Source organism: Acidobacteriaceae bacterium, assembly GCA_028283655.1.
Classification (GTDB): Bacteria; Acidobacteriota; Terriglobia; order Terriglobales; family Acidobacteriaceae; genus Granulicella.
In genome coordinates, this window is sequence record JAPWKE010000003.1 from 633990 (window position 1) to 689996 (window position 56007).

The 56007-nt window shown below is 61.4% G+C and carries 53 protein-coding genes and 1 tRNA gene (1 of these 54 cut by a window edge); 25 read left to right on the forward strand and 29 right to left on the reverse strand.

The window, feature by feature from the left end; genetic code table 11:
• Positions 1–622 carry the start of a cation diffusion facilitator family transporter gene (locus PW792_05415; GenBank protein MDE1161370.1) on the reverse strand. It extends 824 nt beyond the left edge of the window, so the window shows 622 of its 1446 coding nt (coding positions 1–622); it begins with the start codon at positions 620–622; the stop codon falls past the left edge of the window.
• Positions 623–864: 242 nt separating this feature from the next.
• Here PW792_05415 and PW792_05420 point away from each other — a divergent pair, with 242 nt between their 5' ends.
• On the forward strand, positions 865–1791 hold the full coding sequence (locus PW792_05420; protein ID MDE1161371.1) for an AraC family transcriptional regulator: 927 nt from the start codon (positions 865–867) through the stop codon (positions 1789–1791).
• Positions 1792–1882: 91 nt separating this feature from the next.
• A complete protein-coding gene (locus tag PW792_05425; protein ID MDE1161372.1) occupies positions 1883–2623 on the forward strand; it encodes an SDR family oxidoreductase in 741 nt (246 codons plus the stop codon).
• Positions 2624–2798: 175 nt separating this feature from the next.
• Here PW792_05425 and ubiE read toward each other — a convergent pair whose 3' ends face one another.
• The 8 genes from ubiE to PW792_05465 form a co-directional block, all read right to left on the reverse strand.
• A complete protein-coding gene (ubiE, locus tag PW792_05430) occupies positions 2799–3545 on the reverse strand; it encodes a bifunctional demethylmenaquinone methyltransferase/2-methoxy-6-polyprenyl-1,4-benzoquinol methylase UbiE (protein MDE1161373.1) in 747 nt (248 codons plus the stop codon).
• Positions 3542–3880 (reverse strand): hypothetical protein, encoded by a 339-nt coding sequence (locus tag PW792_05435; GenBank protein MDE1161374.1) that lies wholly within the window; start codon positions 3878–3880, stop codon positions 3542–3544. Before PW792_05435 ends, ubiE begins: the two co-directional genes overlap by 4 nt.
• Positions 3877–5001, reverse strand: a complete 1125-nt coding sequence (gene aroB, locus PW792_05440) for a 3-dehydroquinate synthase (GenBank protein MDE1161375.1) — start codon at positions 4999–5001, stop codon at positions 3877–3879. The genes PW792_05435 and aroB overlap by 4 nt, the downstream gene beginning before the upstream one ends.
• A gap of 241 nt (positions 5002–5242) precedes the next feature.
• The gene (locus PW792_05445) at positions 5243–6166 is read right to left on the reverse strand and encodes a TerC/Alx family metal homeostasis membrane protein (protein ID MDE1161376.1); all 924 of its coding nucleotides are present in this window, start codon (positions 6164–6166) and stop codon (positions 5243–5245) included.
• A 33-nt stretch (positions 6167–6199) separates the two neighbouring features.
• Positions 6200–6598 (reverse strand): hypothetical protein, encoded by a 399-nt coding sequence (locus tag PW792_05450; GenBank protein ID MDE1161377.1) that lies wholly within the window; start codon positions 6596–6598, stop codon positions 6200–6202.
• Between the two features lie 206 nt (positions 6599–6804).
• Positions 6805–7731, reverse strand: a complete 927-nt coding sequence (locus PW792_05455; GenBank protein MDE1161378.1) for a M28 family peptidase — start codon at positions 7729–7731, stop codon at positions 6805–6807.
• Between the two features lie 52 nt (positions 7732–7783).
• Positions 7784–8566 carry a twin-arginine translocase subunit TatC gene (gene tatC / locus PW792_05460; protein MDE1161379.1) on the reverse strand — a complete coding sequence of 261 codons (783 nt, stop codon included), beginning with the start codon at positions 8564–8566 and terminating at the stop codon, positions 7784–7786.
• Positions 8559–9185 (reverse strand): twin-arginine translocase TatA/TatE family subunit, encoded by a 627-nt coding sequence (locus PW792_05465; GenBank protein ID MDE1161380.1) that lies wholly within the window; start codon positions 9183–9185, stop codon positions 8559–8561. Before PW792_05465 ends, tatC begins: the two co-directional genes overlap by 8 nt.
• Positions 9186–9299: 114 nt before the next feature.
• Here PW792_05465 and PW792_05470 point away from each other — a divergent pair, with 114 nt between their 5' ends.
• Positions 9300–10460 carry a beta-propeller fold lactonase family protein gene (locus tag PW792_05470; GenBank protein MDE1161381.1) on the forward strand — a complete coding sequence of 387 codons (1161 nt, stop codon included), beginning with the start codon at positions 9300–9302 and terminating at the stop codon, positions 10458–10460.
• A 62-nt stretch (positions 10461–10522) separates the two neighbouring features.
• Entirely contained in the window at positions 10523–11680 is a 1158-nt protein-coding gene (locus tag PW792_05475; GenBank protein MDE1161382.1) for an SH3 domain-containing protein, read from the forward strand.
• A 228-nt stretch (positions 11681–11908) separates the two neighbouring features.
• Here PW792_05475 and PW792_05480 read toward each other — a convergent pair whose 3' ends face one another.
• Complete coding sequence (locus tag PW792_05480) at positions 11909–13099, reverse strand: DegT/DnrJ/EryC1/StrS family aminotransferase (protein MDE1161383.1); 1191 nt, start codon at positions 13097–13099, stop codon at positions 11909–11911.
• A gap of 262 nt (positions 13100–13361) precedes the next feature.
• On the opposite strand from PW792_05480, the gene hfq reads away from it, so the two are divergent.
• The 9 genes from hfq (at position 13362) to atpC (ending at position 21914) form a co-directional block, all read left to right on the forward strand.
• Positions 13362–13664, forward strand: coding sequence for an RNA chaperone Hfq (gene hfq, locus PW792_05485; protein ID MDE1161384.1), 303 nt, complete (start codon positions 13362–13364; stop codon positions 13662–13664).
• Positions 13665–13675: 11 nt separating this feature from the next.
• Positions 13676–15118, forward strand: a complete 1443-nt coding sequence (hflX, locus tag PW792_05490) for a GTPase HflX (protein ID MDE1161385.1) — start codon at positions 13676–13678, stop codon at positions 15116–15118.
• A 378-nt stretch (positions 15119–15496) separates the two neighbouring features.
• Positions 15497–15958 (forward strand): hypothetical protein, encoded by a 462-nt coding sequence (locus PW792_05495; protein ID MDE1161386.1) that lies wholly within the window; start codon positions 15497–15499, stop codon positions 15956–15958.
• Positions 15958–16674: an ATP synthase F0 subunit B gene (locus PW792_05500; GenBank protein ID MDE1161387.1), complete on the forward strand. Its 717-nt coding sequence runs from the start codon at positions 15958–15960 to the stop codon at positions 16672–16674. The genes PW792_05495 and PW792_05500 overlap by 1 nt, the downstream gene beginning before the upstream one ends.
• Complete coding sequence (gene atpH / locus PW792_05505) at positions 16674–17228, forward strand: ATP synthase F1 subunit delta (GenBank protein ID MDE1161388.1); 555 nt, start codon at positions 16674–16676, stop codon at positions 17226–17228. Before PW792_05500 ends, atpH begins: the two co-directional genes overlap by 1 nt.
• Before the next feature lie 52 nt (positions 17229–17280).
• The gene (atpA, locus tag PW792_05510) at positions 17281–18816 is read left to right on the forward strand and encodes a F0F1 ATP synthase subunit alpha (GenBank protein ID MDE1161389.1); all 1536 of its coding nucleotides are present in this window, start codon (positions 17281–17283) and stop codon (positions 18814–18816) included.
• A 30-nt stretch (positions 18817–18846) separates the two neighbouring features.
• Positions 18847–19938, forward strand: a complete 1092-nt coding sequence (locus tag PW792_05515) for a F0F1 ATP synthase subunit gamma (GenBank protein MDE1161390.1) — start codon at positions 18847–18849, stop codon at positions 19936–19938.
• An 18-nt stretch (positions 19939–19956) separates the two neighbouring features.
• A complete protein-coding gene (atpD, locus tag PW792_05520) occupies positions 19957–21405 on the forward strand; it encodes a F0F1 ATP synthase subunit beta (protein ID MDE1161391.1) in 1449 nt (482 codons plus the stop codon).
• 68 nt (positions 21406–21473) lie between these two features.
• The gene (gene atpC, locus PW792_05525; GenBank protein MDE1161392.1) at positions 21474–21914 is read left to right on the forward strand and encodes an ATP synthase F1 subunit epsilon; all 441 of its coding nucleotides are present in this window, start codon (positions 21474–21476) and stop codon (positions 21912–21914) included.
• A gap of 89 nt (positions 21915–22003) precedes the next feature.
• On the opposite strand, the gene PW792_05530 is transcribed toward atpC, so the two are convergent.
• Entirely contained in the window at positions 22004–23650 is a 1647-nt protein-coding gene (locus PW792_05530) for an aspartyl protease family protein (GenBank protein MDE1161393.1), read from the reverse strand.
• Positions 23651–23819: 169 nt separating this feature from the next.
• Entirely contained in the window at positions 23820–25379 is a 1560-nt protein-coding gene (locus PW792_05535; protein ID MDE1161394.1) for a glycosyl hydrolase family 39, read from the reverse strand.
• 271 nt (positions 25380–25650) lie between these two features.
• On the opposite strand from PW792_05535, the gene PW792_05540 reads away from it, so the two are divergent.
• Positions 25651–26613, forward strand: coding sequence for a metallophosphoesterase (locus tag PW792_05540; protein MDE1161395.1), 963 nt, complete (start codon positions 25651–25653; stop codon positions 26611–26613).
• Between the two features lie 53 nt (positions 26614–26666).
• Here the strand turns inward: PW792_05540 and PW792_05545 are convergent, their stop codons facing one another.
• Positions 26667–28259, reverse strand: coding sequence for a retroviral-like aspartic protease family protein (locus PW792_05545; GenBank protein ID MDE1161396.1), 1593 nt, complete (start codon positions 28257–28259; stop codon positions 26667–26669).
• Between the two features lie 29 nt (positions 28260–28288).
• The gene (locus tag PW792_05550) at positions 28289–29131 is read right to left on the reverse strand and encodes a DNA methyltransferase (GenBank protein ID MDE1161397.1); all 843 of its coding nucleotides are present in this window, start codon (positions 29129–29131) and stop codon (positions 28289–28291) included.
• A 205-nt stretch (positions 29132–29336) separates the two neighbouring features.
• On the opposite strand from PW792_05550, the gene PW792_05555 reads away from it, so the two are divergent.
• Complete coding sequence (locus PW792_05555; GenBank protein ID MDE1161398.1) at positions 29337–29798, forward strand: MaoC family dehydratase; 462 nt, start codon at positions 29337–29339, stop codon at positions 29796–29798.
• Positions 29799–29804: 6 nt separating this feature from the next.
• Here the strand turns inward: PW792_05555 and PW792_05560 are convergent, their stop codons facing one another.
• Positions 29805–31670, reverse strand: a complete 1866-nt coding sequence (locus tag PW792_05560; GenBank protein MDE1161399.1) for a hypothetical protein — start codon at positions 31668–31670, stop codon at positions 29805–29807.
• A 155-nt stretch (positions 31671–31825) separates the two neighbouring features.
• On the opposite strand from PW792_05560, the gene PW792_05565 reads away from it, so the two are divergent.
• From PW792_05565 to PW792_05575, 3 genes are all read left to right on the forward strand, one after another.
• Positions 31826–32866, forward strand: coding sequence for an MBL fold metallo-hydrolase (locus PW792_05565; GenBank protein ID MDE1161400.1), 1041 nt, complete (start codon positions 31826–31828; stop codon positions 32864–32866).
• A gap of 86 nt (positions 32867–32952) precedes the next feature.
• On the forward strand, positions 32953–33459 hold the full coding sequence (locus tag PW792_05570) for a hypothetical protein (GenBank protein ID MDE1161401.1): 507 nt from the start codon (positions 32953–32955) through the stop codon (positions 33457–33459).
• A 35-nt stretch (positions 33460–33494) separates the two neighbouring features.
• A complete protein-coding gene (locus tag PW792_05575) occupies positions 33495–34394 on the forward strand; it encodes a rhomboid family intramembrane serine protease (protein MDE1161402.1) in 900 nt (299 codons plus the stop codon).
• A 78-nt stretch (positions 34395–34472) separates the two neighbouring features.
• Here PW792_05575 and PW792_05580 read toward each other — a convergent pair whose 3' ends face one another.
• The 6 genes from PW792_05580 to PW792_05605 all read right to left on the reverse strand — a co-directional run bounded on the left by PW792_05580 (position 34473) and on the right by PW792_05605 (position 39913).
• Positions 34473–34901: a helix-turn-helix transcriptional regulator gene (locus PW792_05580; GenBank protein MDE1161403.1), complete on the reverse strand. Its 429-nt coding sequence runs from the start codon at positions 34899–34901 to the stop codon at positions 34473–34475.
• Between the two features lie 149 nt (positions 34902–35050).
• Entirely contained in the window at positions 35051–35278 is a 228-nt protein-coding gene (locus tag PW792_05585; GenBank protein MDE1161404.1) for a hypothetical protein, read from the reverse strand.
• Between the two features lie 113 nt (positions 35279–35391).
• A complete protein-coding gene (gene nadC / locus PW792_05590; protein ID MDE1161405.1) occupies positions 35392–36252 on the reverse strand; it encodes a carboxylating nicotinate-nucleotide diphosphorylase in 861 nt (286 codons plus the stop codon).
• 41 nt (positions 36253–36293) lie between these two features.
• Positions 36294–37883 (reverse strand): L-aspartate oxidase, encoded by a 1590-nt coding sequence (gene nadB / locus PW792_05595; protein MDE1161406.1) that lies wholly within the window; start codon positions 37881–37883, stop codon positions 36294–36296.
• Positions 37880–39175 (reverse strand): quinolinate synthase NadA, encoded by a 1296-nt coding sequence (gene nadA, locus PW792_05600; protein ID MDE1161407.1) that lies wholly within the window; start codon positions 39173–39175, stop codon positions 37880–37882. The genes nadB and nadA overlap by 4 nt, the downstream gene beginning before the upstream one ends.
• Before the next feature lie 105 nt (positions 39176–39280).
• A complete protein-coding gene (locus PW792_05605; protein MDE1161408.1) occupies positions 39281–39913 on the reverse strand; it encodes a TetR/AcrR family transcriptional regulator in 633 nt (210 codons plus the stop codon).
• 140 nt (positions 39914–40053) lie between these two features.
• Here PW792_05605 and PW792_05610 point away from each other — a divergent pair, with 140 nt between their 5' ends.
• A complete protein-coding gene (locus PW792_05610; GenBank protein MDE1161409.1) occupies positions 40054–40866 on the forward strand; it encodes an SDR family NAD(P)-dependent oxidoreductase in 813 nt (270 codons plus the stop codon).
• Between the two features lie 34 nt (positions 40867–40900).
• Here PW792_05610 and PW792_05615 read toward each other — a convergent pair whose 3' ends face one another.
• Positions 40901–41815 (reverse strand): AraC family transcriptional regulator, encoded by a 915-nt coding sequence (locus tag PW792_05615; GenBank protein ID MDE1161410.1) that lies wholly within the window; start codon positions 41813–41815, stop codon positions 40901–40903.
• A 114-nt stretch (positions 41816–41929) separates the two neighbouring features.
• Here PW792_05615 and PW792_05620 point away from each other — a divergent pair, with 114 nt between their 5' ends.
• Positions 41930–42289 (forward strand): hypothetical protein, encoded by a 360-nt coding sequence (locus PW792_05620; protein MDE1161411.1) that lies wholly within the window; start codon positions 41930–41932, stop codon positions 42287–42289.
• A gap of 122 nt (positions 42290–42411) precedes the next feature.
• Here PW792_05620 and PW792_05625 read toward each other — a convergent pair whose 3' ends face one another.
• The 4 genes from PW792_05625 to fabG form a co-directional block, all read right to left on the reverse strand.
• Positions 42412–44820 (reverse strand): Orn/Lys/Arg decarboxylase N-terminal domain-containing protein, encoded by a 2409-nt coding sequence (locus PW792_05625; protein MDE1161412.1) that lies wholly within the window; start codon positions 44818–44820, stop codon positions 42412–42414.
• A gap of 590 nt (positions 44821–45410) precedes the next feature.
• Positions 45411–46604 (reverse strand): PcfJ domain-containing protein, encoded by a 1194-nt coding sequence (locus PW792_05630; GenBank protein MDE1161413.1) that lies wholly within the window; start codon positions 46602–46604, stop codon positions 45411–45413.
• 257 nt (positions 46605–46861) lie between these two features.
• Positions 46862–47170, reverse strand: coding sequence for a hypothetical protein (locus PW792_05635; protein MDE1161414.1), 309 nt, complete (start codon positions 47168–47170; stop codon positions 46862–46864).
• Between the two features lie 122 nt (positions 47171–47292).
• A complete protein-coding gene (gene fabG, locus PW792_05640) occupies positions 47293–48039 on the reverse strand; it encodes a 3-oxoacyl-[acyl-carrier-protein] reductase (GenBank protein ID MDE1161415.1) in 747 nt (248 codons plus the stop codon).
• A 261-nt stretch (positions 48040–48300) separates the two neighbouring features.
• Between fabG and PW792_05645 the strand changes: the two genes are divergently transcribed.
• Positions 48301–49878, forward strand: coding sequence for an FAD-dependent thymidylate synthase (locus PW792_05645; protein ID MDE1161416.1), 1578 nt, complete (start codon positions 48301–48303; stop codon positions 49876–49878).
• Positions 49878–50267 (forward strand): GxxExxY protein, encoded by a 390-nt coding sequence (locus tag PW792_05650; protein MDE1161417.1) that lies wholly within the window; start codon positions 49878–49880, stop codon positions 50265–50267. The genes PW792_05645 and PW792_05650 overlap by 1 nt, the downstream gene beginning before the upstream one ends.
• A gap of 129 nt (positions 50268–50396) precedes the next feature.
• On the opposite strand, the gene PW792_05655 is transcribed toward PW792_05650, so the two are convergent.
• Positions 50397–51107 (reverse strand): queuosine precursor transporter, encoded by a 711-nt coding sequence (locus PW792_05655; protein ID MDE1161418.1) that lies wholly within the window; start codon positions 51105–51107, stop codon positions 50397–50399.
• A gap of 155 nt (positions 51108–51262) precedes the next feature.
• On the opposite strand from PW792_05655, the gene recA reads away from it, so the two are divergent.
• Positions 51263–52336, forward strand: a complete 1074-nt coding sequence (recA, locus tag PW792_05660) for a recombinase RecA (GenBank protein MDE1161419.1) — start codon at positions 51263–51265, stop codon at positions 52334–52336.
• Between the two features lie 48 nt (positions 52337–52384).
• Positions 52385–52476: transfer RNA gene (locus PW792_05665), tRNA-Ser, on the forward strand.
• A 71-nt stretch (positions 52477–52547) separates the two neighbouring features.
• Here the strand turns inward: PW792_05665 and PW792_05670 are convergent.
• Both PW792_05670 and PW792_05675 read right to left on the reverse strand, forming a co-directional pair.
• Positions 52548–53681 (reverse strand): NAD(P)/FAD-dependent oxidoreductase, encoded by a 1134-nt coding sequence (locus PW792_05670; protein MDE1161420.1) that lies wholly within the window; start codon positions 53679–53681, stop codon positions 52548–52550.
• A complete protein-coding gene (locus PW792_05675; protein ID MDE1161421.1) occupies positions 53678–55216 on the reverse strand; it encodes an FAD-dependent monooxygenase in 1539 nt (512 codons plus the stop codon). Before PW792_05675 ends, PW792_05670 begins: the two co-directional genes overlap by 4 nt.
• Positions 55217–55286: 70 nt before the next feature.
• Here PW792_05675 and PW792_05680 point away from each other — a divergent pair, with 70 nt between their 5' ends.
• Positions 55287–55964 carry a TetR family transcriptional regulator gene (locus tag PW792_05680; protein MDE1161422.1) on the forward strand — a complete coding sequence of 226 codons (678 nt, stop codon included), beginning with the start codon at positions 55287–55289 and terminating at the stop codon, positions 55962–55964.
• Positions 55965–56007: the final 43 nt, after the last annotated feature.

The following is a 56007-nucleotide window of genomic DNA, read 5'->3' on the forward strand; positions in this document are numbered from 1 at the left end:
AGGTGACGGAAAGGATGATGCAGGCGACGACGAGAGCGGCGACGGGGTCGGCGTAGTCGAGGGCCGGGATTCGGAGACGCTGGCCGAGGTAGGAGCAGGCGAGGCCGAGCATGACGGCCGAGGCAGCGTAGATGTCCGTGCCGAAGTGGATGGCGTCCGCTTCGAGGGCTTCTGAGCGGTGGGCCTGGGCGGCGCGATGCAGGGCGCGAGAGCGGGTGAGGTCGACGGCGATGGAGATGCCGAGGACGAGGAAGGGCCAGATGGAGAACTTGAGCGTGAGGTGCTCGTGACGGAGCAGGCGGTGCAGGGCCTCGTAGCCGATCCAGGCGCAGGAACCGAGCATGAGCAGGATTTCGACGGAGGCGGAGAGGTTTTCGAGCTTGCCGTGGCCGTAGTTGTGGTCCTCGTCGGCGGGACGGTCGGAGGCGCGGATGGCGAGCAGGGTGACGCCGCTGGCGATGAGGTCGATGCCGGAGTGTGCTGCCTCTGAAAACATGCCGAGCGAACCGGTGAGGACGCCGGTGACGAGTTTGAGCAGCGTGATGCCGAGGGCGGCGATCAGCGAAGAGAGCGCCGCGGCGCGCTTGGCTGTGCTGGCTTCGTTGGCAGGCGCGACGGGCATCGTGTTTGAGGATACCGCGAGGAGAGAGCGCGGTCTGAGGTGTTTCGGGGAAAGGCTTTGGAAAATTGGGGCTTGGTGAGGGAAAGCTTTGACAAGGAGTGCTGCGAGGGGGCGTGGAGTGCTTTAACGCGAGGTGCGCGAAGTTTGAGACGCGAAGTTCGCAAGGGATTGGGATGACAAGTGGAAGGGAGAAAGGTGAGGCGGGATTTGCGTTTGCGGGGGGATTGCCTGATTCTCTTGAGATGAAGACGAAACGGAGTGAGCTGGCCGAGGTGCGGGAAGAGCTGGCTGCAGCGATTGATCGGCAGCTACCGGGGGAAGGGGACCTTCCAATGGCGGTGCCGGGGCTGCATCTATACCGGCGACACTCGCCGGTGGTCGGGGCGTGCCAGGTGTATGAACCCGCGCTGGCCGTGGTGGCGCAGGGAGCGAAGGCTGTGGATGTGGGCAGCGAGTCGTTTGCGTTTGGCGAAGCGCGCTGGCTGCTGACGCCGATGCATGTTCCGGCGATGTCGCGGATTACGAAGGCTAGTGTGGCGCGGCCTTATCTGGCCTGTGCGCTGCTGCTCGACATGCAGGCAGCGCGGGAGATGATTGCCGAGTTTGACGTGGCGACGGTTGATAGCGTGACGAAGGGTTCGGCGGTGACGACAGGGCCTGTTTCGCTGGATCTGCTGGAGGCGATGTTGCGCGTGGTGAGGCTGAATGAGAGGCCGCAGGATATTCCGGTGCTGGGGAAGTTGCTGCATCGGGAGATTCTTTATCGGCTGCTTACGAGTGCTCATGGAGGAGCGCTGCGGCAGATTGTGACGACGGGATCGCAGAGCCAGCGCGTGGCGCGGGCCGTGGAGTGGCTGCGGACGAACTTTCGCGAACCGTTGCGGGTGGATGAGTTGGCAGAGCATGCGCGGATGGGAGTGTCGACGCTGCATCATCATTTTCGTGAGATGACGGGGAGCAGTCCGCTGCAGTTTCAGAAGCAACTGCGGCTGTTTGAGGCTCGGCGGATGATGCTGATGGATGGTTTGGATGCGGCTTCGGCGGCGTTTGCGACGGGGTATGAGAGCGCGACGCAGTTTAATCGGGAGTATCGTCGGCAGTTTGGGCAGCCCCCGCGACGGGATGTGGCGGGAGTGCAAGGTGCGGAGACTCTGGCCTTTGTTGTTTGAGGCAAGAGAATCAGGCAAGAAGTCGGCAGAAGTAGGCTAACGGTTTGTCTTATGGGAGCCCTACGCTGTTCTTCAAGGAGAACAACGAACCATGGCTGACATTCAAGGCAAGGTTGTAGTGATTACGGGTGCGAGCAGCGGTATTGGCGCGGTGACGGCGAAGGAACTGGCAAAACAGGGTGCGGTTGTGGTGCTCGGTGCTCGTCGCAAAGACCGGCTGGACGATGTGGTGAGCGAGATCGAAGCGGCCGGTGGCAAGGCCCTGGCGGTGGCTTGCGATGTGCTGAAGCGTGCGGACCTGGTGGCGCTGGTGGAGGCCGCGGTGACGGCGTTTGGCAAGGTCGATGTGATCGTGAACAATGCGGGCATCATGCCGCTTTCGCCGATGAGCGAACTGCGCGTCGAGGAGTGGGAGCAGACGATCGACGTGAATATCAAGGGCGTGCTGTATGGCATTGCGGCGGCGTTGCCGGTGTTTGAGAAGCAGGGCAGCGGGCACTTTGTGAACATTTCGTCGGTGGCGGGGATTCGCGCGTTCCCGATGGCGGCGGTATACTGCGGCTCGAAGTGGGCTGTGGGGGCGATTACGGAGACGCTGCGCCAGGAGACTGCGGGCAAGGGGATTCGCACGACGGTGATTTTGCCGGGTGCGTTTGAGACCGAGCTTGGTGGAACGATCAAGCATGCGGAGACGGCTGAGCAGATGGGCCACTTTATGCAGGTTGCGCAGCCGCCGCAGGCGATTGCTGAGGCGATTGCGTTTGCGATCGGGCAGCCGAAGGGCGTGGCGGTGAATGAGTTGGTGGTGCGGCCTGCGGCGCAATTTATCTAAGGCGCTCGTGGTGGGAGGGGAGGTGGCCTTTGGCTGCCTCCCCCTTTTTGTGGCGGTGAGAGGGAAAGCCTGGACGCAGAGAGCGCGAAGGTCGCAAAGGGAACGCGAAGGGATTTGTGGCTGGGGACGCAGATCCCCTGCGGGGATGACAAACAAAAAACCGTACGTTGGCGGACTAGGCTTTGGTGGCTCGGTAGAGGCCTGCGGAGTGCAGGAGGTAGCCGTCCCAGGCTGGAGTGATGAAGCCTGCTTCGGTCATCAGGGAGAGCATTCTGGGAGGGCGCGGGAAGCGGCGGACCGAGTCGGGGAGGTACTTGTAGGCGGCGCGGTCGCCGGAGATCATGCCGCCGATGAGGGGCGCGATCTGCGAGAAGTACAGGTTGTAGACGAGGGCGGAGAGGCCTTCGGGCTGGTTGGCTTCGAGGATACCGATCTGACCGCCGGGTTTGAGGACGCGGGCGATTTCGCGGAGGCCGCCGGCGTAGTCGGTAAGGTTGCGGAAGCCGAAGGCCGAGGTGACGAGGTCGAAGCTGGCGTCGGGGAAGGGCAGGTGCATGGCATCGCCTTCGACCCAGTCGATGGGCTCGGTGGCGTACTTGCAGCGGGCGCGGTCGAGCATTTGCGCGGAGAAGTCGAGGCCGGTGAGGCGTGCGCCGGTGGCGGGGCGGGCCGATTGCAGGGCGAAGGTCTGGTCGCCGGTGCCGCAGCAGATGTCGAGGACGCGGGCGTCGGGGTTCTGGAGGACGGGCGCGAAGGCGCGGGCGGTCTTCTTCCACCAGTGGCGGTCGAGACCCATGCTGATGAGGTGGTTCAGCAGGTCGTACTTAGGGGCGATGGCGTTGAACATCGCTTGTACGTTCTGGGCGGCTTCGGCCTGGGTGCGTTCGTCGGCGGTGCGTGCGCCTGTGGTTTCGGTGGTCATGCTATCGGGCCAATCTTTTCGCGAAGGAAACCGTAGATGTCTGTTTCGTTGGAGCGTTCGACGACGATGAAGAACTGTTCAATTGATTCCTGATCTTCCGTCGCGACGTAGTCTCCTTTGTCATCAACGAGCCAGACGATGTTTGGACCATCTCGGTGGGAATAATAGCCGATGCGGTATCCTTCGCCGCTGGTCAAATCGGGGCGTTGATCTAGCGTAGCGTCATTGGCCTGAACGACTGAGAGCGGAGGAATGATGTTGCTTGGGACGAAGTAGGGTGGGTCCCAGTGTCGCCTCAGATTTAGAGCGTATTCGGCGGCGCGGTTACGCTTCATGCATTAGTCTCGGCGAGGTCTTCGGTGCCGGGCATCTGGGCGAAGAGCTCTTCGGCGCCTTCGAGGAGTTCGGCTTCGGTGACGTCGCGGACGACGGTGGCGTCGCCGATGCCGACCGAGAGGACGAAGCGGCGTGCGTCGGAGCGGTTCTTCTTGTCCTTGGCCGTGAGCGCGACGAGGGTCTCGGGGTTCGCGGTGAAGGGCTTGAGTGGGCCGTAGGCGCGGATGAGGCTGGCGATGCGTTCGGCTTGCTCGGGAGTGACGAGGCCGCGCTTTTGCGCGATGGAGTTGGCCGCGATCATGCCCCAGGCGATGGCTTCACCGTGCAGAAGCTGCTCGTAGTTGGTGGCGGCTTCGATGGCGTGGCCGAGGGTGTGGCCGAGGTTGAGCAACATGCGGACGCCGATCTCTTTTTCGTCCTCGGCGACGACGGTGGCCTTCATCTGCACGGCGTCGGCGATGACGTGGGTGAGGGCTTCGTGGTTGCCGGCGAGGATGGCGTCGGCGTGCGACTCCATGTAGTCGAAGAGGGCGCTGTCGCGGATGATGCCGGCTTTGACGGCTTCCTGGAGGCCGGAGCGGAGCTCGTTTTCGGGCAGGGTCGAGAGGGTGTCGATGTCGGCGTAGACGGCGAGTGGATGGAAGAAGGCGCCGATGAGGTTTTTGCCCGCTGCGAGGTTGGCGCCGGTTTTGCCGCCGACGGAGGAGTCGATCTGCGCGAGAGCGGTGGTCGGGATCTGCACGTAGCGGATGCCGCGCATGTAGATGGCGGCGAGGAAGCCGGTGAGGTCGCCGAGGACGCCGCCGCCGAAGGCGATGAGGATGCTGTCGCGGTCGGCACCGTGCTGGGCGAGCTGTTCGGCGAGGGATTCGAGGGTGGAGAAGCGCTTGTATTGCTCGCCGGAGAGGACCTGGAGGACGATCGGCTGATGTTCGCCGAAGGAGGCGAGGAAGCGCTCGGACCAGTGGTTCCAGATGACGGGCGAGGTGACGACGAAGAGCTTCGCCTTAGGGGTGTCGTGCAGGGCCGAGATGCGGTCGGCGATGTTTGCGAGGAGGCCGGGGCCGATTTCGACGGTGTAGTTGGCGGACGGCGTGCGGACCTGGATCTCGGTGGACATCGTGAGCTAAGGATAACTCGGGTGGTGGTGGGTTGTGGCGGGGCGGACGGAAAGCTTCGACGCGGAGGGCGCTACGGGCGCGAAGGAGACGCTACGGGAGTTGTGGCGCTGTGGAGGGAAGCGGATCGCTTACTGCGTTTGGGGAGGAGAATTCTTAGGGAGTAGGGAATAGGGAGGGGAGGCGAGGGCTTCAATGCAAATGGCGCAAAGTTTAGGCGCGACGTAGGCGACGGGCCTGGGGTTATGCGGTTTTTTGTTTGAAGGCCAGGGAGGTGCCGACCGTGATGGCGAGAACTCCGGCGATGACGCCGAGGGAGACGAGGGGGCCGATCTCCAGCCAGTGGGCGATGAGCATCTTGACTGCGGCGAAGGCGAGTAGAGCCGCGAGGCCGTAGTGCATGAAGCGCAGGGACTTCAACAGGGCGGCGAGCAGAACGTAGAGCGAGCGCAGGCCCATGACGGCCATGATGTTCGAGGTGTAGGCGAGGAAGGGCGTGCGCGTGATGCTGAGGACGGCCGGGATGGAGTCGAGCGCGAAGACCACGTCGGTGAGTTCGACGGCGATGAGCGCGAGCAGCAGGGTGGTGGGCATCCAGAGGCGCTTGCTGGAGGAGCCGATGGCTTCGCGCGCGGAGAAGACGTCGGTGCGCGGGGAGACGGGGTGGACCTTCGTGAGCCAGCGGAGCCAGGCGGGCTGGTTGGTGGCGTGTTCGTCTTCGCTTTCGGGCTTGAGGAGGCGGAAGGCGGCGACGAGAAGGATGAGGCCGAAGACGTACTCGACCCAATGGAAGCGGGCGAGGAGGGAGAGTCCGCCGGCGATGAAGGCACCGCGCATGACAATGGCTCCGGCGACGCCCCAGAAGAGGACCTTTGGCTGGCGGTCTTCGGGGATGCCGAAGGTCTTGAAGAGAAGGAGGAAGACGAAGAGGTTGTCGACGGAGAGGGCTTCTTCGATGGCCCAGCTTGCGGTGTACTCGGTGGCGCCGCTGGTGCCGTAGTGCGGGATGAAGACAGCGGCGAGGGCGAGGGCGGCGGTGGTCCAGAGGACGGTGGCCCAGACGGCTTTGCGGTGGGGGTTGGGGAGGATGCGGTGCAGGCCGAACTCGATCGCCATGAGCACGACGACGGCGACGTGGAACCAGATCCAATGGGAGAGTGGGGTCACTGAGTGGGATTGTAAGTGTTTGCGCTGTGGGCGCTACTTGCGGTTGGTGGAGCCGGTGGCCCAGAGAGAGAGGGCGATCAGGGCTGGCTGGAAGAAGAGGCGCGTGAAGCGTTTGGTGTCGGTGTCGAGACCGAAGGCGTCGCGACGTTCGCGATACTGTGCGATGTTGCCGGGGAAGATGGCGGCGAAGAAGCCTGCGGCAGCGCAACCGACGAGGGGGCGGAGCTTTTCGGGGGCGAGCGCGAGAGCGGCGCCGAGGGCGATCTCGGCGGCCCCGGAGGCGAGGACGACGGTGTCGGTGTCGAGCGGCATCCAGGGGGGAACCTGGGCTTTGAACTCTTTGCGGGCGATGGTGAGGTGTGTGATGCCTGCTCCGGCGAGAGCAGCGCCGAGGGCGATGCGTGTGGCTTTCTGGGTGGGGGTTGTTTTCATGGAGGCTCCTCTGCTTGTGGGGTTAGAGGGCGGAGGGGTGGGGTGGGATGTCTGGCCGCCTCTGCTGGCGGAAAAGCTTTGACGCGGAGGGAGCAATGGGCGCGAAGGGGACGCGACGGGATTTTTAGAGGGTAGGGCTGGAGGCGGAGAAAAGCCGCAGGAGCGGGGCTCTCTGCGGCTTTTCTTTTTGGGAGTGGTTTGGTGGCTTAGTGCTGGTCGATGAGTTTGACGAGCTCGACGAAGAGGTCGGCGGAGGTTTGGAGGGACGTCGTGGAGAGCTTGTCGATGGTGTCCTTGGCCGTGTGGTGGAAGGCGTAGTCGCCGCGCTGCTGCTCGAAGGGGCCGTACTCGTAGGCGATGACGTCGAGGACAGGGACGCCGCGCTGCTTGAAGGGGATGTGGTCGTCCTCGATCGCCATGGAGTTGTGGAAGACGGAGGAGGAGTGGCCGGTGGTTTTGGCGGCCTTGTCGAGCAGGTCGAGAAGCCAGGGGGTGGAGTTCTCTTCGCGGTCGATGTTCATGCTCTTCCAGCCGAGCATGTCGGCGACGACGAAGGCCTTGATCTTGCCGATGGTGCCGTCGCCGGACCATTTGGCGGCGAGGTGGCGGACGCCGTAGAGCGAGTCGCTGGGGATCATGCCTTCTTTGCCGACGGCCTCTTCGCCGTCGTCGAAGACGAGCCAGATGGAGTAGCCCTGTGGCGGGTGGAGGCGGTAGTAGTCGCCGAGCGCGATGAGGAGAGCCGTGGTGCAGGCTCCGTCGTTTGCGCCTACGAAGCCGATGCTTTGCAGCGGGTAGTTGGTTTCGTAGTGGGAGGCGATGACGATGATGCCGTCTTTTTTGCCGGGGAACTTCGCGATGTAGTTGGTCATCGACATCTGGCCGGCCGGGGTGTGGGCGGAGAAGCGGTCGGTGACGAAGTTGCCCTTGGAGGCCTCTGGAGCGAAGTGGGAGGTGATGAACTTTTCTGCGGCGGTGTGGCCGGGGGTGCCGATGGCGCGGTGGGGGGCGACGGCGAGGTATTGCTTTGTGAGTTCCATGACTCGGGCGCCGGAGACGGGATGAGCCTGCGCGTGGGCGGCAGCGGTGGCGGCGAGGAGCAGGGCGGCGGCGAGTTTGCGAAGTAGGGTCATCGGATTCCGGGTGGGTGAGAGAGTCAACGCCGTTCAGTTCAGTGAGTGAGACTCAGGCTGCGGCCTTTTTGTTTCGGCGGGAGGGGTGGACGAAGTAGGCCACGAAGACGCCGAGGAAGTAGAGGACGAGCATGGGGGTGGCGAAGAGGCACATGCCGATGGGGTCTGGCGTGGGGCAGATGACGGCGGCGACGAGGAAGATTGCGAGCACGGCGTAGCGGAAGTGCTTGAGCAGGAACTTGGAGTCGACGATGCCGAAGAGCGCAAGGAAGAAGATGATGATGGGGAGCTCAAACGTGATGCCGAGGCCGAGGATGACGGCGAGGAAGAAGCCGGTGTAGTCCTCGATGGTGATCATGTGGTTGAGGTTGTGGCCCATCTGCTGGATGAGAACCTTCATGGCTCCAGGCAGAACGTAGCGGTAGCCGAACCATGCGCCGGCGAGGAAGAGGCCGACGGTGCAGAACATGAAGGGCCAGACGTAGCGTCGCTCGTGCGAGTACATGCCGGGCGAGATGAAGAGCCAGACCTGGTAGAGGATGAAGGGGCTGGCGAGGATGGCGCCACAGACGACCGAGGTCTTGATGGTGAGGTTGAGGGCGTCGGTGGGGTGCGTCATCGTCATCTGCAGGCCGATGTCGAGCAAGGGCTTCTGCATGTAGTTGATGAGTCGCTCGGAGAAGATGTAGGCGACGATGGCCCCGAGGAGGAGGTAGCCGATGGACCAGAGGAGGCGGCTGCGGAGCTCGGTGAGGTGCTCCATGAGACTCATGCCGGGAAGTTCGGCGCGGTCTTTGACGGCGTTACGGGCGCGGTCGAGAACGTCTTCAGCCATGGTTGGCGTTCTCCGAGGCCGGGTGGGCCGAGGTGCTGGGTTCTTCGTTGGTCACGGGGATGCTTTCGAGGAGGCCGCCGCCGAGCGGGTCGGCTGCGGGTGTGGACGCACGCGGAGAGCGTGATTCGGGCAGTCCGGTAGAGGGCGGCATGATGTTCAGGCTGCCGGAAGAGGCGATGGGAAGCGGCTCCGATGCTGGGGGCGCGGCTTCGAAGGTCGGCTCGGGTGCGGCGAAAGGTTCTGGGGCCGCAAAGGGCTCGGAGTCTGAGAGCGGATCGGCGAGGGCACGGGAGGCTGTTTCGTCGACGGGCTCGACCGAGGCGATGGATTCGCTGGGAGCTGTGTCGGGAGGCAGGATGGTGTGCTCGGGAAGCGGCTCCGGCTGCGGAAGGGCCGGAGCGACGGGCGCGGCGGCCTGCATGGCGGCGATCCGGGTCTCGCGTTCGGCTTGCTCGACGGCACGGAGTTCGTCTTCCATCTGCATCTTGAACTCGTTGGAGGCGCGGCGGAACTCGCCCACCCATTTGCCAAGTTCGCGGGCGAGGGCGGGCAGCCTCTTCGGGCCGAAGAGGAGTAGCGCCAGCACAAAGAGAAAAATGCTGTCAGAAAAACTCGGCATACAGCGATAGATGATAACGGCTTGCGTTGTGAGCCGTCAGATGAAGAAGGCTGCGACAATAAAAGAAACGATCTTCTGAGCGGAAACGCGGCAGCAGGGAGCTGGGATTTAGTGATGGATTGGCGAAAAACAGCGAGTCGAGCGGTGGCTGTGTCGGTATTGTGCGGATTACCTGCGCTGGCGGGATGCCAGTTCTTCTTTTCCTGCGAAAGCAAAGCTAGTTGCGGCGGCTCGGATACGACGACCTCGTCGAACATTATTTACGCGGGCAACAGCTCGACGGGTTCGACGTATCTGAACGGCTACTCGAATACGAGCGGTGTGCTGGCGGCGGTGACGAGTTCCCCGTTTTCTTTGGGGTATGTGCCTTCGGCGATGGTGGTGAACGAGGCTGGTACGTACCTTTATGTGGCGACGCAGACGGGCATCATCTACTCGTACGTGATCAGCTCGACGGGGACGCTGAGCGGCGTTGTGTCGCAGGCCCAGCCGGGGTACGCCGAGGCGTCGATGGATGTGAGCCCGGATGGAAAGTGGCTGTTTGCGATCGACGGATCTACGTCGACTGCGCCAATTCTTCATATCTATGCCATTGGAACGTCCGCGGCTTTGACGGAGACGACGCAGGTAACGCTGCTGAGCAACACGACGTACGCGATCGTTCCGAAGATGGTGCGTGTTTCGCCGGACAACGACTACATCGCAGTGGCGAATGGATCGGGCGGGTCAGAGATTGTTGCGTTTGATACGTCGAACGGGACGGTTTCTTCGACAGTGCAGTATCTGGGAACGCAGTCTTCGGGCGATGGTGACAACGCGATTGCGTGGGACAACAACGACCGGTTATATCTGGCGCGAACGACGGCAGTGACGAGCCCGACCCAGTACTCGGTGCTTGTTTACTCCGCTACCAGCGGAGCCTATGTAACGACGGCGATCCCTTCCAGCTATACGACGGGAACGGCACCGTTCTCCATGACGTTTGCGGATGATTACGCTTATCTTTACGTGGGCAACAGGACGGATAGTACGATTTCGATGTTCTCGCAGGCGAGTGGTGCGTTGACGTCTCTGGGAACGGTGAGCGCACCGACGAATGTTTCGGCTTTGACGGCGGACCAGTCTGGCAACTACGTGGTCGCTGCAGGATATGCGGCGTCGGGCGGGTTGCAGATCTACGCTGTTGGGTCGACGGGCGGGTTGACGGCGCAGTCGACGACGGAAGCCACGACGGCGACGACGAGTGTGCCGACGACGCTGGCGGCAACTCACTAGGCCCGGGGGAACATCCGGCAGAGCAGTAGAGCGTGTAACGACTCAGGGGAGGCACTTCGATTTTGCAGAGCGGGCTTTGGCAGCGTAGGACGGCAACAGCGGTTGTGGCTTTGGCGGCGATGATGGCAGCGAGCGGATGCTCGCGCTTTCGCAAGCACGACGGGCCGTCGAAGTACGTGTACGTAACGGCCAAGGAAGCGACTTTGCGGGACCGGGTGGCGGCTGTGTCCAACCGCACCGGGACGGTGGAGAACGGCGAAAAGCTGGCCGTGCTGGAGCGCGCTCGACGTTTTATCAAGGTGAAGACGCCGAGCGGCGCGGTGGGCTGGATTGAAGAAAAACTGACGGCTGACCAGGCACTGGCGGACAAGTTCGAAGAGTTGAAGCAGCAGCATCTGCATGACACGGTGGTGGCAAAGGCCGTGGCTCGTGACGATGTGTATCTGCACTTTGCGCCGGGGCGTTCGACGGAGCGCTTTTTCCGCCTGGGCGAAGGCGACACGATGAGCATGATGGAGCGGGCGACGGTGCAGAAGCCTCTGCCGCCGGGGCAGGCCCCGCCGCATGTTGACCCGAGTGATCCGAGTTCGCCGCTGGCTCCTCCTGCGATGGAGGACTGGTGGCTGGTGCGCGACAGCAAGGGCCAGACGGGGTGGATCTACTCGCGCATGATCGATGTGAGTGAGCCGGATACGCTGGCGCGTTACTCGGAAGGCCAGCGGATTGTGGGAGCGTATGTGCTCGCGACGGTGGACGATCCTGACTCAGGGATGGTGAACGGCGGCGTTACGGTGACGCAGATTCCTGAGTATGTGACGGTGCTGGCGCCGTACAAGGCCGGGTTGCCGTATGACTTTGACCAGGTGCGGGTGTTTACGTGGAACCGGAACAAGCATCGCTATGAGACGGCGTTTCGCGAGAAGAATATCGAGGGCTATCTGCCGGTCGTGATCACGAAGGGCAAAGATCCCTATGGCAAGAGTGCCATGGCCGGGATGGATCTGCCGATGTTCAAGTACCACACGCTGGCGGCGGAGGCCCCTGCGCCGGTGCCGGATGCGAGCGGGCTGATCAAGCCAGGGAAGCTGGTTGAGAAGACGTATCGGTTGGAGGAGACGACCGTACATCGGATTCTGCCGCCGGGCGCGATCAAGCCGGAGGAAGCGCATCCTGTGGTGGAAGAGAAAAAAGACAAGAAGAAGGGCAAGAAGAAGCGGTAGCTTCCTGGTGTTGTGGAACGGCCTCTGCAAATTGCGGAGGCCGTTTTTTTGTGCGGCCGGGGCTGAAGTCCGCTTGGGGTGGTGGCGGGACGGTGGCCTGAAGGCCACCTCTACTCCAAAGGCGGGGAGTTCGTTGGACAAGGGAAGGAAAGCCTTAACGCCAAGTGCGCCGAGTTAGGCGCGAAGTACGCGAAGGGGATTGCAGTGAACGCTAGTGCTGACGGGGTCTCAGGCGTAGAAGTGGCGGATGGCTTCTACGACGGTGGCGGCTTCGTCGTCGCGGAGTTCGGGGTAAATGGGAAGGGCGAGGACTTCGGCGGCAGCGCGCTCGGACTCCGGGAAGTCGCCGAGCTTGTAGCCGAGGGTGGCGAGAGATTCCTGCAGGTGCAGCGGGTGCGGGTAGTAGATTTCGCTGCCGATGCTGTGGGCCGAGAGGTCGGCGCGGAGTTCGTCGCGGCGCGGGGCGCGGATGACGAACTGGTGGAAGACGTGTTCGGCGCGCGGGTCGGTGTAAGGCAGGACGATGCCTTCGGAGATGTCGGTGCCGACGATGCCGGCGAGGTTGAAGAGGTCGGCGTAGAGCGCGGCGATCTGGCGGCGGCGGGCGTTGCCGGCTTCGACGTATTGGAGGCGGACGGAGAGGACTGCGGCCTGGAGGGAGTCGATGCGGGAGTTCCAGCCGACTTCGTCGTGGAAGTAACGCTTCCTCATGCCGTGGGCGCGGAGCATGGTGGCGCGTTCGGCGAGCGCGGCGTCGGTGGTGGTGACGAGGCCCGCGTCGCCCATGGCGGCGAGGTTCTTGGTGGGGTAGAAGCTGAAGGCGGCGAGGTCGCCGAGGGTTCCGGCGGCGGCGCCGTTCCAGCGCGCTCCCCAAGCCTGGGCGGCGTCTTCGACGATGGCTGCGCCGTGCTGTGCGGCGAGGGTGGCGAAGGCGTCCATGTCGGCGCACTGGCCGTAGAGATGGACGGGGAGAATGGCCGCGACGGTGGGGCCGCCAGCGCTGTGGTGGCGCTCGATCGCCTGGGCGGTGGACGCGGGCGAGAGGTTGAAGGTCAGCGGATCAATGTCGGCGAAGACGGGCGTGGCTCCAGCGCGGAGGATGCTGCTGGCGGTGGCGAAGAAAGAGAACGGCGTGGTGACGACGGCCTGTTTTTCGCGGGTGGAGGTGGTTTCTTCGTCACCAATTTCAAGGGCGGCGAGCGCGAGCCAGAGAGCGTCGGTTCCGCTGGCGCAACCGATGGCGTGGTCGACCTCAAGAGCGGCGGCGGCGTGAGCTTCAAAGGCCGTAACGGCGGGGCCGAGGATGAGTCTCTGAGTGTCGGCTACGGCGGTGAGCGCGGCGAGCAACTCTTCGCGGTGAGCGGCGTATTCGCGGCTGAAATCGAGCAGGGGGACGGGCTGAAGAGTGGCTTCCGACATCAGCCCTTATCCTAAACGCGATTTGCCACGTCTATGTGATTACGGAAGGCGTTGTTTCCTGCCGTAGCTCCCCCTGTTGAGGCTTCAGAGCTATAAGCCTAACGAATGGTGTCGATAAGACATTGAAGAAGAGTTTGCTCGTTGGGCTTGTTGGCTGTAGGCTAAACCCCGGCAAGATTGGGTTGTAGCCTGGTCGCTTCAACCTTTGTGGCAACAACCTTATTTTTGATCCAGCATCATGATTATCAGGAGATCGGCACCCATGGATTCGAAGCCGGCACAGAACATTCAGGATACTTTTCTGAACACGGTCCGCAAGGACAAGAGCCCTATCACCATTTACCTGGTCAGCGGTGTGAAGCTGACTGGCAAGATCCGCTCGTTCGACAAATACTCGGTGCTGTTGGAGAACAACGCCCAGGAACAGCTGATCTTCAAACATGCGATCTCGACGGTGGTCAGCGGACGTGGTCACATGGACACACGCCCGCATAGCGAAACTCGCGCACCGCAGGCACCGGGTGTGGCTGGATCGCAGCCTGTGGACCCGCAGAGCAACCACTAATTCGAGCACGATTGACCGACTACACCGCATCAAAAAATCACTCTGGCGCGAACCGCCTGAAACGTTCTGCCGAGCAGGAGCGCGAGCTCCTGCTTGCTCGGCAGGAGGCTATTGGCGAGCAAGCCGTGCTGGTCTGCGTGGACTTCAGCTCTGGCCGACCGAAGCTGTCGCCGGTGGCGTCGCAGGCGCGTGCCGCGGCGGCGATTGATGACGCGGCCGAAGGTCTGGGCGGTGCAGGGCAGGTGCAGCCTCCGGCTGCGGACCTGGACTTTGACGCGGCTCTGGCGGAGTTTCAGGAGCTGGCGCGTTCGGCTGGTGCGACGATTGCCGCGGTGATCGTACAGCGCAGGGCGAAGCCCGATGCGGCGACGCTGGTGGGCGGCGGCAAGCTGGATGAGATTGTCGCGACGGTGGCCTCGACGGGTGCGTCGCTGGTGCTGTTTGACCATGACCTGACGCCTTCGCAGGCGCGCAATGTGGAAGCCCGGCTGCCGGTAACGGTGATCGACCGGACGCAGTTGATTCTCGACATTTTTGCTCGTCATGCGCGGACTCGCGAGGGCATGCTGCAGGTGGAGTTGGCGCAGCTTGAGTACTCGCTGCCGCGCATCGGTGGCAAGGGCAAGACGATGTCCCAGACCGGCGGCGGCATTGGAACGCGTGGGCCGGGTGAGACGCAGCTTGAAGTAGACAAGCGCAAAATTCGCGGACGTCTGGACCGCATCAAGCAGCAGCTTGAGGCGGTGCGGCGGATTCGCAGGCAACAGCGAGGGCGACGCGAGGCTGTGCCGGTGCCGACGGTGGCGCTGGTGGGCTATACGAACGCAGGCAAGTCGACGCTGTTCAACGCGGTGACGGGTGCCGAGGTGCTGGCCTCTGAGCGGATGTTTGCGACGCTTGATCCGAAGCTGCGGCAGCTGACGCTGCCTTCGCGACGCAAGGTGCTGCTGAGCGACACGGTGGGTTTCCTACGGCATCTGCCGCATGCGCTGGTGACGAGCTTCCGCGCGACGCTGGAAGAGGTGGAGCGTGCCGAGTTGCTGGTGCATGTGCGTGATGCCGCCTCGCCGACGCTGGAAGAGCAAAAGGCGCAGGTGGAGATTGTGCTGAACGAACTGGGCGTGGGCGATAAGCCGACGCTGCAGGTGTTGAACAAGATCGACCTGCTGGAGCCGAATCAGCGAGTGTTTGGTCCGGGCGAGATCGGAGTCTCGGCGCTGAGCGGCGAGGGCCTGCAGGATCTGCTGACGGCGATCGATGCCGCGATGACGGCTGATCCGCTGCTGGAGGTCAAGTTCAGGATTCCGCAGGCCGAGGGGCGAGTGATTTCAGGGCTGGAGCGTGGAGCAAATATCTCGCACCAGCGCTTTGAAGGGAACCTGGTGTACTTCACCGCGCATGGGCCGGGGTCGCTGCTGGAGCGGTACCGGAAGTTTTGGGTGCGGGACGAGTAGCCCGAGCGGAGAGATTTGTTGGCAGAAATAAATACAGGCCGCCTGACGAGGGGAGCGGAGGTGGAGTCCCCTGGTCACGCGGCCTGCACGACCCTGAACGGGTCTCGGCTGGTGCAGCTAGTGTACCTCCGGTGGTTCTGGTGGCGAGAGATTTTTTTGTGAATTTGATGTGAGAAAAGTCTTGGCACGAGAGGCCTGTTTTTTTACGCGTATTTGGCGGTAAACGCATGTCCTTTTTGACTTTCCAGTGGGGCCTTTGCTACAAGTAATGAGTACCAAAGGCAGATAATTTCACTGCTGGTATCGGGGCGACTGCTCGAAGGGCAAAACACCCCGCAGAACCGGTTCCCGGTTCCTCCTGTACCACCCTGAAAACTCATGGAAATTTTGATTCAACTTGGCGGTCTTGTGCTTGGTTCCTTGCCAACCGCCATCCTGTTTGTGTTGTTGGTGATCGCGTACCAGGTGCTGGTGAACGGCCCCCTGGAAAAGACGCTTGCCGAGCGCCGTGCCCGCACGACGGGCGCAGTGGAGCAGGCACGCGGAGCGATCGCCGCGGCGGAAGCCGAGACGGCTGCGTTCGAAGAGAAGCTGCGTGTTGCGCGGGCCGAGATTCTGGCCGAGCGTGAAGGCAAGCTGCAAAAGCTGCAGGCCGACAAGGATGCTGTTTTGAACGAAGCACGCTCTATCGCGCAGGATCGTGTGCGCGCGGCGAAGAACGAAATTGAGGCTTCGGCCGTTGTAGCTCGCCAGCAGATCGAACAGGCGACCGAACAGCTCTCCGAGCAGATTCTGCGTGCAGTTCTGCCGCAGGGTGTGGCTTACACGGGGGCACGCTAATGGCTACGTTTTCGAAGAAGCTGATGATTGCCGCGATGGCCGTGGCGATGTTTGCTCCGGTGGCTGTGGCTCCTCGCGCGTTTGCGCAGGAAGCTGCTCAGCACGCTACGGTGCCTTCGTCTTCGCCGGTGGCGAATGTTCCTGAGAAGAAGCAGGAAGTGAAGGACGAGAGTGACGAGTATCGTCACTCGCCGATGGTGACCAAGCTGGGCGCGATGCTCGGCATGAACGTCGAGCAGGCTGCTACGGCGTTTACCGTATTCAACTTCCTGATCCTGGCGATTGCGATCGGCTACGGCTTGCTGAAGATGCTGCCGAAGACGTTCCGCGCTCGCTCGTCCGCGATCCAGAAGCAGTTGGTGGATGCGCGTACGGCGACGGAAGAGGCGACGTCTCGTTTGAACTCGGTGGAGGCCCGTCTGGCGAAGCTGGATGACCAGATTGCCGACTTCCGCGAGCAGGCCAAGACGGACTCGGTGCGCGATGAACAGCGCATCAAGCAGTCGGTCGAGGACGAGAAGGAAAAGATTCTTGTTGCTGCCGAGACTGAGATTCAGTCGGCGACGGCGACGGCTCGTCGTGAGATTCAGAAGTACGCTGCGGAACTGGCCGTGGAGCAGGCTGCTCGTAAGCTGGTGGTAACGGCTGAGACGGACCGTCTGCTGGTGGAAGCATTTGCGCACAAGCTGGGCGCAGGGAAGGGAGAAGCCAACTAATGGCCGTAACGAACTCCGCTGCGCTGCGCTATGCGCAGGCCCTGAGCCAGGTAGTGGTCGAGCAGAAGCTCGATGGCGCTGCTGTGGAAGCTCAGTTAAATGATTTCTCGACGATGCTGCGCGAAAGCGCTGATCTTCGTGATGTGTTGATGAACCCGTCGATCCCGGAGCCGCAGAAGCTGCGGTTACTGGACGCGCTGGCTGCGCGCACCGGGCTTTCGAGCCAGGTACGCAACTTCATCGCGGTGATCGCAAACCACGATCGCATCCACGAGTTTGCGGACATGGTGGAGGCTTACCATACGCTGGCCGATCAGGTAGCGCAGGTGGCTGAAGCTGAAGTGGTGAGCGCGCATCCTCTGGATGACAACGCTCGTCGCCTGATTGAGCAGAAGATTGCGGAGATGACGGGTGATACACGCGTGAAGGCTACGTATACGCAGGACGCGAGCCTGATTGGCGGAGCAGTCGTCAAGGTTGGATCGACTGTGTACGATGGATCGGTTCGCGCACAGTTGCAGCAGTTGAAAGAACGGCTCGTCAGCGCAGCCTAACGGCTGGACGTCAGCCCCAAAGACATTTGATATCAGAGGTACAAGGCACAGTATGGCTACGATTCAGGCAAACGAAATTACCGAGCTGCTTCGCCAGCAGATTGAGAACTACGAGCAGCGCGTACAGGTCGACGAAGTCGGCACGATTGTGACGCTGGGCGATGGTATTGCACGCGTTCACGGCCTTGATAAGGTAATGGCCGGCGAACTGATCGAGTTCCCGCACGGTGTGGCTGGTCTGGCCATGAACCTGGATGAAGACCAGGTTGGCGCTGTGCTGCTAGGCGACTTCGCCGAGCTGAAGGAAGGCGATACCGTAAAGCGCACGGGCAAGATCATGAGCGTTCCGGTTGGCAAGGAGCTGATTGGCCGCGTGGTGAACGCGCTCGGTCAGCCGATTGACGACAAGGGACCGCTGAACGCGACCCAGACGCTTCCTGTTGAGCGCATTGCTCCGGGCGTTATCGACCGCCAGTCGGTTACGGAGCCGATGGCTACCGGCATCAAGGCTATCGACACGATGATTCCCATCGGTCGTGGCCAGCGCGAGCTGCTGATCGGCGATCGTCAGACGGGTAAGACCGCTGTGGCGCTCGACACGATCATCAACTCGGCGAAGAACAATCTGATCTGCATTTACTGCGCGATCGGTCAAAAGCGTTCGTCGGTTGCTGGTGTTGTGCAGACGCTGGAGCGCTATGGCGCGATGGCGTACACGATCGTTGTGGCCGCTACGGCTTCCGAGCCGGCCCCGATGCAGTACCTGGCTCCGTTCGCAGCGACCGCGATGGGCGAGTACTTCCGCGACAACGGCATGCACGCGCTGATCATTTATGACGATCTTTCGAAGCACGCTGCTTCGTACCGCGAGATCTCGCTGCTGCTGCGCCGTCCGCCGGGACGCGAAGCTTACCCAGGCGACGTGTTCTATCTCCACTCGCGTCTGCTCGAGCGTTCGTCGAAGATGTCGAAGGAGCTTGGCGGCGGTTCGCTGACGGCCCTGCCGATCATCGAGACTCAGGCTGGCGACGTTTCGGCTTACATTCCGACGAACGTGATTTCGATCACGGACGGTCAGATCTTCTTCGAAACCGATCTGTTCAACTCGGGTGTTCGTCCGGCTGTGAACGTCGGTCTGTCGGTATCGCGTGTAGGTTTCGCGGCAGCGATCAAGGCGACCAAGCAGGTTGGATCGACGCTGAAGCTCGACCTCGCACAGTATCGCGAGCTGGCTGCGTTCTCGCAGTTCGGTTCGGACCTCGACAAGGTGACGCAGAACCAGCTGAACCGTGGTGCTCGTCTGACCGAGTTGCTGAAGCAGCCGCAGTTCCAGCCGCTGACGTGGGTACAGCAGGTGGCGATTATCTACGCCGGTACCAACGGTCTGCTGGATGACGTACAGGTGAAGGACATCACCGCGTTCGAAGCTGGCTTCTATGGCTATATGGATTCAGCTCAGTCGCAGTTGCTGGCGGACATCGAAGCGAAGAAGGCTCTCGATGACGATCTCAAGGCGCGCCTGAAGGCTGCGATCACCGACTATAAGCAGGGCTTCCTGGCGGAGCGCCAGAAGGCAGCAACGGCGTAAGCATCGCCCGATAAGGAAACGTAAGGACGAATGGCAAACGTACTCGATTTACGACGGCGTATCCGCAGCGTGAAAAACACGCGGCAGATCACCAAGGCCATGAAGATGGTCTCGGCCGCAAAACTGCGCCGTGCGCAGGAGCGTGCCTTGCAGGCGCGCCCCTATGCGCAGATGCTGACGGCGGTTCTTGAATCGCTGGTACGCCGCACCGACCTGTTCGATGAGGCCACTGGCGAAATCATGCATCCGTTGCTGGTTGAGCGCGAAGAGAAGAATGTCCTGGTGGTTGTGATCGCCGGTGACAAGGGCTTCGCGGGCGGCTTCAACTCCAACATTGGCAAGGCAGCTCAGCGTTTTATCGACGAGCGCCGCGCAGCAGGGCAGAACGTTGACCTGGAGCCGATCGGCAAGAAGGCGATCGGACTCTATAAGCGTAAGTATCCTGCGGCTGTTTACGAGCACAAGGAAGAACTCTACGACAACGATCTCGCCAAGCACATCGAAGACATTCGTCATCGTGCGGGCGGCGTTGAGGTTGCGTTTGAGCACCCGACGATGCTGGTAAAGGGCGACATCGCTGAGATTTCGACGATGGCGCACTCGATCATCGAGCGCTATGAGCGTGCCGAGATCGACGGCGTGTACATCGTCTTCAACGAGTTCAAGAGCGTAATCGCACAGCGTGTGGTGGTGGAGAAGCTTCTGCCGATCCGCAAGCTGGGTTCGCACGAGATCACGGCGTCGGAAGAGATGACCGAAGAGCAGAAGGAAGCGGCGGCGAAGGCTGCACAGGCTTCTGGTGTTTCGGTGCTCGAGACGGAAGACAAGGCTGCTGAGGCGGAAGCCAAGAAGTTCGGCACGGCAGACGTGGATTACATCTACGATCAGGCACCGGAGCGTTTGTTCCGCCACCTGATGCCGCGCTATGTGACGACGCAGATCTTCCACGCCATTCTGGAGTCGATTGCGGCTGAACATGCCGCACGTATGACGGCAACGGATGCAGCGACGAAGAACGCGGGTGAGTTGATCGACAAGCTTTCGCTGACGATGAACCGTGTGCGTCAGGCAGCGATCACGAAGGAAATTATCGAAATCGTTTCGGGAGCGTCAGCGCTCTAAGGAACGCGAAAGAGAACTATGGCAGACACACAAAACATCGGCAAAGTGATCAGCATCAGCGGCCCGGCCGTTGATGTTCAGTTCGAAGAAGCGAACATGCCACCGATTTACCAGGCTCTGGTAATTTCGAGCGAAGGCTTCGACACTCCGGCTCCTGTCAACGTGACCGTGGAAGTGCAGCAGCATCTCGGCGAAGGCCGCGTGCGTTGCATCGCCATGGAGTCCACGGACGGCATGGTGCGCGGCATGAAGGCCGTGGACACGGGCGCAGGCATCACGGTCCCTGTGGGCCGCGAGACGCTGGGCCGCGTGCTCAACGTGCTCGGACAGCCTGTTGACCAGCTCGGCCCGGTGAATGCGAAGGCACACCGCCCGATCCATCGCCAGGCTCCTGCGTTCGACGAACAGTCGACCTCGGAAGAGATGTTCGAGACGGGTATCAAGGTCGTTGACCTTATCCTCCCGTTCTTGAAGGGCGGCAAGATCGGCCTGTTCGGCGGTGCCGGCGTCGGCAAGACCGTCGTGATTCAGGAGCTGATCAACAACGTTGCGACCAAGCACGGCGGCTTCTCGGTATTCGCTGGTGTGGGTGAGCGTACCCGTGAGGGTAACGATCTCTGGCACGAGTTCCAGGAGTCGGGCGTTATCGATATTCACGACTTCAACAAGAGCAAAGCCGCACTGATTTACGGTCAGATGACAGAGCCGCCAGGAGCTCGTCTGCGCGTGGCGCTGACCGGCCTGACGGTTGCGGAGTACTTCCGCGACGAAGAAGGCGCAGACACGCTGCTGTTCGTGGATAACATCTTCCGCTTCACGCAGGCGGGTTCGGAAGTCTCGACGCTGCTCGGCCGTATGCCGTCGGCTGTAGGCTACCAGCCGAACCTGGCCACCGAAATGGGTGAGCTGCAGGAGCGTATTACGTCCACGAAGAAGGGTTCGGTTACCTCGGTTCAGGCTGTGTACGTGCCCGCCGACGATATTACCGATCCGGCTCCGGCGACGACGTTTGCCCACCTTGATGCGACGATGCTTCTGTCGCGTCCTCTGTCGGAGCTCGGTATCTACCCGGCCGTGGATCCGCTCACCTCGACCTCGCGTATCCTTTCGGCGCGCGTTGTCGGTGACGAGCACTACGATGTGGCACAGGGCGTGAAGCGTATTCTGCAGCGTTATAAGGACCTGCAGGACATCATCGCCATCCTCGGTATCGACGAACTGTCGGAAGAGGACAAGCTGACCGTATCGCGTGCCCGTAAGGTGCAGCGCTTCCTGTCGCAGCCGTTCCACGTCGCGGAAATCTTCACGGGTATCCCTGGCGCGTACGTCAAGGTTGAGGACACGGTTCGCTCGTTCAAGGAGATCATCGAAGGTAAGCATGATTCTCTGCCGGAGCAGGCGTTCTACCTCAAGGGTGGCATCGAAGACGTAATCGCTGCTGCTGAGAAGATGAAGGCCTCTGCTTAGAACGTAGAGTGTAGACAGTAGAGTGGAGAGCCGCCCTTCGGGGCGGCACTCGCTTGAAAGGCTTTGTTATGGCTGATGCAAACAATAATTCGGGATTGCTGCAGGTTCGGCTGGTAACGCCGGATCGCGTTCTGTTGGACGCGACGGCTGCAGCGGTTGAACTGCCCTCGATGTCGGGCTACCTGGAAGCGCTGTACGGCGCGGCTCCTCTGTTGGCGGAGCTTGGCGCTGGCGAAGTGCGGCTCCATGGTGGTTCAGCAGGCGAGCAGACGTTCTTTGTGGCGTGGGGCTTTGTGGAAGTGCTGCCGGAGCGTGTGACGATCCTGGCAGAGACGGCTCTGCACCCGGAAGAGATCGATCTGAACGAGGCGAAGGGTGAGCTGGCTCACTCGCAGGAGCTTTGGAACCAGGCCGGTGACGACCAGGTCAAGTACGACGAAGCGAATGCGGTTGCGCGTGTGGCGGAAGAGAAGATCGCTAGCGCGGGACACGGCGGCGGCGCGCACTAACCCTCTGCAGAACGAGAAGATGAAGAGCCTCAGCCTTGTGCTGAGGCTCTTTTGCGTTTGCCGTGATGCGAGGGCGTGGCTTGGTCGCTTCAGGGAGTGTTGGGGCTGGATTTTGCGATCGGAAGCGCGTGGACGAGGGAGTCCCGGTAATCGATGGAGATCACCAGCTTCTGAAGGGTGCTGAAGCCGATGAGGCCGGATACCTCGGCGCCGCCTTCGGTGGAGAGGCGATAGAGGTTGAGAGCGGGGACGTGCTGGTACTGATCTCGAACGTGGGCGAAGGTGAGGGTGTAGTCCTCGGCGTCCATGGTTTCTTCTGCGGCTCCGCTGATGCCTCTGACGGTAATGACTCCGTCGCCAAGGTGCGTGGCCTCGCGGGCAGCGGCGATTGAGATGAGGCCTTGGGCGGACGCGCCGGTATCCATGATGAAAAGGCGCGGTGCGCCGTCGTTGATGGCGGTGGAAAAGAGCAGATTGTGGCCCTGACGAAATACAGGCGTCCAGTCTTTCAGTTCGGGTGGAGTGTAGCGATTTCTCGGGGTGGTGTGCGCGTCGTTGCCGGTGGCCTCGAGGGCTGCGCTTTCGACCTTCTCGCCGGGAAGAGCCGGGAGAGGCGAGAGGCGCAGTTGGTGGCGGCTGGTGTCGATGGTGACGATCCAGGAGGAGAAGACGTCGGAGCCGATGAGGCCGTCCTGATGGAGGCGATCCTGGCGCATGATGCTGACGAGGCAGTTATGGAACTCGAGGCCGCCGATGAGGAGTTTGTCAACGTGTGCGAGGTCTTCCGGCATGTCTTTTGCGGAGCCGATGCCGTAGGCCGAGACCTGCGCCTCGGTGATAAGGCCCGCGGCTTTTGCGACTGATTGACTGATGGAGATGCCGGAGGCACCGGTGTCGAGTTGCAGCGTTGCAGGCTTGTCGTTGAAGCTCATCTTCAAGCCGATGGAGGTGCCTGAGTAGCTGCTCGCAAGCCCCACGTCGGTGAGAGGGAGGACGGCTTTGTCTGTGGGGTGGGTGATGCTGCAGGAACCTTTACTGACGCTTTGCAGGATGGCCAGATGGCGTTCGAGTGACGCTCGCTCGGCTGGGGAGAGGTCTGTGCGCGTGAGTTGTTGGTCGAGGCTGCGCAGCCTTTCGCTGAGAGGCCGGGCTGCTGATTCGGAGGCTTCCCAGGCATGGGTAATGCGCTCGTTGTGCGGGGCGAGCTTGTGCGCGACGTTGAGTTGCTTCTGCTCGCTCAGGAACTGCGAGTTGAGGTGGTTGTAGCGTGCGACGTCGTAGTGCGTTTGCGCGGAGCAGGGGTCGAGTTTGAGCGAGGCTTCAAAGGACAGGGCTGCGAGAGGGATTTCACCGCGCTTGAAGTGAACTTCACCGAGAATGTCATGCAGCCTGGGGTTTTCGGGGTAACGCTTCAAGGCGGACTCTGCCCCGGCGAGTGCTTCGTGTGTGCGGCGCAGTGAGAGCTGCGTCTTGACCAGCTCCGCTTGCGCCGTGACGAAGTCGGCTTCGGGCGTGCCGTCTTTTCCTGCCGCTTCCGCGGTCTGCTTCGCCAGCGTGTAGGCGTCGTCGTACTTCTTGTCGTTGAGAAGATGCTGCACGGCACTGGTGGAGACGGCTGGTTCCACGGTGCAGGCGGTCTGTGCGTGGAGAGAACCAGTTGCCACGGGGATGAAGATGGCAAATGCCAGTGTGGCAGCGCGTAGAAGTGAAACAGGGGAGACGCTCAGCTGGGCCAAGAGGACAGTACCTTAGGGATCGCCGAAGCGATGGGGTGGGTACCAATGATCCTACGGGAAGTGGTGTGGCGAGGGAAGAGCGGTCCGTTGGCGGAGCAGGTCTGTTTCTGGCAGACGCAGAAACGCCGGGACGATGCCCGGCGTTTGCTGTTTGTGCAGGTGTTGAGGGTTAGGGCTTTACGGTGACGAGCACCAGCGCGTTGGCGGTCAGGTTCAGTTTGAGTTTGCCGCCGACGAGGTGCGCGTGCTCCGGGGCTCCGGGGTTGGAGGCGGCGTTTAGCTCGTTGGCCTGAGCTTCGGTGGGATAGTCGGGCGCTCCGATCTTCCAGAACGCCGGCAGCACGTTGCCGTGAGTGGCGTCGACGCGTTCGATGGTGATCTCGGCGTTGGGCTTCACGTCCTTGAGGTCGAGTTCAAAGGTACGGTTGGGTCCGATGGTGCCCGCGTTGGCGAGTGTGGTGTCTTGTTTGGAGACCTCTTTCGCGCGGTTGGCGGGGTTGGGGTCGGAGATGTTCCAGACCGCGATGGCGAGTTCGCCGTTGTCGCGGCGGGTGACGAGCACGTCGGGCGAGGGGTTCGCGTAGCGCTTGTCTCCGAGCTTGTGCAGCAGTGCCGAGTCATAGAAGCTTGGCTTGTTGATGCCGCCCTTGGCGCGCAGACCGAAGCCGCCGTACATGGTGTGGAGCGGTGGGCCACCTTCTTCGAAGACGTCCGAGAATGTCCAGAGACTGAGCTTGTCGACGAGGCCGTCGCACTGGCGGATCGTGTTGGCGAGGCCGGGGCCGAGGAAGATGGTGTCGCGCGAGTTGTTGGCTCCCTCGACGTTCCACTCGGTCCAGAAGAGAGGCAGGTGGGGCGTGGGGGAGGCGTCGATCTGCGAGCGGACCTTGGCGGCGGCCTTGCAGACGCGCTCGTCCTGCGGGACGGGGTCGCTGTTGCCGAAGAGGTCTTCGGTGGAGTCGTCGTCGTAGCCATGGGTGCTGACGAAATCAACCGGAGCGTGGTGGTCGGCCATGTACTTGAGGAACTCGGGGATCCAGTGCGCGGAGGAGGTCGCCGGGCCGCCGACGCGGAGGCGCGGGCTGACGGCTTTCAGCGTGCGTGCGGTGTTCTCGTAAAGCTGGAAGTAAGTGCCTTGTTGCGGCACGCCGATCCAGAAGTCGAGGTTCGGTTCGTTCCAGACTTCGAAGTACCACTGGGCGACTTCGTTGATGCCGTAACGCGCGACGATGTGCTCGGCGAAGGCGTGGATGAAGTCGTTCCAGCGGTCCATGCTCTTCGGGCCGGAGACGTTCTGGCGATACCAGAAGGCGTGGAGCGCGTCGGGGTTGTAGGCGAGCTTGCGGGGCATGAAGCTGACCTCAACCAGAGGACGGACGCCGCGTTTGAGCAGGCCGTCGTAGATGTCGTCGACGGTGGACCAGTTGTAGATCGGCTTGCCGTTCATGTCTTCGTCGTAGACACCGTTCTCGTCGTGGAAGATGCCGTGAAAGCGGACGTACTCAAAGCCGGTGATGCTGTGCACGGCGGTGAGGTCGTTGCGGTAGCTTTCGCGGGTGGCGAGATGAGCGCGTCCCGAGCCGAAGACTGACTCCCAGAAGTGGGGGAAAGGGGTGGTGGGAGCGGCAGCGTCGATGGTAATGCGTTCGGGCGCGGCAGGGGACTGAGCCAGGGCAACAGAGGCGCAGAGCAGGGCTGCGGTTGAGAGCAAACGTTTGCCTAAAGACATGAAAGAGGTGGCTCCTTTTATCGCGGTTCACGATACAGGACGGAAGGTACATTGCGCCAGTGGCGGGGAGGCGAGGGTGTAAGGGGGAGGGTGTAGGGAGTAGGAATAAGGGATAAGGAATAAGGCATGAGCGCTTGCGAGGTGTTGATTTGTCGCAGGCGGTGATGTTGCTTTGCCCTGCTTCCTGCTTCCTGCTTCCTGCTTCCTGCTTCCTGCTTCCTGCTTCCTGCTTCCTCGTCTCTGCCTTTGATTCAACGGAGGTTCATACTTCGTGGCTAGACTCGGCGGTATGAGTCTCTTTCAATCGCTTTCCCGCCGCCGTTTTCTGATGGGTGCAGGTGCTGCCGCTGCTGCTGTTGCGCTGGAGCCGAACTCTGTGGCCGCTCCGATGAAGGGGCATGGACAGGATTTTGACTTTGTGTTCTTGACGGATACGCATATTCAGCCGGAGCTGGATGCGACGCATGGCTGCTCGATGGCGTTCAAGAAGATGAGCCGCGAGAAGGCAGATTTTGCGATTCAGGGTGGGGACCATGTGTTCGATTCACTGGGTGTGCCGAAGGAACGCGCGGTGAGTCTGTTCGATCTGTACAAGAAGACCGAGCAGGACCTGGGGATGAAGACGTATCACACGATCGGCAACCATGACTGCGTGGGCGTGTATGCCAAGAGCGGCGTTAGCATGGAGGACCCCGCGTTCGGCAAGCGGTACTACGAAGAGCATGTGGGGAAGACATACTACAGCTTCGACCACAAGGGCGTTCATTTTGTGGTGCTGGATTCGATCGGCTTCACGGAGGATCGTCGCTATGAAGGTCGCGTGGATGCGGAGCAGCTTGTGTGGTTGGGCAAAGACCTGGGCGCGCTGGAGGCGAAGACGCCGGTGATTGTGACGTCACATATTCCGCTGGTGACGGCGATGGATTGCTACGTGCCTCGGCCAGAGAAGCCGGAGAAGCACCATGGCGAGTCTGTGGCGAATTCCGATGAGGTGCTGAGCCTGTTTACGGGCCGCAACGTGATCGGTGTGCTGCAAGGGCATACGCACATTAACGAAGTGGTGACGTGGCATGGTGTGCCGTTTGTGACGAGCGGCGCGGTAAGCGGTAACTGGTGGCATGGAACGCGGCTGGGAGCGGCAGAAGGCTACACGATGGTGTCTGTGAAAGATGGCCGGATGCAGACGCGATATGAAACGTATGGCTTTCAGAGTGTGGACCCGAAGAACACGTAGAGAAGGCAATAGAAAACGGCGGAGCCACTGGCTCCGCCGTTTCTATTGGGCGACTATCGGGTAAAGAACTGGCGATCGCGTTTGGGGTCGTATTTGAGACGCACGAGGTTGTCCCGGTAGTCGATGGAGATGCTGAGTCGCTGGAGAGTTGGCAGACCGAAGAGCCCGGAGGTTTCGAAGCCGTTGCTGTGAGAGAGCGAGGTTGTGTCGAGTACATAGTACTCATCTGGGGGAAGCATGAGGTTGGCTACGTGTAGCTTCGCTTGTTTGGACTCCCAGACTTTTTTGGCCTTGCCGGAGATGCCGTAGACCTCGATATCTGATCCGCTGAGTTTGCCAACCTCGCGAGCCATCTCCGGGGATACATCCGTAATGCTGGCACCTGTGTCCATGATGAGAAAGTGCGTCTGCTTCTTTTCGAATTCGGCCGGAAGCATGATCTGATGGCCGATGCGGATGGTGTTGGAGAAGTCCTTCAACTCCGGTGCGGTCGTGTAGGGATCGTGCGGAGTATCGTCGTCCTCGTCGTTGGGCTTTTGGCCGGGGCGTGGAGGGAGGCGATCAAGGTGGAGTTGGATGTTCTGATAGTCGAGAGTGACGAGCCACTGGTTGAAGACATCCATGCCGATCAGGCCGTCGATGTCGTCGAGACGTCCATGCTTTTCGAGCACTTCGACCATGCAGTCGGAGAACTCAACGTCACCGATCTTGATGCTCTTGACGTGGGTGAGATAGCTTGACGCGTCGCCTTCGTCCCCAACGCCGCCGACCTTGCGATGGATTTCAGGCACCAGACCGAGGGAGTGTGCGGCGCTTGCGGTGAGCGTGATGCCGGAGGCGCCGGTGTCGATCTGCATACGGCGTCGCTTGCCGTTGTAGGTGACGTCGAGGCCAAACGCTTCCGGAGAGGTGTGGTCGCCGTAGATGGGTTGCATGGGCACGGTGACAGAGGGTGTCGTGGACGAGATGTGACACTCGCCTGCGCGGTGGGCTTTCAGGTGGTCGAGGGCGTTGTTGTAGCCTTTGCGGTCGTCGTCTGCGATGTGGTTTGAGCCCTGGATGTATTGCTCGAGGGCTGCAGCGCGCTGCGAGCGCGGCATGAGCCAGATCCACTCGCGGCGGATGAGTTCGTCATTGGGGCGCACCGCATGGGCGTGCTGGATGTAGTTCCAGGAACGTGCGTAGAAGCCCCAAAGTTCGGCTACGTTCGTAAACGCAAGCAGCGCACGTCCTTCGCAACCGTTGGCCCGCGCTGCCTTCAAGGCAAACTGTTGCGCGTCATCCGGTCGGCCTGCCCGGTAGGCGGCTTCGGACTGAGCGGTGAGCGCGAGTGCTGTGCCCGGAAACTTTGTCTGCATCTCGTCAGCTTCGGCGATTGCAGCCGTGACCTGGTCAAGGCCAATGAGCGCACGAGTCAGGCCGAAGTGGGTTTCAGGGTCTTGAGGGTTCTTTGCGATCGCGGCACGGTAGAGCGTTTCCGCATCTTTGTAGTTCTTCTGAGCGATGAGGTCTTCCCCAGCAGTAGGGGGAGTCTGAACGATAGGGCAGGAGTGAGGGCCGGAAGAGGTTTGAGCTCTGGAAACGTTTATTCCAACGGTAAACAGAAACAGCGAGGCCGACAGCGCAGCAAGGGTAAGGGGTCTCATGAGGGTAGGAGAAGTTTACGAAAGAGCCCCTATGAAGGCAATGAAGAAGATCGCGGGGCGAGAAGGTTTTTCAAGCGTTGGCGCATGAGCTTTACGGCTTCGGGGTTTTGGTCGATCAACAGGAACTGGCGGTCGTGTTTGGCGGCTGCTTCTCCCGTTGTGCCAGAGCCAGCGAAGAAGTCCAGTACGGTGTCGCCGGGGCTTGAATGGACGCGGATGATGCGCTCGAGGATGCCGAGAGGCTTCTGTGTGGGGTAGCCGGTTTTTTCCTTGCCGGTGGGCGAGACGATGGTGTGCCACCAGACGTCGGTGGGTGTCTTGCCGCGCGCGGCCTTCTCTTTGCCGACGAGTTTTGGCGCCATGTATGGGATGCGGTCTGCGGCGTCGAGGTGGAAGGTGTACTGGGTCGGGTGCCTGGTGTACCAGAAGAGGGTGTCGTGCTTGGAGGGCCAGCGGCGGCGCGGGCGTGCGCCGTAGTCGTAGGCCCAGATGATTTCGTTCTGGAAGCAGTCGCGGCCCATGATCTGGTCGAGCATGACTTTGCAATAGTGGCTCTCATGGGGGTCGACGTGGAGGAAGAGAGAGCCGTGCTCGGTGAGGATGCGACGGGCTTCTTCGAGGCGCGGGCGGAGGAAGCCGAGGTAGTCGTCGAAGCTGTCTTCGTAGCGCGGGTGCGGGGCTTTGCGCTCGATGCGGTAACGCTTGCCGCCGAAGCCGATGCGTTCGCTGGTGTCGTCGCGAGTGATGGTGACGCGATGCCGCTTCTGGATGCTGCCGGTGTTGAAGGGTGGGTCGATATAGATGAGTTCGACGGAGTCGCTGGGGAGTTTGCGCAGGGCGCGCAGGTTTTCGCTTTTGACGATCTTATTCACGGCAGGGTCTGACGTTGAGTGTAGCCGGGATGGAGACGGAACGTGGCAGAGGCAGGAAAAGCTTTGGCGCAAGGTGAGCAGAGAGTGCCAGGCTTCTTGAAAGTTTAGGCGGTGCGTTTGTGTGTGTTCGATGATCGCCCGGTTGTGACGACATTCGCCCACGGGTGCGAGTAGACTGACTGCCACCCGCAGGAGGGAAATGATTATGGCGACCGAACTCTACTTTGAAGATTTGTATCCTGGCATGACCTTTAATTCGACGCGCACGTACAAGGTGACGGCAGAGGAGATTAAGGAGTTTGCCGAGCGTTACGATCCGCAACCTTTCCACCTGGATGAGGCGGCGGGAGAGAGCTCTTTCTTCAAGGGGCTGGCGGCTTCGGGATGGCTGACGGCGGCGATCGTGATGCGTCTGCGGGTGGAGTCGATCAAGATTGCTGGCGGCATGATCGGTGCGGGTGTGGAAGAGATGCGGTGGATGTCTCCGGTGCGTCCTGGCGATACGTTGCGGACGGAGGCGGAGATTCTGTCGACGCGCCATTCGCAGTCGCGGCCGACGTATGGTGTGGTGCGTTCGCGGACGACGGTGTTCAATCAGCGCGAGGAAGTCGTGATGCGTTCGATTGTGAACTTCCTCGCGCCGCTGAAGAATGCGCCGACGGCGTAGCGAAGGCTACGGCCGTCCGAGCGTGCCGGGGTTCAGCGGAAGGCTGACCGGTGCGGCCAGACCGATGAACTTGTAGACCTTGCCGTCGGAGCAGGGAGCCCAGACGCTGCCTGAGTTGTCGACGGCAACGCTGTAGATTGCTGCCGTGGAGCCGGTGGTGAATCCGGTGGCGGGCGAGAGGGCTGCTCCCGTGCTGGTGAGCATGGAGATGGTTCCATTGCCATTGCTGACCAGTGCGTTGCCGAGGCCATCGACGGCGACGCCCCAGGGCGTGTTCATTCCAGCACCGGTGTAGTTGGTGGTGATGGTGGTGCTGGCTGAGGGGAAGAACGAGATAGAGTTACTCCCGTAGTTGGCGATCCAGAGATTGCTGCTGGGGTCTGTCGCAAGTCCTGTGGGGGAGCTTAGCGTGCCGCTGTAGCTGGTGCCCAGCAAGTTGAGGAGTGCGAGCGACGTGACACTGTTGCCGGAGTAGGACGAGGCAAACGCTTTTGTTGCGGTTACGGCCGCGCCGTAACCGGTGGTGGCTCCAATGCTGAGAGGCCACGCGAGACTCGAGCCGTTGTAATAGGCGATGCCGGAGGAGCTGGCGAAGTAGGGTGTGCTCGAGGAGTCAAAGGCGACAGCGTTATAGGTATACGTTCCGAAGTTGAGAGCGGCTGGACCGTAGAGCGTGCTGGCGGTTCCTGATGAGGTGAAGACGGAAATGTACTTACTGCCTCCGTTCGCCACCACTACGTTGCCGGAAGATGGCTGGATGGCGAGTCCCTGAGGGCTGGTGAGCGCGGCGGTTGATCCGCCGGAGAAGCCGGTTGTACCGGAAACCACGTTACCAACGCTATTGAGCTCTGTGAGGGTGTTGTTTCCTGAGTTCGGAATCCAGAGGTTTCCGCTGGTGTCCAAGGCGGAGCGTTTGGGGGTGGACGTGTTGGGAGCCGTGAAGGCGATGGAGAGCGTCCAGTCATTTGGTACGGCCGAAAGGCCAGGATAGAAGGGACTATTTGCCGGAATGGTTAGAAAGAGCGAAGACACGTTCTGTGCGGGAAGCTTGGCCATGTTGAGTACTGCAGTGAACTCATCGGTGGGAAGAACCCCGGAGGCGTTCGGCGTATAGCCAAAGAGCTGGCTGCAACTGCCGCCGACTCCAGTGGAGTTGACGCAGGCCGCGATGATGTTGGCGATGGAGTTGATCTTTGAGGTCGGCACGGTGCCGTTGGCGCTGAGCCCGCTTGCGGAGGCATAGGTGGTGGAGGCTGGCGTGGTGGAGAGCGTATAGCCGTTGAATGAGTTCACCAAAAGCTGGGCGTTCTGAAACGCGGCGGCAATTCCTGCCTTCGCCTGCGTTGTGTTGGTCGAGCCAATGTGCGTAGCGTCGGTGGCAAAGGGGGCAAGGGCGTAGGCGGCGGCGACGGTCGTTCCTTCATTGATCATGATGGAGGGGATCGCGCCATAGAACGTACCGTTGGACGGGCAAACGCCAAGAACGGCGACCTGCATGATGGTGCTGTTGGTTCCTGTGCCGATGCCGGGATCGCCACCCTGGGCGATGATGTAGACGAGCGAGTTTGCCGTGCAACTGTAGGTGCTCGTAACGCTGAAGTTGCCACCGGTCGTGGTGAGCACGTAGTACCCGAGCGCGTCGGAACCTGCACCAGAGGTCATGATGGAGGTTGCTGCCGAGGCGTAGCCCGTGGTGCCGACCGTGTAGAGGTAGATGTGGGCTCCCACGATAGGCTGCTGGCCGCCGAAGACGGTGCCTTTGAGCGCCTGACCCTGGGTAACAGTGTTGTCCTGGAGGTCCGTGGCGGAAACACCGCAACCAGCCAGAAGAGAGCTTGCGCAGAGCGCAGCGAGCAACAATATCTTTTTCATGAAGCGTCTCCGAAACTACTCAGCGGGAGTATTCACTTGCCTTACCATTTGGTACCCATGGGGTTGGTTACGATATGACACCTTTGGGTAACCTGCTGGTTACCAGCTGTGGTTGGGCTTTCCCTTTCCTCAAGATCGGCAGCTATTCTGGAAGCATGAAGATGTCCGTTTTAGCGTCGGGATCGAAGGGCAACTGCACCGTTGTCAGTGCAGCGGGAACCTCGATCCTGGTGGACTGCGGACTGAGCTGCCGAGAGATTCTGAAGCGTATGCAGCAGGTGGGGGAAGACCCCTCCAAGCTCGATGCGATTCTGATCACGCATGAGCATCTCGACCACATTGCCGGGCTCTCTGTCATGGCTCGCCGATTGAAGATTCCGGTCTTCTTTACGGAGGCCACACATCGCGCATGGCAAAGAATGACGCGGCCTCGGAGCACGATGACCTATGCCGCATGGTTGCGAAAGATGCAGGCCGAGAAGGAAGCCCGTGCGCAGGTTGTCGCGGATGCCACGTTTGCCGGAGGGGGGCTCGCAGCTACTCAGACGATGCTTGCTGAAGGCGAAGCAAGCATGTCAGAAGAGTCGATTGCGGCAGAGGATTCCGAGGCTCTGGAGATGCTTGTTTCGGCGGCGAACGAGGCGGAGTGCGAACCGACTGCGGAGAGCGGAAAACCAGACCCTGCATTTCTGCCGGTGGTGGAATATTTCCGTGCGGGACAGCAGTTCCAAATTGGGAATTTAACGATAAATCCTTTTACGATCCCTCACGACGCGGCTGATCCCTGCGGTTTTGTCTTCCATGCGGCGGCGGAGTCGATCCGGATGGCGGTGGCGACGGACCTGGGATATGTGCCGCCGAACGTGAAACTGGCGCTGAAGGGCGTGGACGTGTTGCTGCTGGAGTCCAACCACGATCTGGAGATGTTGAAGGACGGGCCGTACCCATGGAGCGTGAAGCAGCGGGTGTTGTCGCGGGTGGGGCATTTGTCGAACGCCGCGGCGGCGGAGTTCCTGATGCGGGATTACGACGGAGGTGCCCATACGATCGTGCTGGGGCATCTGAGCGGATCGAATAACCTGCCGGAGCTGGCGAAGCTGGCGGCGGATCAGGCGCTGGCGGAGCGTGGAAGTCTGCTGGGGAATCGTGTGGTTCTGGCCTCGCAGAGCGAGCCGATTGAGCCGATCTGCCTGTAGAGGCTGGGCGATTTCCGGCGTGAGACGATGTTTTTTGAGGCTTTCGCTGGTGTTTGGAATCTAGTAAACTAGCTGTAACGTCATCGATGCCTACAAACTCCTCAAACTCGCGCCGACTGCAAACGTGCACTGATCCTGTGATCGGAGCCATCCTGACGGGATGGCGCTACGACATTTCGCAGATTCCCGCGGACCTTCGGGTGGATTATGAAGCGCATTTGGCGGAGTGCTCGTTCTGCCGCAGCAAGCAGCGCCTGAACCGGACGGTGGATGCTCTGCTGCTTTCGGCGACGACGTTGTCGTTTGTGGCGTTTCTGCTGGCCGCGCTGGTACTGCGGCGGGTGGAGGCTGTTCGCCATCTGGCGTCGCTGCATGTGAAGCTGCATCCTGAGACGGCCGGGCTGTTTGCACGGTTACCGTCGACGGTGACGATCGGTCTGGAAGCTGTGGCGATTGCGGGTGTGGTGCTGTCGCTTTTGCTGTGGGGACTGGTCGCGATGACGACTCCGATGGGCGGCATGGTGAGTGCGGCTTTGCGGCAGCGTATGCGCAGCGAAAACGGCAACGACGATGACGTTGAGCACGCAGCGTAAACTGGCTGTGAGCTGAAGAAGGGCTCGCGCACCGCGTGAAGCAAAGATCCCAGGAATTAGAGTTCGAACGCGCCGAGTATGAGGCGCAAGCGCTTCCTGCCGAGGTTGATCCGGCTGCGGCGCAGGCTGCGTCGTGGTGGACGTATCCGGCGACGTACGGCCTGCTGGCCGTGAACGTGGTCGTGTTTGTGGTGATGTTCCGCTACGGGCCGATGATGACGGCGTTGCATCACCATGACTGGACGGCGGTGTTTACGTCGCAGTTTAGCGGCGAGACGCTGGCGCTGTTTGGTGGCTGCGACACGCAGATGGTGCTCGACGGGCAGTGGTGGCGGTTGCTGACGGCCTGCTTTGTTCACGGGACGGTGCTGCACATTGCGTTGAATATGTGGTGTCTGTGGAACCTGGGGCTGTTTGGCGAGAGGTTGCTGGGGCGCTATGGGATGCTCGCGGTCTATGTGCTGACTGGCGTTGCGGGGAACCTGATGTCGCTGACCTGGTCGATCATTACCCGGATGGATTCGCTGGTGGTGGGGGCTTCGGGCGCGATCTTTGGCATAACGGGCGTGCTGATCGTTCTGCTGTCGAACCGAGGGCTGGCCAAAGATGGGCTGAGCTGGGACGACATTCGAGGGCTGCGCACGCAGGTGGTTTTGTTTGCGGCGGCGAACCTGGTGCTGGGAGCCGCGCCGAACTTTGCTCCGATGCTTTCTACCGGCACGATGCGGATGCTGCACGTGAACCCGGCTACGATGCCACATATCGACAACTCAGCCCACATCGGTGGCTTTGTGTGTGGGCTGTTGCTGGGGTGGCCGTTGTTCAGCCAGATGACGCTGGGGAAGAAGGCTTACAGAGCGAGGCAGAAGGCCGTGTTCGCCTCGGCAGTGCTGGTGTTGGGGTTGATGGGGTATGCGCTCGCCCGGTTTGTCTAAGGGCCGATGCGAGGTTTGAGCAAAGAAATGGCACGGCCTGTGGGCCGTGCCATTTCTTTTTCGTGAGCCTGCTGTCTTTTAGAAGACGGAGGTGGTCGCGGTGGCGGCAAACTTGCGCACCATGGCGAGGAGAAGGCGACGGTCGCTTTCGGTCAGATTGGCGGAGTAACGCTGAATCTGGGTGAGGAAGCGGATCTCGTCGGCCGATAGGTTGATGCCGGGGACGTCCTTGATGGGGTCTTCGGCGAAGAACTGGCTGAGCGGCAGATCAAGCGCAGAGGCGATCTTCTGCAGGGTTTCGAGCGAGGGCACGGTGTGGCCGTTCTCTACGCGCGAGAGATAGCAACGCAGCAGACCGGTGCGCTTTTCGATGTCTCCCTGGGACATGCCCTTCTGGAGACGGAAACCGCGGATGGTGATGCCGATGTTGATCGGGGCCGGAGCGGCTGCGACGGTTTCTACCGAAGCTGCAGGCTCTGCCGGCAGCGCTGTGTGCATATGTGCCATTGACCACAAAGTAACTAGCGGTGAAATCGGAAGCAAGAGGAAAGTGTTCCGAAGACACGATGTTTCGTACCTTCGGAGATTCGTGGCGAGCGGTGCACTCGTGTTGATCGGGGTTCGCGGGTGCTTGAAGCAGGCATTGTGAGCACTGGTTATGCGGAGCTGGCCGCCAGAAAAGAGCGTGTTTCGGCGACGATTTGTTCGGCTACTCCGGGGGTGCGGATGAACTCCGAGCCCTGCATCGGGTCGCCGTGCTCGTCGTAGTACGTGCCGGTCTCTCCGGATTGGTTGAGGGCAACTTTCGTGATGACGCGTGCGGCGCGTTTCGGCGTGCTGAGGAACCTCATGAATGGCAGGAGTAGCGGAACGAGGACGGGCACGACGGTCTTGACGAGCAGGCGAGCGAGTGGCGTGGTGTCGCGCTAGCCGAGGCTGGTGGCGAGGGTGACGCCAGGTTCGACGGCGAATAGTCAATTACTGGCTGTCGAGTGCTCTAGGCGATGTCGAGGCCGAGGTCGAGGGCGCGGGTGGAGTGCGTGAGCGCGCCGACGGAGATGATGTCTACACCGGTGGAGGCTATGGCCGGGATGCGCTCGAGGGTGATGCCGCCGGAGGCTTCGATAAGGATGTGCGGTTGCAGGCTGCGGGCGAGGGCGATGCCTTCGGCGAGTTGCTCGAGGGTGAAGTTGTCGAGCATGAGCGTGTTGACGACGCCGGAGGAGAGAACGGGCTCGATCTGGTCGAGGCGATCAACCTCCACCTCGATGTGCGTGGTGTGGGGGAGGCTTTGCGCGGCTTCGCGGAGGGCTTCTGTCAGCGGTCGCTGGCCGTTTTGCGTGAGGACTGCGAGGTGGTTGTCCTTGAGCATGACGGCGTCGGAGAGCGAGAAGCGGTGGTTGTGGCCGCCGCCGCAGCGCACGGCGTATCGCTCGAACTGGCGCAGGCCGGGGGTGGTCTTGCGGGTGTCGGTGATGCGCGTGGAGGTGCCTTTCGTGGCGGCGACGTAGCGCGAGGTGGCCGTCGCGATGCCGCTGAGGCGCTGGATGAAGTTGAGGCCGACGCGCTCTGCCTGCAGCACGGCGCGGGCAGGGCCTTCTGACTTGGCGAGGACAGTGCCTGCTTCGAAGCGCTCGCCGTCGTGTACGCGGAAGGTTGTGGTGATGGCGCCGGTGAGGTTCATGGCTGCGGTGAAGATGTCTTCGCCGCAGAGGACGCCGGGTTCACGGGCGACAAGCTGCGCGGTGACGCGGGCAGAAGCGGGCAGGAAGGTCTGTACGCTGAGATCGCCCCAGGGAGCGTCTTCAGTGAGTGCGGCGCGGACGAGGGAGTCGATGAGTGCGGCGGAGGGCTTCATGATTAGAGCGGAGATTTCAGAGGGCAGAGCGTAGGAGAGGCCTAGCGGGAGGCGATGAGTGGGTTCTCTGGAACGCTGACGATGGTTGTGCGGTCGGCGTAGAGAAGCGAGCGCGCCCATGCGGGCGAGGGGTTCAGGTAGTCGGTGCGGTAGTGTGCGCCGCGGCTTTCGGTGCGGGCGAGCGCGGCGGTGGTGACGAGCCGGGCGATCAGGTGCAGGTTCGCGGTTTCGCGAGCGGCGATGGAGTCGCCGACGATGTGGGTGGACTTCAACTCGGCGAGCGCAGAGGCGAGGTCCTGGCCGTCGCGTTCGATGCCGACGGCTGTCCACATGAGCGACTGGATGCTCTGGCGGTCGATGGCCTTGGTTTCGGGGAAGACGGGCGCGAGGGCGCGGACTTCGTTGGCGTCAAACTCGGCGGGTGCATCGAGAGAGGCCGACGGCATGTGGTGTTCGCCGAGGAAGAGACCCGCGCAGCGCCAGGCGTAGACGAGGCTTTCGAGCAGCGAGTTCGAGGCGAGGCGGTTGGCTCCGTGGACGCCGGTGCAGGCGGTTTCGCCGACGGCGAAGAGGCGCGGCACGGAGGTGCGGCCGTAGAGATCGGTGCGGACACCGCCCATCCAGTAGTGCGCTGCGGGGGTGACGGGGATGGGATCGCGGGACCAGTCCATGCCACGACGGCGAACGGCGGCGTCGATGGAAGGGAAGCGCGTGCGGAGGAACTCTTCGCCGCCGAGTTGCGTGGCGTCGAGCATGACGGGTGAGCCGTGCTGCGCGGTCATCTGCATGGCGATGCCGCGAGCGACGACGTCGCGCGGAGCGAGTTCCGCCTGCGGATGCAGGGTCTGCATGAAGCGGTGACCGTGAGCGTCGAGCAGCACGGCGCCTTCGCCGCGAACGGCCTCGGAGATGAGGAAGGTTTCGGGGTGCGCGAGCGCGGTTGGGTGGAATTGGTAGAACTCGACGTCGGCGAGTTCGGCTCCGGCGCGGAAGGCGGCTGCGGTGCCGTCGCCGGTGGCTCCGGCGGGGTTGGTGGTGTGGAGATAAAGCTGGCCAGCGCCGCCGGACGCGAGGATCACAGCGTCCGTGGAGATCATGCGTGAGCGGCCGGCCTTGTCGATGATGTGCAGGCCCGCGGCGACGCCGTTGCGTGTGAGGATGTCGGCGACGAAGGTGTGTTCGAGGACGGTGATGTTCTTTGTCGCGCGCACGGCGTGGACGAGCGCCATCTCGATGGAGAGGCCGGTGGAGTCGCCGCCAGCGTGGAGTACGCGCGGGTAGGAATGCGCAGCTTCGAGGCCCTTGGCGAGTTCACCGTTGCGCTTGTCGAACTCGACGCCGAGGCGAATGAGGTCGTGAATGCGCGCGGGGCCTTCTTCGCAGAGAACACGAACAGCGGCGGGGTCGCAAAGGCCTGCGCCAGCGTTCAGTGTGTCGACGATGTGGGCTTCGGTGGAGTCGTCTGCAAAGTACGCGGCAGCGATGCCGCCCTGCGCCCAGCGCGTGTTGGACTCGGCCAGCTCCAGCTTGGTGACGAGCGTGACGTCGTGAGACTTCGCGAGTCGAAGCGTGGCAATGAGTCCGGCGATACCGCTGCCGACGACGGCGACGTGCTGGCGAGGTGTGCTCATGCTGCGCTCACAGGCTTGCCGGGAGCGAGAGCCAGCATGCGCTCAAGGGCGATACGGGCGTCGCTGGCGGTGGCTTCGTCGACGGTGATCTGGTTGACGAGTTCGCCGCGCTCGAAGCTTTCGAGCACCCAGGCGATGTAGCTGGGGTGGATGCGGTACATCGTCGAACAGGGGCAGACGATGGAGTCGAGGCAGAAGATGGTGTGCTCGGGGTGGTCGTTAGCGAGGCGCTGGACGAGGTTGATCTCCGTGCCGATGGCGAAGGTGGAACCAGCCGGAGCGGCCTCGATGGCCTTGCGAATGTAGTCGGTGGAGCCGTACTCGTCGGCGTCGTCGACGACCTCCATCGGGCACTCGGGGTGCACGATGACGCGGACGTCGGGGTGGCGCTGGCGAGCCATGCTGATCTGCTCGACGGTGAAGCGTTTGTGCACGGAGCAGAAGCCGTGCCAGAGGATGACCCGGGAGTCACGAAGCTGCTGGGCGGTGCTGCCGCCGAGCGTGACTTCGGGCTTCCAGAGCGGCATCTGCTCAAGCGGTACGCCCATGGCCTTGGCGGTGTTGCGGCCGAGGTGCTGGTCGGGGAAAAAGAGCACGCGCTGGCCGCGAGCGAAGGCCCACTCGAGCACCGAGCGCGCATTCGACGAGGTGCAGACTACGCCTCCGTGGCGACCGCAGAAGGCCTTCAGCGCGGCGGAGGAGTTCATGTATGTGACGGGGATGACGGGCTGGAGGCCGTTGGCGTCGGGCTGATCGCCGAAGAGCGCTGTCAGCTCTTCCCAGCAATCTTCGACTGAGTCGAGGTCTGCCATGTCCGCCATCGAGCAGCCTGCTGCGAGGTTCGGCAGGATGACGGCCTGGTCGCGGCGGGAGAGCATGTCGGCGGTTTCGGCCATGAAGTGGACGCCGCAGAAGACGATGGCTTCGGCGTTGGGCCGGGTTCGGGCGGCTTGTGCGAGCTGGAAGCTGTCGCCCACGAAGTCGGCGTACTTCACGACTTCGTCGCGCTGATAGAAGTGGCCGAGTACGACGAGGCGTTCGCCGAGCGCGGCTTTCGCGGCGCGGATGCGGAGGTCGAGTTCTTCGCGGGAGGCGTTGCGGTACTCGAGCGGAAGCACGCCCTGTTTGGGTGCGTCGGAGGGCAGGGGGTCGGCGATGGATGCGCCGGGGCCGTAGGTCTGGTCGGCGTCGTGCAACCAGGGGCTATCGTCGAGAGCTGCGGAACAGGTACTGCCGGCTCCTGCCTGTTCACCAATTTGAATCAGGTGGATCGTTTCGGGGACTGAAGGCACTGCGTGACTCCTGTGAAAGCCTTGCGTCGAGCGTCGTTGGCTCTCAACGTTGGATGAGCCACGCGCGGGAAAAGACGCTGCTTACAGGATACGCCTTTGCGCAGGTTACGAGTGGTTGCCGGGCCATGCAGCCATGGCGAATTGAATGACCCGGTTGAGGTCTTTGGGGGAGGCGCCGTTGGCGGCCTGGATGGAAAGTCCGGTGACGACCGAGGTGAAGTATTCGGCGAGCGCCGCGGTGTTGGTGTCGGCGGGGAGTTCGCCCTTGCGCTTGCCGCGGTCGAGGCGCTGCTTGAGCATGCGCGTGGCCTCGCGCTGCAGTCTGTAGAGTTCGTCGCGGAGTTCGATGGTGTCGGCGCTGCCGGTGAGTGCGCCCTGGACGAGGAAGCAGACTTGCGGTTCCTCGCCTTTGGGCTGAAGGCCGCGTGCGAGTTTGAGGCAGGCCTCGACGGCTTCGCGGGCGGTGGGCTGTGCGAGTGCCGTTTCGTAGACGGCGATGGATTGCTCAGCGTACATCACCATGGCCTGGCGGAAGAGCTCAATTTTGTCGCCAAAAGTTGCGTAGAGCGTAGGTTTGCTCATGCCGGTGGCCGTGGTGAGGTCGGTGTAAGAGGTGCCGTCGAAGCCGTGCTTCCAGAAGAGCAGAAGCACGGCGCGCAGGGCGATTTCGCGATCGAAGCCGCGAGGACGGCCGGGGCCTCGCTTTTCTTCTGCCGATGCTGGAGCGTTAGATCGCATAAGAATCAGATGCTCGATGATGGCATGCGGATGAATTTCCTACCGAATCGTAAAACAAAGTGCATCCGGGGCGGTGGTGGAACATCCTTTACCGAGCGGTAGGAAATTCATCTGCCGCCATTCAAGCTGAAGGATGTTGCATGAGCGAGAAGAAGCGTAGTGCGTTGGGTACGGCGGTAGTGACGGGAGCGTCGTCAGGATTGGGCAAAGTGTATGCGGACCGATTGGCTTCGCGCGGATATGATCTGCTGTTGGTCGCGCGTCGCGGCGACCGTTTGCGGGCGATTGCTACTGAGCTGGAAGCGAAGTTCGCTGTGAGTGTAGAGACGCTTGTGGCGGATTTGAGCGATACCGCAGGGATTGATGCGGCTGTGGCGAAGCTTGCTGTTGATGCGTCGATCACGATGCTGGTGAATAACGCAGGCACGTCGAATGTTCTGCCGTTGGCTCAAGCGGACGCTGCAACGCTGGCGAAGATGATCACCCTGAATGTGACTTCGCTGACGTTGCTGACGCAGGCTGTGTTGCCGGGCTTCTTGGCGCGCAATGCGGGCACGATCATCAACATCGGTTCGGTGGTGAGCTTTGCAGGGTATGCGTGGGTGCCGGTGTACGGCGGCACGAAGGCTTACGTGATGAACTTCACGCAGGCGCTGAAACAGCAGATCGCCGAGAGCGCTGTGCGACTGCAGTATGTGGCACCGTCGGGTACGGAGTCGGAAATTTGGGATGGCATGGGTGTGCCGAAGGAAGCGTTGGGAGAGCTGCCTCCGCTGATGGGCACCGAAGAGTGCGTGGATGCGGCGCTCGCAGGGTTGGATGCGGGCGAGTTTTTGACCGCGCCGAGTGTGCATGATGCGGCGCTGGTGAGCGCGTTTGAAGAGGCTTCGATGCAGCTGCTCGTGGCTTCGCAGCAAAGCAGCGCGGCCGAGCGGTACGGCCTGAAGAAGTAACGGGAGGCGCGGCGCTTGGGGCCTGGCGTCGCGCTCATCGCCGCAGATGGATTTGAGTAAAGACGCGGGGTGAGCAGCCTTCGGCTCGTTTAAAAGCGGTACTGAACGCGCTCGCAGATTGGAAGCCGATGAGTCGAGCGATCTCGTCGATGTTGCGTTGGCCTTGGCGTAATTCATCTTTGGCGAGAGCGATGCGCCAGCGTTGTAGATAGGCAATCGGACCGAGTCCTACGACGCGGGAAAAGCGCGCGGCGAGGGCAGAACGTGAGATGCCGCAGAGGCGCGCAAGTTTCGCCGTGGTCCACGAACGCGCGACAGCACTGTGCATCGCGATGAGAGCCTGCGCAATGACGGCATCGGCTAGGCCCGCGACGAGGCCTGGTTGCATGGATTCCGCTGGTGTCGCTCGACCGCGCAGGAGTTCGACGAGCAGCAGTTCCATCAGACGTGTGATCACGAAATCGCTGCCTGGGCCGGGAACGGTGGACTCCGCTTCGTTCATTCGAAGCAGGGTGCGGACGCGTTCGGAGGCGAGCGTGTCCGCGCTGAGATGCAGCACCTGCGGCAGCAGGCCGGTGAGCAGCGCTTCATTGGCGGAGTCGAAGAGGAATTTGCCGCCGCGGAGAATGACCTCGGGCGAAGGCTTGTTGCCGAGCGTCGCGATGGCGGCAGCCCTGGCGAGCACGGTTTCACTGTCCGTGGGGTTTGCGTGAAGGTCGGAGACGAGAGCAAACGGCGTTGAGGTGCGGATAAGGACGAAGTCGTCGGTGCGAAGCGACAGTGTTTCCTCGCCGGGACGCGTGAGCAAGCACTCGCCGCGCTCGACCCAGCAGAAGAGGAGGTCGTCGCGCTGATGAAAGGCAAGCCCCCAGCTCCCGGTGGCCTCGACACGCGTGAAGAGCGTGGCGGCGGGGCGCAGAAGCTGGATGAGGTCGAGAAAAGGGTCCATACGTGATTTGGACGTTTCGTAAAGATTTGTGGTCGATTCATTATCGTTTGTTTCGTCGCGAACGCCTAGCTTGGAGAAGTGCGGTGCCTTTCAGCCGCGACAAAGGAGAGTGAAATGACGGAAGAAGCGTTGATGCAGCTTTGGAACACGTATTCGGATGCGTGGTCTGAGAAGTCCGCCGAGAAGCGTGGGCAAATGTTGGCGGCAAGTCTCGCGCAGGATGTGGCGTTCACCAGTCCGGACGTGGATGATCGCGGCGTCGATCAACTAGAAGCGACGATGGTGGCGTTTCAGGCGGAGTACGTCGGTTATTACTTCCGGACGAACATGCTGCGGCATCAGCATGGGCAGTTGCTGATTGCCTGGACGTTGTTCGACGCGCAAGACGCCCCACTGCTCCTCGGCAATAGTTATGCCCGGCTCGATGAGGAGCGCGGCAAGATTGTGCGTCTGGCGGGGTTCTGGAAGCGTTAGCGGAGAAGGGTTCAGCGGGCGCGTTGAAACGCAGAATGCCTGCGGGACGAACACGCTAAACGGACAACGAAGAAGCCGTCGAACGCTCGAGCATTCGACGGCTTCTTTGTCGTTAGGAGGATCTATTCGGTCGAGCGGCGTACCGGGCGGCTGGGGAGGCGGTTGGCTTCTACCGGATCCTTCGTTTCGGTGGGCTTGCGCCTGGTCTTCGGGGCGGGTTTGCCGTCTTCGATTACGGCGCGCATCCAGTAGCTACCGTCTTCGTCGACCTCGATGCCATGAACCTCGCGTTCGAAGCCGGGGAAGCGCTTGGAGAACTCTTCCATCGCGAGGATTAGCTTGATGACCGGCGACTTCGGGCCGCCGAAGCGTTCGCCGGGCATCGACATTGGGATTCCCGGCGGGTAGGGCACGAGCATCACGGCGGCGATGCGGCCAGCCATTTCGCGGAAGGGGATGCGCTCGGTTTCCTGACGGACGAGCTTCTGGTAGGTCTGCGCAGGCGTCAGGACGGGGTCGAAGTCTTCGTCGCAGGCAGCGTTGACCAGGCCGGGGAGGTTGAGTTCGATCATCGCCTCGTGCATCTCTTCGGAGAGTTCCCGCAGGGAGAGATTGCGGTAGCGGGCGGGGAACTTCTGCACCAGCTCGGGCAGAGCTTCGAGGAGTGGAGCGTCGGTGTCGTAGAGGCGCTTGAACTCGAAGAGGTTTTCGAGCAGCGAGCCCCACTTGCCCTTCGAGGTGCCGACGGAGAAGAGCACGAGCACGGTGTAGTCGCCGGTACGGGCGATTTCTACGTGGCGAGAGTCGAGGAACTCGGTGAGGATGGCACCGGGTATACCCCAGTCGCTCATGATGCCCTGCGCGTTGACGCCGGGGGTGAGGATGGTGACCTTCGCCGGGTCGAGCATGCAGTAGTCGTCGGGCGAGTCGAGGCCGGAGAATCCGTGCCACTCGTCGTTGCCCTTGACGAGCCAGCAGGAGGGCTCGGTGGCGAGGAGCTCGTCCTCTGCGTCCTCGAAGAGGATGTTTTCGCCGGTGGCCGGGTCGGTGACGTGCTCGGGCTGGTAGACGTCGAAGAACCACGTTGGGCCGTTGTCGGTTTCGAGCAGCAGGCGGCGCGCAACGGAGCTCATGGCCTGGCGGAAGCTGATGGCGTCGGCGAGGGTTTCGTCCATGAGCGTGGGGCCGGCGGGCTCGTCCATCATGGCGGCGGCGACGTCGAGGGAAGCGATGAGCGGATAGAACGGCGAGGTGGTGCCGTGCATCATGAAGGCTTCGTTGAACTGGTGGAAGTCGAGCGGGTCAGTGTCGGAGAGCTTGACGTGGACCATCGAACCCATCGAAAAGGCCGCGAGCATCTTGTGCGTGGACTGCACGGAGAAGATGGTGGGGCGGTTCTCCATCTCTTCGGGCACGCCCATCGCGTAGCGCGAACGATAGATGGGGTGGAACTTCGCGTAGGCGTACCAGGCTTCGTCGAAGTGCACGCGGGCGACGGAGTCGCGGAGCTGCTCGACGACCTGATCGACGTTGTAGCAAAGGCCGTCGTAGGTGGAGTTCGTGATGACCGCGTAGGTGGGCTGCTGCGAGTGCGCGCCAGCGGAGGACGGGCTGCGCTGGATGAGCTCCTGCACGGACTCCGGCGTGAAGCGCTTGAGCGGCACGAGGCCGATCATGCCGTAGCCATTACGCGTCGGCTTGAAGTACACGGGGCGCGCGCCGGTGACGGTCAGCGAGTGACAGATGCTCTTGTGGCAGTTCGCGTCGGCGAGCACGATGTCGTCCTGCGCGATGACGCCGTGGCCGACGATCTGGTTCGAGGTGCTGGAGCCGCCGAGGACGTAGAAGGTCCAGTCGGCGCCGAAAATGCGCGCGGCGTTGCGCTCGGAGTCGCCCGGAGGCCCGATGTGATCGAGCCACGAGCCGAGCGGGGCAGAGGAGATGCCGAGGTCGGAGCGGAGGAGGTTTTCGCCGAAGAAGCGATGGAACTCCTGCCCGACGGGGTGCTTGAGGAAGGCGACGCCTCCCATGTGTCCGGGCGCGTCCCAGGAGTAGGCGGACTGGTCGTTGTACTTGACGAGCTCGCGGAAGTACGGCGGCAGAAGCTGCTCGTGGTAGCGCTCGATGGCGGTGTCGAGACGCGAGGCGATGAAGGCCGGGGTGTCGCCGAAGAGGTGGATGTACTCGTGGACCTGCTTGACGACTTCGAGCGGGAGTTCGGAGACGAGGGTGCGGTCGGCGATGAGGAAGATCGGCACCTTCTTGTTGCGGTGACGCACGCCGCGGATGATGTCGAGCGCGGCGCGTTCTTCGAACTGCGAGTTGGTCTCGAGGTCCCAGTCGAGGAGGATGGCCGAGTAGCTGGGGTCGGAGTTGACGAGCGAGATGCCGTCTTCGGGCGAGGTGGTACGGACGACCTCGTAGCCTTCGTCGCCGATGGCGTCGACGAGACGCTCCATGGCCCGGTCGGAGACCGAGTCGGTTCGGCCGACTTCACTGGCAATCAACAACACCCAACGCTTGTCGCTCATGTACTTCTACCCGCCTTGCAAGGACTGCTGTGTGCGCCTCCGGGAGCGGAGCGCACAAAACGTTATCTTATCGCGGATTGATTGCAGGGATGTGAGGGGAGGGGATTGCGGGGAGTCTGCAATCGGCATAGAGAGTGTTGCCGGCTGATGATTATCATGAGCAGTTATTGATTTATAATTTTTGAAGCAGATACACGGCTTCTTCAGTGCCGCCTAACTGATGCGATGTTGATCTCTCATGACAAACGGGAACTCGTGAGGCCCTCCAGCTTTAAACATGACTTCTCAAGTCGTGTTTGTTGTGCGGAGATGTGCCGTGGCTCGTTCTAAGCGTCAACAATCCAATCTGTGTTTTTCTCAAGTAATCAAAAGCCCTTTATTGCCTTTCTTAACTGCTTTGCTTCAGCTGATTACGGAATTTGTCCGCCATCATCGATAGTGATGCGGATGGCCGTCTGCGCTTGGGTGACTGCTCATTTGCCTATTCCCTGAGTGACTCAACTTAGCGTCACTCAGGGCTTTTGCTGTAGGAATTAACTTATTCCATTACAGATGCTTGGTCTTGCTCCTCGGCAACTGGCGTTTCGATATTAGATTGCCACCTCCAATCTTTCGCGCTGTGCCCATTCGTGGAGAAGCTGCATGGGTTTGGCTGTGGGGCGAGCGTTAGCCTTGCCGCGGGCTTGGATGATTTTGCGGCGTTTCGGGTCTACCTCGATGGTGATGACGTGTTGCACGTGTTCTTCGCGCCAGAGGCGAAGTGCCCAAATGCTGGAACCGCCGCGCAGGCAGGCGTATGCGTAGCTGGCAACGCAGTGACGCATGGCGCTTCCTTCGCGGCGTAGTTGTTCCTGACTCGTGAGTTCAGAAAGTTGCCAGCGGCGTGGCTGTTCTGATTCGTCGCGTGGTGGCTCTATGACAAGCATTGGCTTGAAGGGGGCTGGTGTCCACGAGAACGAGCCTGTGCTGTGACCTAGGTTTTTATGCCACTCGTTCACGAGGCGCAGTAGTGATGGCACGGAACGGCCTTTGATGGAGAAGGCTGGTTGAATGGCGCCAAAGTTGACTAAGCCGGGCGTGTCGGGTGGGAAGCGCACGGCTTGAATGTAGTCAATGATGGGGCCGACTTGTTGTAGATCGAGTTCGTTGGAGTGGTTGACGAAGAAGACGAGAACGGTGCGCCAGAAATCGCCGTTGCGCAGATCGTGAGCGAGGTGCGTTGCCATGACTGCTTGCGTGAGTGCTGGAGATGCGCCGAGGCCGAGGAGTTCGGCGCGGCGAAGCGCATGCTCGATGGTGAGGTGATGTTGTGAGGCGAGGAAGATGTGCTCCATCATGCGCGTCATGGCGATTGGCAGATTGAGCGAGCGGAAGCTGACGCCGCAAGAGTGTTCGAGGAACCAGCGGCGGAGGTCGGGGGCATTCGCCGCAGTGGAGTACCAAGCCGAGGCGAGAAATTGGGGGACGGGATACTGGCCGAACAGATGGCGCGCGAGTGATGCGACGGCAACGCGCCACGAAGATGCAGTGCCGCTCCAGTCGGCGGGAGAGCGGACGTGCGGTGATCGCGTCAGGGATAGGTTGACGAGGGCTTCGACGCCTATGTGGCGCGAGTCGACGATGGGCGCTTCGAAGAGTCGGGGCGCGCGGGTGCGAGCGTGGTGAAGAAGCTCGCGGAAGGTTGCAGATGCAGAGGGATCACAGGCGAGTTGTGCGTAGGCGCGATGGATCGCGCGATCGGTGCGCAGTTTGTGATCCTGAACGGGGCGTTCAGGCCAAAGCATGATGTTCTCCAGAGTTTGTCTAAGCCGGTGTTGAGCCGCGCCGCGAGGGCGCTGACGTCAAAGCCAAACGCGACGGAGCGTGTGCCCGTCGTTTGGCTGGTTCTGGAACCGGATTAGCTCTTGAAGAAAAACATGGTGAGATCAGGGTATAGAAAACGGCTTGCGATAGCTAGAGATTCTTGCTTAGCTGCGAATTACCCAAATTGAAGTCCACGGATATTTTCGCGGTTTAAAGCATCAGCCTAGCGTTGATTTTTTCATGCTCTAGCTGACATGGTCACGCTGAAACCCGTTGGAGAGGAAGAGAACTGATCAAAGCCATAATTGCTTAAGGCTTCCTCTATTTCCGCAGTGAATTTCGCACCTACTACTTCTAATGTGTCGTAGGGTGAGTGCGATGAGTACTCGCCATGGTGCAGGTCAATCGAATCCATTTGAGCGATCAATAGATCTTCGGGCGAAAAACCTTCGTAAGAGTTGAAGATTGTGACGCCCTTGAGATGGTTTTGTCCTCTGTGCTTGGCCCAATGTGTTTCAGTTGCTGTTCGGTTTGCAGCAGACTCCACAATCCAGACCGGTCCTCTTGCTGTGAGAGCAGAGAGTTTAGGCCCGAAATTGATGTCAAGCACTACTGTGAGACAGGTTGGCATACGAGAGCCCATTTCTGATCGAGCATGTACATGGGCGATTAGCCCATGTACATGCCGCCGTTGACGTCGAGGGTGTGGCCGGTGATGTAGCCCGCGTTGTCGCTGGCGAGGAAAGTGACCGCGGCGGCGATGTCGGAGTCGGCGCCGTAGCGGGCGAGCGGGATCTGCGAGAGGATGCCGGACTTCTGGTCGTCGGTGAGGACGTGGGTCATCGGGGTTTCGATGAAGCCGGGGGCGACCGCGTTCACCGTGATGCCGCGCGAGGCGAACTCGCGGGCGAAGGACTTCGTCATGCCGATCATGCCAGCCTTCGAGGCTGAGTAGTTGACCTGGCCTGCGGCGCCGGTTTCGCCGACGACCGAGGTGATGTTGATGATGCGGCCCCAGCGGTTCTTCATCATGCTGGAAATGACGGCCTGGGTGAGCAGGAAGGCGCCGGTGAGGTTGGTGTTGAGCACGTCGTTGAAGTCAGCGAGCTTCATGCGGAGGGCGAGGCCGTCCTTGGTGATGCCCGCGTTGTTGACGAGGATGTGGACGGTGCCGAGGTCGGCGATGATCTGCTTGGCGGTGGTCTTGATGGAGTCTTCGCTGGCGACGTCGAGCGAGTAGGCGCGCGCGGTTCCACCAGCGGCGGCGATCTCTGCGGCGACGGCTTCCAGTTTTTCTGCGGAACGGGCGGCGAGGGCGACGGTGGCTCCCTGGGCGGCGAGTTCGAGCGCGATGGCGCGGCCAATGCCCTGTGAGGCTCCGGTGACGAGGGCGATTTTGCCGGTGAGGGTGCTCATGTGTGCTCCTGAAGTAATGTACTCCGGTATTAGATCACCGCAGGTGGGGAGGATGTTGGGAGCACGAGCGAAACAGGCGGAGCAGAAGGGAATAAGGAGGCAGAAGCGAACACGGAGGTCACAGAGAACCACGGAGGGGCACGGAGATGCGGTTGCTGCGGTGTTTTGTGTGTGGTGCTGTACGACTTTTCGGCCTGTTTTCAACAATCGCCCAAATAGGCGAGAAGCCGCGCTGCCAAAGGCTATATTCTGCTTCCAGTTATGCCCGACCCAGAACTCGTCGCCCCTGCCGCCCCTGCCTCTGAAAACTCCACCGATGTTTACGCCATTTATGGTGCTGAACCCGAAGTGCTTGCGTACGCCATGGCGAAGTATTCGCGCTCGGCGCTGACGATGCGCGAGTCGCTGGCGGAGATAAGCTCGCAACGTGCAGAGCAGTTTCTGAACACCTTCTACTTTCAGTACGGCCATCGCTCGATTGCTGATCTGGCGCACCTGCCGTTTGCGATTGAGCGGTTGTCGATGCTGGCGGCGATTGCGCTGGTGGATGAGTCGCGCTGGGATGGTCAGGAGCGGTCGACGCGGTACCAGGACTTCCGGCGCTCGGGTTGGTACACGCCTCCGCTCGAGGGCGAGCACCGCACGGCGTATACGGCGGCGATGGGCTCGTTGTTCAAGAGCTATGACGACCTCAGCCTGGGGATGCTGGAGGCGCTGAAGCGCGTGGTTCCGCGGCCGGAGGAGATGCGCGAGGAGGCGTACGTGCGTACGTTGAAGGCGCGGGCGTTTGACGTGGCGCGGTATCTGCTGCCGCTGGCGACGAACACGTCGCTGGGGCAGATTGTGAACGCGCGCACGCTGGAGACGCAGGTTTCCCGACTGCTTTCGAGCCGTTTGACGGAGGTTCGCGAGTTGGGGGAGAAGCTGCGTTCGGCGGCCAGCGAGCCTGCCTGGAACGTGCAGCGCGACAAGCTGGAGCAGATGGCGGGCGAGGGCGTTGTGCCGCAGGAAGCGACGCGCGAAATTCTGCAGGACCTGATGCCGTCGGTGCGGGTTGCTCCGACGCTGGTGAAGTATGCGGAGCCGAACCAGTACCAGATGGAGTCGCGGCGTGAGTTGCGGCAGGCGGCGAAGGAGTTGATGGGCGATCAGCCGATCTACGGCGCGCCGCTGGTGGATCTGCTGGACGACGATGAGGCGATGGAAGTCGAGATTGCGACCTCGCTGCTGTACCCGTACTGCCACTACTCGTACCGCCAGATTCGCGGAACGGTGGGCGCGATGGGTGAGTTGCGGCGGAACGAGATTATCAAGCTAGCGGCACGGCATCGCGGCCAGCACGATGAGCTGTTGCGTGGCTTCCAGTCGGGTGATGGCTTCCGTTTCGACATCTTGATGGATATTGGCGGCTTCCGCGATATGCACCGGCATCGCCGGTGTGTGCAGTTGATCCAGGACTTCAGCGATCTGCACGGATATGAGGAGCCGACGTGTCCGGGGCAGCCGACGCTGGAAGAAGCCGGGCTTGCTGAGGCGTATCACGGAGCGATGCAGGCTGCGCACCTGGCGTACCGCGAGGCGTTGACGAGTGATTCGGCCGACGCCGAGGCGAATGCAGCGTATCTGCTGCCGATGGGTACGCGCTGTCGGGCGATGTTCAAGATGGACTTTGCCGAGGCGCTGTATATCTCGGAACTGCGGTCGGGGGTGGCGGGGCACTATAGCTACCGGCGCGTAGCGTGGGAGATGTATCGGGCGGTGGCTCGCAGGCACCCGGCTCTGGGTGAGCTGTTTCGGATTCAGGATGTGACGGAGCCGGTGGATTTGCTGAAGCGATAATGACAAGCGAGCGACTAAACGAGATTGCAAAAAATGTGCTGGATGCGGCCTTTCGTGTCCACACAGCGTTTGGTCCTGGGATGCTTGAGAGTGCTTATGTGGCTTGCCTGATTTTTGAGTTGGCGAAGGCCGGGTTGGCTTTTAGGACAGAAGTGCCTGTGCCCGTGATCTATGAAGGCGTAAAGCTTTCGGATGTTGGTTTCAAGATTGACATCCTTGTCGAAGAGGAACTGGTTCTTGAGATCAAGTCCGTGGAAGCCATTGCCCCCGTCCACCTTTCACAGCTGGTGTCTTATTTGAAGCTTTCGGAGAGGCGGCTTGGGCTGCTGATCAACTTCAACGTTGAACGGTTGCGGGATGGAATCTATCGTCGGGTAAATGGATTCTGAGTGACGGTCTCAGGCCATGGGGTCGTTGTGGTGAGGTGGAATGAAAGCCTCGACGCAACGAGCGCCAAGAGCGCGAAGGATACGCGACGGAATCTTGGCGTAGCTTGGCGCTCCTTAGCGAACTTAGCGTCAAGGCTTTCCGCTTGCGGAGCCGCCAAATCGAAACGGATTGAAGTTCGTCCGAGTGTCGAAGGTATCGATGCCCTCCGCCCGCTTCAGCCCATTGATTACGAGATAGGTGAACGGTGTGGCAAGCACCTCGTAGGCGACCTTCAGCAGGTAGCCCGTGATGATGATGTTTGCGAGCTTGTGCCAGGAGACGCTGCCGCCGAACGCGATCAGGATGACAAGGGTCGTGTCGACAGCCTGTCCGACGACTGTGGAGCCGACCGTACGCGTCCAGAGCCAGCGGCCGTTTGTGAGGACCTTTAGCTTGGCCATGGTGAAGCTGTTGGCGAACTCGCCCGCCCAGAACGCGGCGAGGCTGGCGATGAGCAGGCGCGGCAGGATGCCGAAGACTGTAACGAATGCCTGCTGGTGGTGGAACTCAGGGTCGGCTGGCAGCGCGATGACCAGCGCGGAGACGCCGTACATGAGCGCTGTGCCGCAGAAGCCCAGCCAGATGGCGCGGCGGCTGGCCGCGTAACCGTAAATCTCCGTGAAGATGTCGCCGAAGATGTAGGTAATGGGGAAGAGGACCATCGCGCCCGAGGTGGTGAACGCCGGGATGGGCCCGAACGGGCCGATGCGGACAAGCTTCTGCGCGACGAGGTTCGCGACAAGAAGAATGACGACGAAGGAGGTCGTGAGCGCGTCGAGATAGCGGAAGCGGGTCTGCATGGTTTGAGTGGATTTAGAGTATCGCGGGAGGTGGCCGGTGGGAATTTCCTTGGAAGACTTTCGCTTTTTATTTGCTACTGCTCGGATTCGATGCTAGACTCCATCTTGCTGACCCCACCCTGAGCTTTTACGTGGCAATAAAAGGAGAAATACCCGTGGCAGACGACCGCAGCAAAGCAATTGAAACCGCACTTTCGGCGCTGGAAAAGCAGTTTGGTAAGGGTTCCGTGATGCGGCTTGGCGCGAAGGATGCCGTCGTGCCGATTTCAGTGATTTCAACGGGTTCGATCTCGTTCGATGCAGCCCTGGGCGTGGGTGGCGTGCCGCGTGGACGCGTGATTGAGGTCTTTGGGCCGGAGTCGTCCGGTAAGACGACGATCACGCTGCAGATCATTGCTGAGGCGCAGAAGGCCGGTGGTCTGGCGGCGTTTGTGGATGCCGAGCATGCTCTCGATCCGGTTTATGCGAAGAAGCTTGGCGTGGACGTGGACAATCTACTGGTCAGCCAGCCGGATTACGGCGAGCAGGCGCTGGAGATTACGGAAGCCCTGGTTCGTTCGGGCGCGGTCGATGTGCTGGTAGTGGATTCGGTCGCTGCGCTGGTACCGAAGGCTGAACTTGATGGCGAGATGGGCGATTCGCACGTTGGTCTGCAAGCACGACTGATGTCGCAGGCCCTGCGTAAGCTGACCGGAACTGTCTCGAAGTCGCGTACCTGTCTGATCTTCATCAACCAGATTCGCGAGAAGATTGGCGTGATGTTTGGCAATCCTGAAACGACGACCGGTGGCCGTGCGCTGAAGTTCTATTCATCGGTGCGTATCGACATCCGCCGTATTGGCGCGGTGAAGGAAGGCGACGTTGTCGTCGGTTCGCGTACGAAGGTGAAGATTGTGAAGAACAAGGTGGCGGCTCCGTTCCGCGATGCCGAGTTCGACATCATGTACGGCGAAGGCATTTCGCGTGAAGGCGATACGCTGGATCTTGCAGTGGTGAACAATATTGTGGACAAGTCGGGTGCGTGGTACTCCTACCAGGGTGAGCGCATTGGGCAGGGCCGCGAGAACGTTCGCAACTTCCTGAAGGAGAATACTGACACGTTTGCACGCATCGATGCAGAGCTTCGGAAGAAGCTTGGGATCAAGCCTGCGAACGTTGCGGATATGCCTGAAGCCCCGGCAGAAGGCGCTGCCCAGGCAGAAGCCGTGGTCCGTGGCCGCAAAGGATAGTCCGCTAACTTTTCTGCACAGGCAAGTTGCGGTAAAATAGCTGTAGACGGACAGGTGGCAGAGCCCGGTTGAATGCACCTGACTCGAAATCAGACGTAGTCGTAAGGCTACCGGGGGTTCGAATCCCTCCCTGTCCGCCATTACTTTCAAGCAGTTATAACGATTGAGGCCCGCAAATGCGGGTCTCTCGTTTTGTCTGGATGGCTGTTCGTTACTGACTTTGCTGGCTGTTTTTGAAGAAGTCGAGCAGGCTTTGCGGGGCGTTGTCGCCGAAGAGCACTTCTTGCAGGCGGTTGGCTTCGACCGCTTCGGCAGAACTGCGTGGGAATAGTTCCCGTTCGTACGCAAGTAGCGCCGCTTCTATGTCATCAGGGGTGGAAGCGAGGACTCTGGCAAGCTCGGCGCCGTCGTACATGGCGAGGTTCGCGCCTTCGCCAGATGGAGCCATCAGATGTGCGGCATCGCCCAGCAGGGTAACACCGGGGATGCGTTCCCACCTGTGTTCGGTGGGTAGGGAGTAAATTGGGCGAACGGCGGGAGCAGTCTCGCCGTCGGTGATGAGCGCTGTCAGCTCTGGGGCCCAGTCAAGGAACTCTTCGGCAACACGGGACAGGGTCGCCTCTGGGGTGGAGATGTCGAGGCTTACAAGCCAATCTTCTGGCTTGCGTAACGCGACATAGGTGTGGAGGACGCCGTTCGGCTCGCGGTGGGCGAGGATGCCTTTCCCGGGAGCTACGGCCATAAGCGCTCCTCCGCCGACGGCCTTTGCGCTTGCCTGATGACGGTGGTCGCAGTCGTGCAGGTACGTCTCTATGTAGGTGATGCCTACGTAGGTTGGCTTTGCGGGAGAGAGTAGGGGACGGACCTTTGACCAAGCTCCGTCCGCACCTATGAGCAGGTCAGCCGTCACAGTTGTGCCGTTCGTGAAGGTCACGAAGTGTCGTCCCTCGCCGAGGGAAGAGACTGTTGCGACTTTGTGTCCCCAGCGAACAGTGTTGTGGGGAAGAGATTCGAGGAGGATGCGGCGAAGCTCGCCTCGAGGCGCTTCCGGGCGGCCGCCTGAGCCGTCGTCGGAGTCTTCGAGCAGGACACGGCCTTGTTTGTCGAGCACCCGCGAAGCCTGACCGCCGGGATGGACGATTGCGAGGAGCTCGTCATAGAGGCCTGCGGCCTTGAGGGCGAGTTGCCCATTGTTTGTGTGGATGTCGAGCATGCCGCCTTGCGCGCGCGCTGTGGCCGAGGCTTCTGCTTCGTAGACTACGGCGGGGATGCCACGAGTGTGGAGGACGCGTGCAAGCGTCAGGCCGCCAAGGCCGGCACCGATGATGGTAACTGGAGTGTTCATGCTGCCTCCTTCGTGGATCGAGTCAACCAGCGGTCTGCTGCCTGTCGGAGAGAGGACTCGTTGGGTTCGCGATCGGAAGCCCATGCGATAAAGCCGTCCGGGCGTATGAGCAATGCGCTCATCCCGAAGGCTTCTTTCGCGTGACCAGCGACGTATTGCAGGGCTTCGCCGTACTCAGTTACCAGCGATTGCAAGGATGGGTTGGAGCCGAAGTCGAGCAGCAGGCTGCGACCGTCGCGCAGGAGGTCGCTGACCTTGCTTCCGTCTTCCAGCTCAAAGTTGGGGACGCTGTGACCGGCTAAGGGATGGTTGTCGCCGAGGTCGTAATGAGCGGTGATGCCCCACACTCGCCCTGCAATGTAGGTGGCGCCATCGCTTGTGTTCAGCAGATCACGGAGTATCGCGTTCAGCGCACGTGCCGCTGGATCAGGGCGCATGACGGCGACCTGTGCGCGTGACCAGTCCAGCACGTTTGCGCCAAGTGGATAGCGTTCGGTGTAGTAGGTGTCGAGCAGGCCTTCCGGCGCGTTGCCGCGAATGGTCGCGGCGAGCTTCCAGCCGAGGTTCATGGCATCACCGATGCCGAGGTTCAGCCCCTGACCTCCGAGGGGAGCGTGGATGTGCGCGGCGTCCCCGGCCAGTAGCACGCGACCGTTGCGATAGGTTGTGGCCTGACGCGCGCGATCTGTCCAGGCGGTTGCGATGTGCAGGGCACTGAGCGTGACGTTGGTGTTCGAGATGCGACGCAGCACCATCTGAATATGCTCCAGTGTGATCGGCTCGCCCGAGCTGTGGAAGGCCCCGCCGTCAAAGTCCTGGATCACCAGAAAGTCCGGCTGGGATTGCAGATACATGCCTCGTTCGGTCACGTTTCGACCAGGGTTGAGCTTCTCGGGGTCGATGAGGTCCGCGTGAACCGAGTAGCCGGTAAACTCCGGTTCGGTGCCTGCGAACTCAAAGCCGCCGAGCTTGCGGACAACGCTCCGGCTGCCGTCGCAACCAACGAACCATCTTGCCTGGAACGTGTGCTGTTCGGAGTTCACGCTGACGGCGTTTTCCGTCTGGTGGAGACCGGTGATGGGAAGGCCGCGCCGAATCTCTACGCCAAGCTGCTGCGCGCGGCGGGCGAGCACCGTTTCCATCTCCTGCATCTCGGTGAGCAGGCTGGGGCTGGTGGAGCCGGGGAGCCGATACTTCCACTCCGTGGTGTCGATATTGCCAGAGTGAATGGGGATGCCGGCGAAGTGACCTACCTGTCGGCGTGCTCCTTCTACGGCGTTGGCGTGAGGGTTTTTGATGCGTTTGTGCAGCTCAAGCTCTTGCAACAGCCCACGGCGGTCGAGTGCTTCGATGGTGGGAGCGGAGAGACCTCGCAGACCGAAAGGACGTTGTTTCAGGGGCGAGTCCGGGTGGCTCATCTTTTCTAAAACGAGAACGGAGCAGTTGGCGAGCGCGAGTTCGCAGGCGAGGAAGAGGCCGACGGGGCCGGAGCCCGCGATGACAACGTCGTAGACCGGGTTGGATGGTGTTTGCATAGGTATCTGCTCGCGTGGAACGTCATTCCATTTAGATTGGAACATTGTTCCATTTGTGTCAAGATGAGGTATGGCTCAAAAGACACAGAGCGGCGCGCGGCGTGGAGACGCGCTCTCGCGGGAACGTATCGTGGAGGCTTCGATCGAGTTGCTGGACCGCAGCGGGGAGGGCGGTCTGACCTTCCGTGCGCTGTCAGAGCATCTGGCGACTGGGGCGGGAGCGATCTACTGGCACGTTGCCAATAAGAACGATCTTTTAACAGCTGCGTGCGATGCCATGATCTCGCGAATGATGAGCGCGGCTGTTGTGACGACGCCGGAGGCGACGATACGCTCTGTGGCGGCGGGGGTTTTCGATGTGATCGACGATCACCCGTGGGTAGGTTCGGCGCTTACGAGCACTCCTGGGATGGCGCCTATTGTGCGTGTTCTCGAACGCATTGGACAGCAGGTTCGTGCGCTTGGCGTGCCGGAGGAGGAGCAGTGGGCGGCGGCTGGAACGCTGATGGCGTACATCCTTGGCGTCAGCAGGCAGAATGCGGCGAATGGCGAGCTTGGACGCGCGAAGGGGTTGGACCGTGCAGAGTTTCTGCACTCTGTCTCGATGGCATGGTCGCAGCTTGATGCTGTGGAGTACCCATTTGCGCGCAGCGCTGCGGGGCGAATGCGTGATCATGATGACCGCGAGGATTATCTTGCCGGGATCGATCTGATCCTGCGCGGGATTCGATCAGCCGGGAGTGAATAACCGTCTGCGCTGAGATCGCTCGTTCTGCTGCAAACACGATGGC

Excerpts from the sequence above, each read along its gene's own strand:
- PW792_05630 (MDE1161413.1), bottom strand. The coding sequence starts at position 46,604 with ATGCTTTGGCCTGAACGCCCCGTTCAGGATCACAAACTGCGCACCGAT.
- PW792_05470 (MDE1161381.1), top strand. The coding sequence starts at position 9,300 with ATGGATTGGCGAAAAACAGCGAGTCGAGCGGTGGCTGTGTCGGTATTG.
- PW792_05580 (MDE1161403.1), bottom strand. The coding sequence starts at position 34,901 with ATGGCACATATGCACACAGCGCTGCCGGCAGAGCCTGCAGCTTCGGTA.
- PW792_05680 (MDE1161422.1), top strand. The coding sequence starts at position 55,287 with ATGGCTCAAAAGACACAGAGCGGCGCGCGGCGTGGAGACGCGCTCTCG.
- ubiE (MDE1161373.1), bottom strand. The coding sequence starts at position 3,545 with ATGACCACCGAAACCACAGGCGCACGCACCGCCGACGAACGCACCCAG.
- PW792_05495 (MDE1161386.1), top strand. The coding sequence starts at position 15,497 with ATGGAAATTTTGATTCAACTTGGCGGTCTTGTGCTTGGTTCCTTGCCA.
- PW792_05500 (MDE1161387.1), top strand. The coding sequence starts at position 15,958 with ATGGCTACGTTTTCGAAGAAGCTGATGATTGCCGCGATGGCCGTGGCG.
- hfq (MDE1161384.1), top strand. The coding sequence starts at position 13,362 with ATGGATTCGAAGCCGGCACAGAACATTCAGGATACTTTTCTGAACACG.
- PW792_05670 (MDE1161420.1), bottom strand. The coding sequence starts at position 53,681 with ATGAACACTCCAGTTACCATCATCGGTGCCGGCCTTGGCGGCCTGACG.
- PW792_05535 (MDE1161394.1), bottom strand. The coding sequence starts at position 25,379 with ATGTCTTTAGGCAAACGTTTGCTCTCAACCGCAGCCCTGCTCTGCGCC.
- PW792_05570 (MDE1161401.1), top strand. The coding sequence starts at position 32,953 with ATGCCTACAAACTCCTCAAACTCGCGCCGACTGCAAACGTGCACTGAT.
- PW792_05620 (MDE1161411.1), top strand. The coding sequence starts at position 41,930 with ATGACGGAAGAAGCGTTGATGCAGCTTTGGAACACGTATTCGGATGCG.
- PW792_05625 (MDE1161412.1), bottom strand. The coding sequence starts at position 44,820 with ATGAGCGACAAGCGTTGGGTGTTGTTGATTGCCAGTGAAGTCGGCCGA.
- PW792_05555 (MDE1161398.1), top strand. The coding sequence starts at position 29,337 with ATGGCGACCGAACTCTACTTTGAAGATTTGTATCCTGGCATGACCTTT.
- PW792_05480 (MDE1161383.1), bottom strand. The coding sequence starts at position 13,099 with ATGTCGGAAGCCACTCTTCAGCCCGTCCCCCTGCTCGATTTCAGCCGC.
- nadC (MDE1161405.1), bottom strand. The coding sequence starts at position 36,252 with ATGAAGCCCTCCGCCGCACTCATCGACTCCCTCGTCCGCGCCGCACTC.
- PW792_05560 (MDE1161399.1), bottom strand. The coding sequence starts at position 31,670 with ATGAAAAAGATATTGTTGCTCGCTGCGCTCTGCGCAAGCTCTCTTCTG.
- atpD (MDE1161391.1), top strand. The coding sequence starts at position 19,957 with ATGGCAGACACACAAAACATCGGCAAAGTGATCAGCATCAGCGGCCCG.
- PW792_05455 (MDE1161378.1), bottom strand. The coding sequence starts at position 7,731 with ATGACCCTACTTCGCAAACTCGCCGCCGCCCTGCTCCTCGCCGCCACC.
- nadB (MDE1161406.1), bottom strand. The coding sequence starts at position 37,883 with ATGAGCACACCTCGCCAGCACGTCGCCGTCGTCGGCAGCGGTATCGCC.
- PW792_05655 (MDE1161418.1), bottom strand. The coding sequence starts at position 51,107 with ATGCAGACCCGCTTCCGCTATCTCGACGCGCTCACGACCTCCTTCGTC.
- tatC (MDE1161379.1), bottom strand. The coding sequence starts at position 8,566 with ATGGCTGAAGACGTTCTCGACCGCGCCCGTAACGCCGTCAAAGACCGC.
- PW792_05610 (MDE1161409.1), top strand. The coding sequence starts at position 40,054 with ATGAGCGAGAAGAAGCGTAGTGCGTTGGGTACGGCGGTAGTGACGGGA.
- PW792_05450 (MDE1161377.1), bottom strand. The coding sequence starts at position 6,598 with ATGAAAACAACCCCCACCCAGAAAGCCACACGCATCGCCCTCGGCGCT.
- PW792_05645 (MDE1161416.1), top strand. The coding sequence starts at position 48,301 with ATGCCCGACCCAGAACTCGTCGCCCCTGCCGCCCCTGCCTCTGAAAAC.
- aroB (MDE1161375.1), bottom strand. The coding sequence starts at position 5,001 with ATGTCCACCGAGATCCAGGTCCGCACGCCGTCCGCCAACTACACCGTC.
- PW792_05675 (MDE1161421.1), bottom strand. The coding sequence starts at position 55,216 with ATGCAAACACCATCCAACCCGGTCTACGACGTTGTCATCGCGGGCTCC.
- fabG (MDE1161415.1), bottom strand. The coding sequence starts at position 48,039 with ATGAGCACCCTCACCGGCAAAATCGCCCTCGTCACCGGAGCCTCACAG.
- PW792_05650 (MDE1161417.1), top strand. The coding sequence starts at position 49,878 with ATGACAAGCGAGCGACTAAACGAGATTGCAAAAAATGTGCTGGATGCG.
- atpC (MDE1161392.1), top strand. The coding sequence starts at position 21,474 with ATGGCTGATGCAAACAATAATTCGGGATTGCTGCAGGTTCGGCTGGTA.
- PW792_05545 (MDE1161396.1), bottom strand. The coding sequence starts at position 28,259 with ATGAGACCCCTTACCCTTGCTGCGCTGTCGGCCTCGCTGTTTCTGTTT.
- PW792_05420 (MDE1161371.1), top strand. The coding sequence starts at position 865 with ATGAAGACGAAACGGAGTGAGCTGGCCGAGGTGCGGGAAGAGCTGGCT.
- PW792_05435 (MDE1161374.1), bottom strand. The coding sequence starts at position 3,880 with ATGAAGCGTAACCGCGCCGCCGAATACGCTCTAAATCTGAGGCGACAC.
- PW792_05605 (MDE1161408.1), bottom strand. The coding sequence starts at position 39,913 with ATGCGATCTAACGCTCCAGCATCGGCAGAAGAAAAGCGAGGCCCCGGC.
- PW792_05515 (MDE1161390.1), top strand. The coding sequence starts at position 18,847 with ATGGCAAACGTACTCGATTTACGACGGCGTATCCGCAGCGTGAAAAAC.
- atpA (MDE1161389.1), top strand. The coding sequence starts at position 17,281 with ATGGCTACGATTCAGGCAAACGAAATTACCGAGCTGCTTCGCCAGCAG.
- PW792_05615 (MDE1161410.1), bottom strand. The coding sequence starts at position 41,815 with ATGGACCCTTTTCTCGACCTCATCCAGCTTCTGCGCCCCGCCGCCACG.
- PW792_05565 (MDE1161400.1), top strand. The coding sequence starts at position 31,826 with ATGAAGATGTCCGTTTTAGCGTCGGGATCGAAGGGCAACTGCACCGTT.
- PW792_05425 (MDE1161372.1), top strand. The coding sequence starts at position 1,883 with ATGGCTGACATTCAAGGCAAGGTTGTAGTGATTACGGGTGCGAGCAGC.
- atpH (MDE1161388.1), top strand. The coding sequence starts at position 16,674 with ATGGCCGTAACGAACTCCGCTGCGCTGCGCTATGCGCAGGCCCTGAGC.
- PW792_05465 (MDE1161380.1), bottom strand. The coding sequence starts at position 9,185 with ATGCCGAGTTTTTCTGACAGCATTTTTCTCTTTGTGCTGGCGCTACTC.